This is a genomic window from Mesorhizobium sp. M0500 (assembly GCF_040321165.1).
Classification (GTDB): Bacteria; Pseudomonadota; Alphaproteobacteria; order Rhizobiales; family Rhizobiaceae; genus Mesorhizobium.
The window spans coordinates 1-57,671 of record NZ_JAMYRB010000005.1; the positions used below are offsets into that span (position 1 = coordinate 1).

The 57,671-nt window shown below is 63.3% G+C and carries 49 protein-coding genes and 1 pseudogene; 27 read left to right on the forward strand and 23 right to left on the reverse strand.

Translation table 11 applies throughout. From position 1 onward, the window contains the following. Positions 1-178 precede the first annotated feature (178 nt). Both NKI70_RS11490 and NKI70_RS11495 read left to right on the forward strand, forming a co-directional pair. Complete coding sequence (locus tag NKI70_RS11490) at positions 179-1,453, forward strand: amidohydrolase family protein (RefSeq protein ID WP_352469954.1); 1,275 nt, start codon at positions 179-181, stop codon at positions 1,451-1,453. Positions 1,454-1,672: 219 nt separating this feature from the next. Then, a complete protein-coding gene (locus NKI70_RS11495; RefSeq protein WP_023676358.1) occupies positions 1,673-2,593 on the forward strand; it encodes a DMT family transporter in 921 nt (306 codons plus the stop codon). Here the strand turns inward: NKI70_RS11495 and NKI70_RS11500 are convergent. Next, positions 2,590-3,492, reverse strand: coding sequence for a phosphotransferase (locus NKI70_RS11500; protein ID WP_352697091.1), 903 nt, complete (start codon positions 3,490-3,492; stop codon positions 2,590-2,592). The genes NKI70_RS11495 and NKI70_RS11500 overlap by 4 nt on opposite strands. A gap of 103 nt (positions 3,493-3,595) precedes the next feature. Between NKI70_RS11500 and NKI70_RS11505 the strand changes: the two genes are divergently transcribed. After that, positions 3,596-4,228: a class I SAM-dependent DNA methyltransferase gene (locus tag NKI70_RS11505; RefSeq protein ID WP_352697093.1), complete on the forward strand. Its 633-nt coding sequence runs from the start codon at positions 3,596-3,598 to the stop codon at positions 4,226-4,228. 18 nt (positions 4,229-4,246) lie between these two features. Here the strand turns inward: NKI70_RS11505 and NKI70_RS11510 are convergent, their stop codons facing one another. After that, a complete protein-coding gene (locus NKI70_RS11510; RefSeq protein ID WP_352623198.1) occupies positions 4,247-6,700 on the reverse strand; it encodes a GcvT family protein in 2,454 nt (817 codons plus the stop codon). Beyond that, positions 6,697-7,581, reverse strand: a complete 885-nt coding sequence (locus tag NKI70_RS11515) for a phosphotransferase family protein (RefSeq protein ID WP_023676353.1) — start codon at positions 7,579-7,581, stop codon at positions 6,697-6,699. Before NKI70_RS11515 ends, NKI70_RS11510 begins: the two co-directional genes overlap by 4 nt. A gap of 435 nt (positions 7,582-8,016) precedes the next feature. Between NKI70_RS11515 and NKI70_RS11520 the strand changes: the two genes are divergently transcribed. The 7 genes from NKI70_RS11520 to NKI70_RS11550 all read left to right on the forward strand — a co-directional run bounded on the left by NKI70_RS11520 (position 8,017) and on the right by NKI70_RS11550 (position 15,664). Next, positions 8,017-8,793 (forward strand): DeoR/GlpR family DNA-binding transcription regulator, encoded by a 777-nt coding sequence (locus tag NKI70_RS11520; RefSeq protein WP_352724608.1) that lies wholly within the window; start codon positions 8,017-8,019, stop codon positions 8,791-8,793. Between the two features lie 78 nt (positions 8,794-8,871). Continuing rightward, complete coding sequence (locus NKI70_RS11525; RefSeq protein ID WP_023676350.1) at positions 8,872-9,798, forward strand: LysR family transcriptional regulator; 927 nt, start codon at positions 8,872-8,874, stop codon at positions 9,796-9,798. A gap of 304 nt (positions 9,799-10,102) precedes the next feature. Further along, the gene (locus tag NKI70_RS11530; RefSeq protein WP_023676348.1) at positions 10,103-11,257 is read left to right on the forward strand and encodes an ABC transporter substrate-binding protein; all 1,155 of its coding nucleotides are present in this window, start codon (positions 10,103-10,105) and stop codon (positions 11,255-11,257) included. 188 nt (positions 11,258-11,445) lie between these two features. Then, a complete protein-coding gene (locus tag NKI70_RS11535) occupies positions 11,446-12,441 on the forward strand; it encodes an ABC transporter ATP-binding protein (protein ID WP_352568330.1) in 996 nt (331 codons plus the stop codon). Positions 12,442-12,455: 14 nt separating this feature from the next. Next, positions 12,456-13,406 (forward strand): ABC transporter permease, encoded by a 951-nt coding sequence (locus tag NKI70_RS11540; RefSeq protein ID WP_023676346.1) that lies wholly within the window; start codon positions 12,456-12,458, stop codon positions 13,404-13,406. After that, on the forward strand, positions 13,396-14,211 hold the full coding sequence (locus tag NKI70_RS11545) for an ABC transporter permease (protein WP_023676345.1): 816 nt from the start codon (positions 13,396-13,398) through the stop codon (positions 14,209-14,211). Before NKI70_RS11540 ends, NKI70_RS11545 begins: the two co-directional genes overlap by 11 nt. A gap of 25 nt (positions 14,212-14,236) precedes the next feature. Continuing rightward, on the forward strand, positions 14,237-15,664 hold the full coding sequence (locus tag NKI70_RS11550) for a gamma-aminobutyraldehyde dehydrogenase (protein ID WP_352568331.1): 1,428 nt from the start codon (positions 14,237-14,239) through the stop codon (positions 15,662-15,664). Between the two features lie 17 nt (positions 15,665-15,681). Here the strand turns inward: NKI70_RS11550 and nhaA are convergent, their stop codons facing one another. The 5 genes from nhaA to NKI70_RS11575 all read right to left on the reverse strand — a co-directional run bounded on the left by nhaA (position 15,682) and on the right by NKI70_RS11575 (position 22,593). Further along, the gene (gene nhaA, locus NKI70_RS11555) at positions 15,682-16,875 is read right to left on the reverse strand and encodes a Na+/H+ antiporter NhaA (protein WP_352568332.1); all 1,194 of its coding nucleotides are present in this window, start codon (positions 16,873-16,875) and stop codon (positions 15,682-15,684) included. A 91-nt stretch (positions 16,876-16,966) separates the two neighbouring features. Further along, positions 16,967-17,530, reverse strand: coding sequence for an ActR/PrrA/RegA family redox response regulator transcription factor (locus NKI70_RS11560; protein ID WP_023676342.1), 564 nt, complete (start codon positions 17,528-17,530; stop codon positions 16,967-16,969). A 63-nt stretch (positions 17,531-17,593) separates the two neighbouring features. After that, positions 17,594-18,919 (reverse strand): ActS/PrrB/RegB family redox-sensitive histidine kinase, encoded by a 1,326-nt coding sequence (locus NKI70_RS11565; RefSeq protein ID WP_352448476.1) that lies wholly within the window; start codon positions 18,917-18,919, stop codon positions 17,594-17,596. Positions 18,920-19,008: 89 nt separating this feature from the next. Then, on the reverse strand, positions 19,009-21,627 hold the full coding sequence (gene hrpB / locus NKI70_RS11570; RefSeq protein WP_352697097.1) for an ATP-dependent helicase HrpB: 2,619 nt from the start codon (positions 21,625-21,627) through the stop codon (positions 19,009-19,011). 75 nt (positions 21,628-21,702) lie between these two features. Continuing rightward, on the reverse strand, positions 21,703-22,593 hold the full coding sequence (locus NKI70_RS11575) for a DMT family transporter (RefSeq protein WP_352681360.1): 891 nt from the start codon (positions 22,591-22,593) through the stop codon (positions 21,703-21,705). A gap of 27 nt (positions 22,594-22,620) precedes the next feature. Here NKI70_RS11575 and NKI70_RS11580 point away from each other — a divergent pair, with 27 nt between their 5' ends. The 14 genes from NKI70_RS11580 (at position 22,621) to dhaK (ending at position 35,312) form a co-directional block, all read left to right on the forward strand. After that, positions 22,621-23,310, forward strand: coding sequence for a PIG-L deacetylase family protein (locus tag NKI70_RS11580; protein WP_352697099.1), 690 nt, complete (start codon positions 22,621-22,623; stop codon positions 23,308-23,310). 212 nt (positions 23,311-23,522) lie between these two features. Beyond that, positions 23,523-24,854 carry an ABC transporter substrate-binding protein gene (locus tag NKI70_RS11585; RefSeq protein WP_352724610.1) on the forward strand — a complete coding sequence of 444 codons (1,332 nt, stop codon included), beginning with the start codon at positions 23,523-23,525 and terminating at the stop codon, positions 24,852-24,854. Positions 24,855-24,966: 112 nt separating this feature from the next. Beyond that, positions 24,967-25,914 carry a carbohydrate ABC transporter permease gene (locus NKI70_RS11590; RefSeq protein WP_352697423.1) on the forward strand — a complete coding sequence of 316 codons (948 nt, stop codon included), beginning with the start codon at positions 24,967-24,969 and terminating at the stop codon, positions 25,912-25,914. Beyond that, positions 25,911-26,861, forward strand: a complete 951-nt coding sequence (locus NKI70_RS11595; protein WP_352522595.1) for a carbohydrate ABC transporter permease — start codon at positions 25,911-25,913, stop codon at positions 26,859-26,861. Before NKI70_RS11590 ends, NKI70_RS11595 begins: the two co-directional genes overlap by 4 nt. Next, a complete protein-coding gene (locus NKI70_RS11600) occupies positions 26,858-27,058 on the forward strand; it encodes a hypothetical protein (RefSeq protein WP_352697102.1) in 201 nt (66 codons plus the stop codon). The genes NKI70_RS11595 and NKI70_RS11600 overlap by 4 nt, the downstream gene beginning before the upstream one ends. Positions 27,059-27,061: 3 nt before the next feature. Further along, on the forward strand, positions 27,062-28,174 hold the full coding sequence (locus tag NKI70_RS11605; protein ID WP_352724611.1) for an ABC transporter ATP-binding protein: 1,113 nt from the start codon (positions 27,062-27,064) through the stop codon (positions 28,172-28,174). Beyond that, positions 28,167-29,180, forward strand: a complete 1,014-nt coding sequence (locus tag NKI70_RS11610) for an ABC transporter ATP-binding protein (RefSeq protein WP_352697105.1) — start codon at positions 28,167-28,169, stop codon at positions 29,178-29,180. The genes NKI70_RS11605 and NKI70_RS11610 overlap by 8 nt, the downstream gene beginning before the upstream one ends. A gap of 66 nt (positions 29,181-29,246) precedes the next feature. Then, positions 29,247-30,890: a dihydroxyacetone kinase subunit DhaK gene (locus NKI70_RS11615; RefSeq protein ID WP_352724612.1), complete on the forward strand. Its 1,644-nt coding sequence runs from the start codon at positions 29,247-29,249 to the stop codon at positions 30,888-30,890. A gap of 80 nt (positions 30,891-30,970) precedes the next feature. Further along, positions 30,971-31,573 (forward strand): dihydroxyacetone kinase subunit DhaL, encoded by a 603-nt coding sequence (gene dhaL, locus NKI70_RS11620; protein WP_352634990.1) that lies wholly within the window; start codon positions 30,971-30,973, stop codon positions 31,571-31,573. Beyond that, on the forward strand, positions 31,570-31,959 hold the full coding sequence (gene dhaM / locus NKI70_RS11625; protein WP_352522589.1) for a dihydroxyacetone kinase phosphoryl donor subunit DhaM: 390 nt from the start codon (positions 31,570-31,572) through the stop codon (positions 31,957-31,959). Before dhaL ends, dhaM begins: the two co-directional genes overlap by 4 nt. A gap of 21 nt (positions 31,960-31,980) precedes the next feature. Further along, the gene (locus tag NKI70_RS11630; RefSeq protein ID WP_352522588.1) at positions 31,981-32,283 is read left to right on the forward strand and encodes an HPr family phosphocarrier protein; all 303 of its coding nucleotides are present in this window, start codon (positions 31,981-31,983) and stop codon (positions 32,281-32,283) included. Next, complete coding sequence (ptsP, locus tag NKI70_RS11635; protein WP_352522587.1) at positions 32,267-33,868, forward strand: phosphoenolpyruvate--protein phosphotransferase; 1,602 nt, start codon at positions 32,267-32,269, stop codon at positions 33,866-33,868. Before NKI70_RS11630 ends, ptsP begins: the two co-directional genes overlap by 17 nt. An 8-nt stretch (positions 33,869-33,876) precedes the next feature. Then, on the forward strand, positions 33,877-34,299 hold the full coding sequence (locus NKI70_RS11640; protein ID WP_352724613.1) for a hypothetical protein: 423 nt from the start codon (positions 33,877-33,879) through the stop codon (positions 34,297-34,299). A 26-nt stretch (positions 34,300-34,325) separates the two neighbouring features. Next, a complete protein-coding gene (gene dhaK, locus NKI70_RS11645; RefSeq protein ID WP_352724615.1) occupies positions 34,326-35,312 on the forward strand; it encodes a dihydroxyacetone kinase subunit DhaK in 987 nt (328 codons plus the stop codon). 284 nt (positions 35,313-35,596) lie between these two features. On the opposite strand, the gene NKI70_RS11650 is transcribed toward dhaK, so the two are convergent. Continuing rightward, positions 35,597-36,388: a DUF2259 domain-containing protein gene (locus NKI70_RS11650; protein ID WP_352697109.1), complete on the reverse strand. Its 792-nt coding sequence runs from the start codon at positions 36,386-36,388 to the stop codon at positions 35,597-35,599. A 170-nt stretch (positions 36,389-36,558) separates the two neighbouring features. On the opposite strand from NKI70_RS11650, the gene NKI70_RS11655 reads away from it, so the two are divergent. Together NKI70_RS11655 and NKI70_RS11660 are read left to right on the forward strand one after the other, a co-directional pair. Continuing rightward, positions 36,559-38,466, forward strand: coding sequence for a propionyl-CoA synthetase (locus NKI70_RS11655; RefSeq protein ID WP_352724617.1), 1,908 nt, complete (start codon positions 36,559-36,561; stop codon positions 38,464-38,466). Positions 38,467-38,659: 193 nt separating this feature from the next. Further along, complete coding sequence (locus tag NKI70_RS11660; protein WP_352697111.1) at positions 38,660-39,361, forward strand: metallophosphoesterase family protein; 702 nt, start codon at positions 38,660-38,662, stop codon at positions 39,359-39,361. A gap of 15 nt (positions 39,362-39,376) precedes the next feature. Here the strand turns inward: NKI70_RS11660 and NKI70_RS11665 are convergent, their stop codons facing one another. The 6 genes from NKI70_RS11665 to NKI70_RS11690 all read right to left on the reverse strand — a co-directional run bounded on the left by NKI70_RS11665 (position 39,377) and on the right by NKI70_RS11690 (position 46,985). Then, positions 39,377-41,797 (reverse strand): polysaccharide biosynthesis tyrosine autokinase, encoded by a 2,421-nt coding sequence (locus NKI70_RS11665; RefSeq protein ID WP_352697113.1) that lies wholly within the window; start codon positions 41,795-41,797, stop codon positions 39,377-39,379. A 149-nt stretch (positions 41,798-41,946) separates the two neighbouring features. After that, the gene (gene galU / locus NKI70_RS11670) at positions 41,947-42,843 is read right to left on the reverse strand and encodes a UTP--glucose-1-phosphate uridylyltransferase GalU (RefSeq protein ID WP_352568344.1); all 897 of its coding nucleotides are present in this window, start codon (positions 42,841-42,843) and stop codon (positions 41,947-41,949) included. A 75-nt stretch (positions 42,844-42,918) separates the two neighbouring features. Beyond that, positions 42,919-43,869: a glycosyltransferase family 2 protein gene (locus NKI70_RS11675; protein WP_352681431.1), complete on the reverse strand. Its 951-nt coding sequence runs from the start codon at positions 43,867-43,869 to the stop codon at positions 42,919-42,921. Continuing rightward, entirely contained in the window at positions 43,859-44,809 is a 951-nt protein-coding gene (locus NKI70_RS11680) for a glycosyltransferase family 2 protein (RefSeq protein WP_352577813.1), read from the reverse strand. The genes NKI70_RS11675 and NKI70_RS11680 overlap by 11 nt, the downstream gene beginning before the upstream one ends. Next, positions 44,809-45,801 (reverse strand): glycosyltransferase family 2 protein, encoded by a 993-nt coding sequence (locus tag NKI70_RS11685; protein ID WP_023676317.1) that lies wholly within the window; start codon positions 45,799-45,801, stop codon positions 44,809-44,811. Before NKI70_RS11685 ends, NKI70_RS11680 begins: the two co-directional genes overlap by 1 nt. A gap of 11 nt (positions 45,802-45,812) precedes the next feature. Continuing rightward, the gene (locus NKI70_RS11690; RefSeq protein WP_352645380.1) at positions 45,813-46,985 is read right to left on the reverse strand and encodes a glycosyltransferase family protein; all 1,173 of its coding nucleotides are present in this window, start codon (positions 46,983-46,985) and stop codon (positions 45,813-45,815) included. A gap of 301 nt (positions 46,986-47,286) precedes the next feature. Here NKI70_RS11690 and NKI70_RS11695 point away from each other — a divergent pair. Further along, positions 47,287-48,339 (forward strand): annotated as a pseudogene (locus NKI70_RS11695) (polysaccharide pyruvyl transferase family protein); the annotation flags it as partial. A gap of 222 nt (positions 48,340-48,561) precedes the next feature. Here the strand turns inward: NKI70_RS11695 and NKI70_RS11700 are convergent. From NKI70_RS11700 to NKI70_RS11735, 8 genes are all read right to left on the reverse strand, one after another. Further along, entirely contained in the window at positions 48,562-50,025 is a 1,464-nt protein-coding gene (locus tag NKI70_RS11700; protein ID WP_352697114.1) for a lipopolysaccharide biosynthesis protein, read from the reverse strand. Continuing rightward, positions 50,022-51,308 carry a glycosyltransferase gene (locus NKI70_RS11705; RefSeq protein WP_352634978.1) on the reverse strand — a complete coding sequence of 429 codons (1,287 nt, stop codon included), beginning with the start codon at positions 51,306-51,308 and terminating at the stop codon, positions 50,022-50,024. The genes NKI70_RS11700 and NKI70_RS11705 overlap by 4 nt, the downstream gene beginning before the upstream one ends. A 70-nt stretch (positions 51,309-51,378) precedes the next feature. Further along, entirely contained in the window at positions 51,379-52,458 is a 1,080-nt protein-coding gene (locus NKI70_RS11710; RefSeq protein ID WP_352697115.1) for a glycosyltransferase, read from the reverse strand. Between the two features lie 31 nt (positions 52,459-52,489). Further along, the gene (locus NKI70_RS11715; protein ID WP_023676312.1) at positions 52,490-53,821 is read right to left on the reverse strand and encodes a UDP-glucose dehydrogenase family protein; all 1,332 of its coding nucleotides are present in this window, start codon (positions 53,819-53,821) and stop codon (positions 52,490-52,492) included. Between the two features lie 85 nt (positions 53,822-53,906). Next, the gene (gene exoK / locus NKI70_RS11720) at positions 53,907-54,773 is read right to left on the reverse strand and encodes an endo-1,3-1,4-beta-glycanase ExoK (RefSeq protein ID WP_502897739.1); all 867 of its coding nucleotides are present in this window, start codon (positions 54,771-54,773) and stop codon (positions 53,907-53,909) included. A gap of 132 nt (positions 54,774-54,905) precedes the next feature. Next, positions 54,906-55,307: a hypothetical protein gene (locus tag NKI70_RS11725; protein WP_023676310.1), complete on the reverse strand. Its 402-nt coding sequence runs from the start codon at positions 55,305-55,307 to the stop codon at positions 54,906-54,908. A gap of 270 nt (positions 55,308-55,577) precedes the next feature. Next, positions 55,578-56,600, reverse strand: a complete 1,023-nt coding sequence (locus NKI70_RS11730) for a glycosyltransferase family 2 protein (RefSeq protein WP_023676309.1) — start codon at positions 56,598-56,600, stop codon at positions 55,578-55,580. Positions 56,601-57,055: 455 nt separating this feature from the next. Beyond that, on the reverse strand, positions 57,056-57,376 hold the full coding sequence (locus NKI70_RS11735; RefSeq protein WP_352454700.1) for an exopolysaccharide production repressor protein: 321 nt from the start codon (positions 57,374-57,376) through the stop codon (positions 57,056-57,058). Between the last annotated feature and the right edge of the window lie 295 nt (positions 57,377-57,671).

Genomic DNA, 57,671 nt, shown 5'->3' on the forward strand with positions numbered 1-57,671 from the left:
TCGACCTCAATGTCCTGGCGCGATAGCATGCAAAACTGTTCGCGATGTCCTCGCACATCTGTTCGCGATGTCCCCAGTCCAAACAAAGGGGAGAAGGGAAGGGCCGCGCCTGAAGGTTCCGCCTTGCGGCAGCACGCTGCATGGAAAGAAACGGCTTTTTTGAACGAGGTGGCGCTAGATGGATTTTGACCTTGTGGTGCGCGGCGGGACGCTGCCCGACGGCAGGATCGCGGATATCGGCATCGTCGGCGAAACGATCGCAGCGATAGAGCCCGAGCTGAACGTCAGCGCCGGCACGGCGATCGATGCCCATGGCAATCTGGTCTCGCCGCCCTTCGTCGATCCGCATTTCCATATGGACGCCACGCTTTCGCTCGGCATTCCGCGCATCAATGTCTCGGGCACGCTGCTCGAAGGCATCTCGCTTTGGGGCGAGTTGAAGCCGCTTCTGACCCACGAAGCGGTGCGCGACCGTGCGCTCGCCTATTGCGACTGGGCGGTGTCGATGGGCCTGCTCGCCATCCGCACCCATGTCGATGTTTGCGACGACCGCCTGCTGGCGGTCGAGGCGCTGCTCGACGTGAAGAAGACGGTTGGCCCCTATATCGACCTGCAGCTGGTCGCCTTCCCGCAAGACGGGTTTTACCGCTCGCCGACGGCGCGCGACAACACCATCCGGGCGCTCGACATAGGCGTCGATGTCGTCGGCGGCATTCCGCATTTCGAGCGCACAATGGCCGACGGCACGCGCTCCGTCACCGAGCTCTGCGAAATCGCGGCGAAGCGCGGCCTGATGGTCGACTTGCATTGCGACGAGACCGACGATCCGCTGTCGCGCCACATCGAGCAGCTTGCCTATGAGACGCAGCGGCTCGGGTTGCAGGGCAGAGTGGCCGGCTCGCACCTGACATCGATGCATTCGATGGATAATTACTACGTTTCGAAGCTATTGCCGCTGATTGCCGAGGCCGGCGTTTCGGCGATCCCCAATCCGCTGATCAACATCATGCTGCAGGGCCGCCACGACACCTTTCCCAAGCGCCGCGGACTGACGCGGGTCAAGGAGATGCTGGCGCAAGGCATCCGCGTCGGCTGGGGCCAGGATTGCGTGCTCGACCCCTGGTATTCGCTGGGCACCGCAGACATGCTCGACGTCGCCTTCATGGGCCTGCATGTCGCGCAGATGTCGAGCCCGGCCGAGATGGCGCGCTGCTTCGACATGGTCACCAACGTCAATGCCGCCATCATGGGCCTCGACCACCTTGGCCTGGCGGTCGGCAAGCGCGCCAGCCTGGTCGTTCTCGATGCCGGCAACCCAGTCGAGGCGCTGCGCCTGCGCCCAGAGCGTCTCTGCGTCATCGCCAGGGGCAAGGTGGTGGCCGAGCGCAGCCGGCAGGACACGCGGCTTTCGATCGCCGGAAGGCCGGGCACGGTGAACCGGCGCCACGCTTAAAGCGCGTCGCGTTTGAACGGACCCACGCGACGCGCTTTAAGGTCTTGTTTTTAAGCGTGTCGTTATCGCAAAACCGCTGCACACTTTTGCGCGACATGCATTAGTCCAGCCGATTTCCGGCGCTGGTCTTACCGAATTCTCGATTTTCGCCTCGTCATGGCCGCAGCTTGCGACTACGACGCGGGTCACCGTACCCCACGGCGAGGAACCGGTAACGGAATGGCGCGGCCCGCAGCCCAGTACTCAACGATCATGAACGTGCTGCTGGCCGGCATCCTGCTGATGCTCGCCGGCGACTTCCTGTTTGCGCTGAACGACGCGATGGGCAAGTGGCTGGTCGCCAGTTTTTCCGTCGGCCAGGTCGTGCTGATCCGCTCGATCGGCGCGTTTTTCATACTCGGGCCGATGATTGCACATCAGGGTGCGGCCAAGCTGTTTCGCATGGAGCGGCCGGAGCTGCAGCTGCTGCGCGTGGTGATGACGACGCTCGACACGGCGCTGTTCTACGCGGCGGTCGTCTATCTGCCGCTCGCCGATGTGATGAGTTTTTACATGGCCGGGCCGATCTATGTCGCGGCGCTGTCGCACTTCCTGCTCGGCGAAAGGGTCGGCTGGCGCCGCTGGGCGGCTATCCTGGTCGGTTTCTGCGGCGTGCTGATCATGCTGAAGCCGTCGTCGGCCGCGTTCTCGCTGTCGTCGATGTTCGCGCTCGCCGGCAGCATTTCATTTGCCTTCGCCATCATCCTCAATCGGCGGCTGCGCGGCACCAGCGACACCTCGCTGGTTACCTGGCAAACCATCGGCACGCTGCTGGTCGGCGCTGCGTTGACCATAGGCAGTTGGAAGACGCCGTCATCGCTCGATTTCGGCGCCATGCTGCTTCTCGGCGTCGTCTCCTGCGGCGCGCACCTGATGATCACCCGGGCGTTGAAGCTTGCCCCTGCCTCGACCTTGGCGCCGCTGCATTACAGCCTGCTGTTGTGGGCAGTGGTCTTCGGCCTGGCCTTCTTCGGCGATGTGCCTGGGCCGCGCATCCTGGTCGGCTCGGCCATCGTCGTGCTGGCCGGCCTGTTCATCTTCCACCGCCAGAAGGTGGTCGACACCGTGCCGCCGGAAAACGTGCCGAAGGGTGTGAATTAACCCCGGCGCACCGCTGCGAGATGCCGCGAAAATTCCGGCATCTCCATCAGTGCCTTGCAGCGCGCAAACCGGCCGTCGGCATAGGCGCGAAAGTCGTCGGCCGGATTTTTGTTGGCAAGCTGGATCAGTCCCCACAGCGTCCACAGCAGGTCGCACATCGCCTTGTAGATGACGACGCGGGCGCGCTCCGCCGGTCTCGGCTCGCCGCCGAAATAGGCCAGCGTCATCTCCTCGTCCTGCGCGGCGTCGAATTGCCCTTCGACGCTGAGGTCGCCGAGATCCCAGAGCGGATCGTTCATGCCGGAATATTCCCAGTCGACGATCCACATCCTGTCGCCCGTATCGAGAAAGTTTTCGCAGAGCGGGTCGCAGTGGCAGGCGACGATCGGCAGAGGTTGAGCCGCAAGTGCTGAGCGCACTGCCTCCGCCTCGCGGACCACATCGTGGTAGCCGGCAGGCAGGGCGACGTCCTTGGTTGACAGCACTTTCAGATAATCGTCGATCATCGCAAACAGCTCGAAGCGGAAGGGGAACACCGCGCCGGATGTGTGCAGTTTGCGAAAGGCCTTGCCGGCGCGTGCCGGGCTGCCCGGCCGAGTCTTGAACTTTTCCGGTGACATCGTCTCGGCACCGGCAACGAAGCGGGTCACCAACACGCCGGTCTCGGCATCGACATGCAGCACTTCGGGACTGACGCCGGCCTTCGCCGCTTCCCGCGCCGCCACTGCCTCGTTGGCGCGGTTGATGTATTCCTCGGTGCCCTTGCCGGGGATACGCAGGCAGAAATCCTTACCCCTAAAGACGAGGTTGGTGAGACCGCCGAGCCGTTCCAGAGGGCCGTCATAGCCGGCCAGCATCGGAATGGCCGCAAGTGCGGCGCGCGCCCGGTCGTCCGCCATGGATTTCGCTCCTTTCCCCGTGTTATTGGGACGACGACGGTTCCACAGTTTTCGCCGTTTGGCTATGATCGCGTTGCGGATCGATACCAGGCGACGGAAAGCGATGACGGACAGCAATCAGCAGAGCGCACTCGCCGCAGCCTATGCGGCGAAGCGGCCGGAAGACGTCGCGGCGCTCTACGACAGTTGGGCAGGCACCTATGACGCCGACATGTCGGCGGCTGGCTATCGCCATCCCACCATCTGCCTTGCCTTACTGGCCCGCCATCTGGCGCGCGGCGCCGCTCCTCTGCTCGATGCCGGCGCCGGCACCGGGCTCATCGGCGAATGGCTTGCCATTACCGGTTATCCGCAGGTCGAGGCGCTCGACATCTCGGAAGGCATGCTGGCGCAAGCCGCGCGCAAGGGCGTCTATTCAGCGCTGCACTGCCTGGCGCTTGGCGGACCGCTGCCCTTCGTGGACGACGCCTATGCCGGGATCATCTCAGCCGGCGTCTTCACGTCCGGCCATGTCGGGGCCGAGGGTCTGGACGAGCTGATCCGCATCTGCCGGCCGGGCGGGGTGATCGTGCTGACAGTGAAGAACACGCTGTGGGATGCCGGGTTTGCCGCGCGGATCGCCGAGCTCGAGGCGCAAGCCACCGTCACGCGCGCCGAAGAGACGCTGCCCTATGTTTCGATGCCAGGCGAGGCCGATACCGTGCCGAGCCGGGGGCTGGTGCTCATCGTGAACTGAGGCTGAAACCGGAAGGCTCTACGCCTTCACCTTTGCTCCTGCCGGATCGTAAAGCGGCTCGAGGTGTATCTTAGCCGGCGTCCGTTCCATTGCCACCACCAGCTCGTAGTTGCCGGAAGTGAGGAAATCATCGTTGACGCCATCGGCATTGCGCACATAGCCGTAGCCGATGTTCTTGCCGATGGTGTAGCCATAGCCGCCGCTGGTGAGATAACCGACCGCCTCGCCGTTGCGCAGGATGGTCTCGCGCCCGAGCAGGACGATGTCCGGATCGTCGACCGTGAAGCCGGCAAAACGTTTCCTGGGCGGCGAACCGTCGACCTTCTCCAAGGCCCGCCGGCCGAGGAAATCGGTGTTTTTTCTGAGCTTCACCGCCCAGCCGAGGCCGGCCTCCTGCGGCGTGTCGTTGGGCGTGATGTCGGAGCCCCAGGCGCGGTAGCCTTTTTCCAGCCGCAGTGATTCCAGCGCCCGGTAGCCGACCGGGCGGATGTCGTAGGTCTCGCCCGCCGCCATCAGCGCATCGAAAACCTCGCCCGTCGCCGCGATCGGCGCATGCAATTCCCAGCCGAGCTCACCGACATAGGTGACGCGCAGTGCCCGCACGATGTGGCCGGCAATGGCGATCTCGCGAACATGGCCGAACGGGAAAGCTGTATTCGACACATCCGCGTCGGTCACATCGGACAGCACGTCGCGGGCGCGCGGCCCCATCAGCGACAGCGTGCCAAAATCCTCCGTGACGTCGGTCAGCGTCACGTCGAACTCCCTGCCGATATGATCGGCAATCCAGGAGAAATCATGCGTGCGGAACCCGGTGCCGGTGACGATGTAGAATTTCTCCTCACCGAGCCGCGCCACGGTCAAATCGGCCGCGATGCCGCCGCGCGTGTTGAGGAGCTGCGTGTAGGTCAGCCGGCCGACCGGTTTGGCGACGTCATTGGCGCAGATCCAGTCCAGCGCCTTCAGCGCGTCGGCTCCGGTCATTTCGTATTTGGCGAAAGACGACTGGTCGAAAATACCGATCTTTTCGCGCACGTGGCGGTGCTCGTCGCCAACCGCCGGGAACCAGTTCTGCCGGCCCATCGAATAGACGTCCTTCGGCTCGATGCCTTCCGGCGCGAACCAGTTCGGCCGCTCCCAGCCAAGTTTCGAGCCGAACACGGCGCGATGTTTTTGCAGCCGCTCGTACAAAGGCGAGACGATGCGCGGCCGGCCGCTGACATATTCCTCATGCGGGAAGCCGATCGTGTAGTGCTTGCCATAGGCTTCCAGCGTGCGGTCGCGGACCCATTGCCGGTCGCGGTGGAGATCGGAGAAGCGGCGGATGTCGACCACCCACAGATCGAGCGGCGCCTCGCCGTCGACGACCCATTGCGCCAGCACCCAGCCGGCGCCGCCGCCGGACGCGATGCCGAAGGCATTGAAGCCGGCGCCGACGAACATATTGGCGCATTCCGGCGCCACACCGAGGATGAAATTGCCATCCGGCGTAAAGCTCTCCGGCCCGTTGATCATCTGCTTGACGCCGGCATTGGCGAGCGCCGGGACACGCTCGATCGCCTGGCTCATATGCTGCTCGAAATGACCGTAATCATCGTCGAACAGCCGAAACTCCCAATCGTCCGGCACATCGCCGCCCGGCAGACCGGTCGTCCACGCCTGCGGGTTCGGCTCGTAGCCGCCCATCACCAACCCGCCGACCTCCTCCTTGAAATAGGTGCGGCGATCGGGGTCGCGAATTGTCGGCGCGTCGGTCGCCAAGCCGACGATCCTCTCGGTGATGATGTACTGGTGCTTCACCGGCTGCAGCGGCACGTTTATGCCGGCGAGCGCACCCACCTGCCGCGCCCATTGCCCGGCGCAGTTCACCACCTTGTCGCAGGCGATATCGCCCCTGTTCGTCCTAACCTTGACGATCCGGCCGTTGGTCATTTCAAAGCCGGTGACCCGCACCTCCTCGAACAATTTTGCGCCATGCATGCGCGCACCCTTGGCCAGCGACTGGGTGATGTCGGAAGGGCTTGCCTGACCGTCGGTCGGCAGCCAGGACGCGCCGACGAGGTCGCCGGCTTCCAGCAGCGGCCACATTTCCTTGACCTCGGCCGGCGACAGCAGATGCATGTCCATGCCGAAGCTCTTAGCCGTCGTTGCCAGCCGCTTATACTCGGTCCAGCGGTCGGCATTGGTGGCGAGGCGCAGGCAGCCAGTCATCTTCCAGCCGGTGGCGAGGCCGGTTTCGGCTTCCAGCCCCTTGTAGAGATCGACCGAATATTTGAGCACGCGCGTGATCGACGCCGACGAGCGTAGCTGGCCGACCAGCCCGGCAGCATGCCAGGTCGAACCCGAGGTCAGTTTGCCCTGTTCGAGCAGCACGATTTCGGCCTTGTGGTCGCGCGCCAGATGATAGGCCGTCGAACAGCCGATGATGCCACCGCCGATGACGACGATCCCGGCCTGGGCGGGCAAGGTCATGTCCGCGTCCCGTATTTTGTCCTGTAGTTTTCCAGGGCGGCTTCGAGCCGCGCCAGGTTTTCGTCGGCGTAGGCGGCGTAGTCGACACCGGGCGCGTCGAGGTAAAGCTCGGAAACCATGCCCCACATCGCCTCACGCAGCAGCGACGCGCATTGCATGGCGGCGTGCGAGCGCCGTATCGCCGGGTCCGGCTCCTTCATGAAATAGGCGGTGAGGAAGGCGAAGGACTCCTCGTCGCTCATGCCTGCATTCGACGCCGCGCCGGCAAGGTCGAACATCGCGGTGTTGAAGCCTGCATATTCGAAATCGATGAGCCACAGCCTGTGACCGTCGTCGATTATGTTAGCCGGCAAGAGGTCATTATGGCCGAAGACGATCGGCAGCAGCTTTTGCGCGCGCTCGAGCTCGTCCGCCAGCGTCAGCAGGCGCGGCAGTTCGCCCAGCTTGCGGCTGCGGCCTTCCTCCAGCGTGCGCGCATAGTCGCGAATGACATGGAATACCCAGAACATGAAGCCGGCGCCGGAGACATGACCGGGCATCTCCCGGTGGAAACCGCGCAGCAACGCGGCAACGCGGCCGAGATCGGCGCGCACGTCCTGCGCGACATAGGCCTTGGCGCCGAGATACTCCGTCACCATGACGCCGGGTCCAGTGTAGTGGACGGCCGGAGCGAAGCCTGCCGCGTGCGCTGCCCGCGCCGTCATCATCTCGCGCTCGCGAAAGACATGGTGGAACGGATAGTCCTGGCCGAGCCGCACGACGTGCCGCCCGGCCGCGTCCTTGACCAGATAATTGGCATTGCTCAGCCCGCCCGGCAGCGGCGCGATGTCGATGCTGCCCGTCCAGCAAGGCAGCGCACGGATGCGGTCTTCGACAGTCACGATCTCGTCCAACATTGGGTCAATCTTCCACGCATGTCACGGCTGGCCAGCGATGACAATCGGACGGAGGAATGGAGGCAACGCGAAGATCTCGTCGGTGCAGATCTCGGGATCGGTATCCCGCACCGCACCGACGAGCCCCTTTGTGCCGGGTTCTTCGACGCCGGCATCCGCCCCCGCGGATCCTGAATTTCGGTACCCTTGCACCCGACGATCTCCCGGGCGTTCGGGCAAGCGATTTTTCGTGCGGCTCAGCCGTCGTCCTCCGTTCCGAGCCTGTCACAGCGATAATGTCGCGCCACGCTGGAGGCGTTGTCAACGCGAAATTGTGGTATTTTCTGGTTTTTTGCCCGAATTTTGCTAAATTCCTTGGAGTTAGTGGCATTTATGCCGTAGAAGCGGTCAGCGGTGCAACAATCCGACCGGATGGAACCGATGGTCCACTCGAAGCGGCATGGCGAAATCCTGCGCCTCCTCAGGGAGGAAGGCACCGTGACCATTGCGAGCCTGGCCGACCGGCTGGGCGTCTCGCTGGAGACAGTACGCCGCGACGTCAAGCCACTGACCAGCGACGGTTCCATCCTCAAGATGCACGGCGCCGTCGGCCTGCCGTCGATTGCCGGCGAAGCGCCGTTCGAGCGGCGCATGCGCGAGAACGCCGATGCCAAGCGGGCAATAGCGCGCATGGTCGCCGCCACCATCCGCGACGGCGAATCGATCATGCTCGACACCGGCACCACCACGTCTTTCCTGGCCCGGGAACTGCTCGGCCACCGGCGGCTGACGGTCGTCACCAACTCCTCCGACATCGCCCGCACATTGGCCACCGTCAACGGCAATAAGGTCTACATGGCCGGCGGCGAGCTGCGCAGCGATTCCGGTGCTGCCTTTGGCGTCTCTGCCATCGAATTCGTCAGCCGCTTTTCCGTCAGCCATGCAGTGATATCGACCGGTGCGGTCGATACCGTCACCGGCGTCATGGACTATGATCTGGAAGAGGCCGAATTCGCCCGCATGGTGCTGTCGCGCGGCCAGCGTTCGCTTGTCGTCACCGACCATAGCAAATTCGGCCGCCAGGGCCTTGTTCAGGTCTGCGGCTTCGGCGGCTTTTCCGAACTCGCGACCGACCGTCCGCCGCCGCACGACATCGCCGCCGCCCTTGCCCAGGCCGGCGCACGGCTCAGCATTGCCGATGGCGGAAGCGAGGGCTGAGCTCTATCGTGAGCTCTATCGGGAGATCTGCGCCAGCACCCACTTCCCAGCGCCGCCTCTGCCGTGTTTAGTCCGGCCATGGCTTTCACCATCCGCCAATTGCAGTTCTTCATCGCCGTCGCCGAGCAGGGCACAGTGTCGGGCGCCGCCCAGAACCTGTCGATCTCGCAATCCTCGGTCACCGAGGCGATCAAGGAGCTGGAGCACGATCTCGGCGTCGAGCTGTTCGAGCGCCACCCGCGCGGCTTGAACATCACCCACAAAGGCCACCAGTTCCTGCGCCATGCGAGAAAGATCCTGGCCGACGTTTCCGATGCGCGCCGCGCCTTCTTCGGCGAACAGGCCGCGGCAAGCGGGCGGCTGCAACTTGGCGTCACCTCGCTGGTCGCCGGCTATGTGCTTTCCGATCTTCTTGCCCGCTACCGCCGCGCCTATCCGGGTGTCGAGGTCTCGGCGATCGAGGACAATGGCGACTATCTCGAGCACCTGTTAATTGGCGGCAAGCTCGACATTGCCGTCATGGTCACCTCGAACCTGCGCGACCGCACGGCACTGCAGTCCGAAATCCTCGAAGTCTCGGCCTACCGGCTATGGCTGCCGCTCGGCCATCCCTTGGCCGGTGCCGACATCATCGGCATCGGCGACATCGCCTCGGAACCGCTGATCATGCTGACCGTCGACGAGATCGAGGAGAATACCGGAAAGCTGCTGACGGCAATCGGCGCCAAGCCGCATGTCGCCTTCCGCACCCGCTCGGTCGAAGCGGTGCGCAGCCTCGTCGCTACCGGCGCCGGCGTGGCGCTGCTGCCCGACCTCGTCTACCGGCCATGGTCGCTGGAAGGCGACCGCATCGAATCTCGCGATATTTCGGGGTCGTTACCAGTCGTCCAGGTCGGCATGGTCTGGCGGCGCGGCTCCGGCCTGCCGCAGGCGGCTCGTGACTTCATCGGACTTGCCCAGTCGCAGCGCATGGTGCGCCAACGGCCTGAGAAGATCGGCCGCTGATATATCGGAAAAACCGATATCGGCTTTCTGATAAATGAATTTGCGAAACCGGAAATTTCGCAGCACTTTTCGGTCAGGGAACAAAGCTGCCGTTAGAGCGACGTGCGTCCAATTGGACGCACATAGTACGCTCTAAGACTTTTAGTTTTCGCATCGGACTTTCCGAAAATCGATTCCGATTTTCGGGCCGATGCGAGGAGCACGGCCCTTCAGAGCCGCGCATCCAACGTTTTGGAACGGGCGCATGATCTTCTTCCGAAACCCGAAACCGGTTTCGAGGTCATGCAAAAATGGGAGATCGACGATGAATTCATTGCTGAAATCATGCACTGCCTTGACGGTCGCGCTGAGCTTCTCCGGCCAGGCCATCGCCCAGGTCAAGGAGCTCGGCAAAGGCGAAGGCGAGGTCACTATCGTCGCCTGGCCGGGCTATATCGAGCGCGGCGAAACCGACAAGGGCTATGATTGGGTCACGTCCTTCGAGAAGGAAACCGGCTGCAAGGTCAACGTCAAGACCGCCAACACCTCCGACGAGATGGTCTCGCTGATGAACGAGGGCGGTTTCGACCTGGTCACCGCCTCGGGCGATGCCTCGCTGCGTCTGGTCGCCGGCAAGCGCGTCCAGCCGATCAACACCGACCTCATCCCGAGCTGGAAGACGGTCGACGACCGGCTGAAGGATGCGCCCTGGTTCACCGTCGGCGGAGTCCATTACGGCGTCCCCTATCAGTGGGGGCCGAACGTGCTGATGTACAACACCGAAGTGTTCAAGGAGGCGCCGAAGAGCTGGAACGTGGTCTTCGAGGAATTGAAGCTTCCCGACGGCAAGTCGAACAAGGGCCGCGTCCAGGCCTATGACGGGCCGATCCACATCGCCGACGCCGCCAATTACCTGATGGCTCACAAGCCGGAGCTCGGCATCAAGGATCCGTACGAACTGACCGAGGATCAGTACAAGGCGGCGCTCGACCTGTTGCGGGTCCAGCGTACGCTGGTCGGACGCTATTGGCACGACGCCGCCATCCAGGTCGACGATTTCCAGAACGAAGGCGTCGTCGCCTCCGGTTCTTGGCCCTACCAGGTCAACACGCTGATCGCGGCCAAGAAGCCGGTCGCCTCGACTATCCCCGAGGAGGGCGTCACCGGCTGGGCCGATACCACGATGATGGAGGCCGATGCTGCCCACCCGAACTGCGCCTACATGTGGATGGAGCATTCGCTGTCGCCAAAAGTGCAGGGCGACGTCTCCGCCTGGTTCGGCTCGCTGCCGGTGGTGCCCGCCGCCTGCAAGGGCAACGAACTGCTCGGCGAAGAAGGCTGCAAGACCAACGGGTACGACAATTTCGACAAGATCAAGTTCTGGAAGACGCCGGTCTCGAAATGCGCCACCCAGAACGACCAGTGCGTGCCCTATTACCGCTGGGTGTCGGACTATATCGGCGTCATCGGCGGGCGGTGAGTTCGCCTCACCTACGAAGCTCGGCGCTGCCCCTCACCCTTACCCTCTCCCCGTGAAGAACGGGGGTCGCCAGCGTTGGAGCGCCTCCCTTCTCCCCGTCCACTATACGAGGAGAAGGTGCCGGCAGGCGGATGAGAGGCAGCGCTACCGCCTGAAATTTGATGAGCCTGACAGATCAGGACAGCCCCATGACCTCCGCCGTTTCCTTCCAAAACGTCTCTCGCCATTTCGGCAGCGTGCGTGCCGTCGACGCGGTCGATCTCGACATCGTGCCGGGCGAGTTCTTCGCTATGCTCGGGCCTTCCGGCTCGGGCAAGACGACGTGCCTGCGCCTCATCGCCGGTTTCGAGCAGCCGACGGCGGGCTCGATCGCGATCTTCGGCGAACGCGCCGAGGGCGTGCCGCCCTATCGCCGCAACGTCAACACCGTGTTCCAGGATTATGCGCTGTTCCCGCATCTCAACGTGCTCGACAACGTCGCCTATGGGCTGATGGTCAAGGGCGTCGGCAGACCGGAGCGGCAAAAGGCGGCGGAAGAAGCGCTGGCGCTGGTGCGGCTTCCCGGCTACGGCGCCCGTCGCCCTGGCCAGCTTTCCGGCGGCCAGCGCCAGCGCGTCGCGCTCGCCCGTGCGCTGGTCAACCAGCCCAAGGTGCTGTTGCTCGACGAGCCGCTCGGCGCCCTCGACCTCAAGCTTCGCGAAAACATGCAGGAGGAGTTGAAATCGCTGCAGAAGGCGCTCGGCATCACCTTCGTGTTCGTCACCCACGACCAGGGCGAAGCGCTGTCGATGGCCGACCGCGTCGCCGTCTTCAATGACGGCAAGATTATGCAGATCGGCACGCCGGAAGACATCTACCAGCGTCCCAAGACCCGCTTCGTCGCCGATTTCGTCGGCTCGTCCAACGTGCTGCCGCCGGATTTCGTCCAGCGCTATGCCGGCCAGCATCGCTGGGGCAGCCTGCGGCCCGAATCCATCCGTATTGGCCGGGCCAACGGCGAAGGGGTTGCCGCCCGCCTGGTCTCGACCAACTATCTCGGCGCCACGACAAGACTGGCGCTCGATGCAGAGGGCTTGCGGCTGCATGCCATCGTGCCGGCGGGTGCTGCCTTGCCCCGGGAAGGCGAGGCGGTGGTGCTCACCTTCAACCGCGAGCATTTGCATCTGATGGACGAGCTAGGATGAGCCTGGACGCTGCCATGCCGCGGGCCACGGCCCCCGCCATCCTGCCGGGTAGTGGCGGCGTACGCGGCGGGCTCTCCGATCTCTTCTGGCGCCGGCCGCAATTCTTGCTGCTCCTGATGCTGCTACCCCCGGTTCTTTGGCTCGGCATCGTCTATATCGGCTCGCTGTTTGCGCTGCTTTTGCAGAGCTTCTTTTCGATCGATGAGTTCTCCGGCCTCATTAACCGCGAGTTCACGCTGAAGACTTATGGCGACCTGCTGCAGGCCGCCAATCTCGACATCATCCTGCGCACGGTGACGATGGCGGCGCTGGTGACGCTGGCTGCGGCGATCATCGCCTTTCCCATCGCCTATTACGCGGCGCGCTATGCGCGCGGCCGTTGGAAGGCGCTGTTTTATCTCGGCGTCATGCTGCCGCTGTGGTCGAGCTACCTGGTCAAGATCTATGCCTGGAAGCTGATCCTGGCCAAGGAAGGCATCCTGACATGGCTGCTGGCCAAATTGCATCTTCTCTGGCTGCTTGATGCCTGGCTATCGCTGCCGATCGTCGGCGGCAACTCATTGTCGGTCTCCTCAACCGGCACCTTCATCGTCTTCGTCTATGTCTGGCTGCCATTCATGATCCTGCCGGTGCAGGCCGCACTCGAGCGCGTGCCGGGCAATTTGGTCGAGGCTTCGTCCGATCTCGGCGCCTCGCCCGGCCAGACCTTCGGCAACGTGCTGTTCCCACTGGCGCTGCCCGGCATCGTTGCCGGCTCGATCTTCACCTTCTCGCTGACGCTCGGCGACTACATCATTCCTCAGATCATCGGCACCTCGCGGCTGTTCATCGGCCAGGCCGTCTATTCGCAGCAAGGCACCGCCGGCAACATCCCGCTCGCCGCCGCCTTTACCGTGGTGCCCATCGTTATCATGGGCTTCTATCTCTGGGGCGCCAAGCGCATGGGGGCTTTCGATGCGCTCTGACCGTGGCCCATCCGCGCCGATCGGCCTGAAGCTCGCTGCCACCGGCGGCCTGCTCTTTCTGCACCTGCCGATCCTGCTGATCTTCGTCTATGCCTTCACCACCGAGGAGAAGAGCTTCGTCTGGCCGCCGCCGGGCTTGACCACGCAATGGTTCGCCGTCACCTGGAACCGCCCCGACGTCTGGCAGGCGCTGTCATTGTCTGTGCGGGTCGCGGCGATCTCGACTGCCATCGCTCTGATCCTCGGCACGCTATGCGCAGCCGCCGTGTCCCGCACAAAATTCTTCGGCCGCGAAACCATCTCGCTGCTGGTCATCCTGCCGATCGCGCTGCCCGGCATCATCACCGGCATCGCGCTGCGCTCGGCCTTCGCGCTGGCCGAAATCCCGTTCTCGTTCTGGACGATCGTGCTCGGCCACGCCACTTTCTGCGTGGTCGTCGTCTACAACAATGCGGTCGCCCGTTTCCGCCGCACGTCCGGCTCGATGATCGAGGCGTCGATGGATCTCGGCGCCGATGGTTTCCAGACCTTTCGGCATGTCGTGCTGCCCAACATCGCAACCGCGCTGCTGGCCGGCGGCATGCTTGCCTTTGCGCTGTCATTCGACGAGGTCATCGTCACCACCTTCACCGCCGGCCAGCAGCAGACGGTGCCGATCTGGATGCTCGAAGAATTGATCCGTCCGCGCCAGCGTCCGGTCACCAATGTCGTGGCGATGGTGGTAGTGCTGGTGACGCTGCTCCCCATCCTCGCTGCCTATTACCTGACCCGCGACGGCGACCAGATCGCCGGTTCGGGCAAATGATCTCGTTCATAAGGGAGAGACTTCCATGGACACGCAGATGCTGATCGGCTCGAAATTCGAAAAAGGCACCGAGACCGAGGAGCCGATCCTCAACCCGAAGACCGGGGCGACCATCCTCAATCTGCCTGAGGCCAGCCCAGCGCAGATCGAGGCGGCCGTGCTTGCTGCCGAAAAAGCCTTCGTCACCTGGTCCCGCACAACACCGGCGCAGCGCGCCGGCTATCTCCTGAAGATCGCCGATCGCATCGAGGCTGCTGCACAGGATTTCGCGGCGCTCGAGGCGCTGAACTGTGGCAAGCCGATCAATGCCGTGCTCAATGACGAGATCCCGGCGATCGTCGACTGCTACCGCTTCTTTGCCGGCGCGGTCCGCTCGATGCCCGGCCAGGTCGCAGGCGAATACATTCCCGGCCACACCTCGATGGTCCGCCGCGACGCCATCGGCGTTGTCGCGTCGATCGCGCCGTGGAACTATCCGCTGATGATGATGGCCTGGAAGCTGGCGCCGGCGATTGCCGGCGGCAACACCGTCGTCTTCAAGCCGTCGGAACAGACGCCGCTGACCGCGCTGAAGCTGGCGAAAATCCTTGCCGAGATCCTGCCGGAAGGCGTCGTCAACGTCGTGCTCGGTCGCGGCGACAGCGTCGGCAACACGCTGATCAACCACCCGAAGGTCAACATGATCTCGATCACCGGCGACGTCGCCACCGGCAAGAAGGTGCTGCAGGCTGCCGCCAAATCGGTCAAGCGCACGCATCTCGAGCTCGGCGGCAAGGCGCCGGTCATCGTCTTCGACGACGCCGATCTCGGCGCGGTGGTCAACGGCCTGCGCGCCTTCGGCTATTACAATGCCGGCCAGGACTGCACCGCCGCCTGCCGCATCTACGCTGGCAAGAAGATCTACGACAAGCTCGTCGCCGACCTCTCCGCTGCCGTCTCGACCATCAAGTATGATCGTCCTGACGATACCGAAAACGAGATCGGCCCGCTGATCTCGCGTCGCCAGCGCGACCGCGTCTCGAGCTTCGTCGAGCGCGCCTCTGAGCTCAAGCACATCGAGATCACCACGGGCGGCAAGCCGGGCGAGGGCTCCGGCTTCTTCTACCAGCCGACCGTCGTCGCCGGCGCGCTGCAGGAGGACGAGATCGTGCGCCGCGAAGTGTTCGGTCCGGTGGTCTCGGTCACCCGCTTTTCCGAAGTCGACGAAGCGGTGGACTGGGCCAATGACTCTGACTATGGCCTGGCGTCGTCGGTGTGGACCAAGGATGTTTCGCGCGCCATGGCGACGGCGGCCCGGCTGCAATATGGCTGCACCTGGATCAATACCCATTTCATGCTGACCAACGAGATGCCGCATGGCGGGTTGAAACAATCCGGCTACGGCAAGGACATGTCGCTCTACGCGCTGGAGGACTATACGGCCGTCCGCCACGTCATGGTCGCTCACGGGTAGCGCCCGCGAGGAGACGCCTATTCTTCCGCCTCCTCCGCCTCGCCTCCGGCCGGCGCCACCAGCAGCACAGCGGCGCCTAGGAGCGCGGCGATAAAGGAGCCAGCGAGGATGCCGACCTTGACCGCGTCCTGCAGGGCGGCGTCGCTGGCGAAGGCGAGCAGGCCGATGAACAGGCTCATGGTAAAACCGATGCCACAGAGCAGCGAAATGCCGACCATGTGCAGCCAGCCGGCATTGGCCGGCAGATCGGCGAAGCCAAGCCGGATGGCAAGCGCGGAAGACCCGAACACGCCGACCAGCTTGCCCAAGACGAGGCCGGCGGCGACGCCGAGCGTCAGCGGCTCGGCCAGGGCGGCAGCGCTGAGACCGGCGAGCGAGACGCCGGCGTTGGCAAAGCCGAAAATCGGGATGACGAAAAAGGCGACGACTTTGTGCAGGCCGTGTTCGAGCCGGTGCAGCGGCGAATGGTCGAGATCATGGCCGCTGCCCGGCGATATCTTCAGCGGTATGGTGAGGGCCAGCGCGACGCCGGCGAGCGTCGCATGGACGCCCGATTTGAGCACCAAAACCCACAGAACGATGCCGAGCAAGATGTACGGCAGCAGCGTCAGCACCCGCATGCGGTTGAGCACCACCAGCAGCGCGATCACGGCGAAGGCGGCGCCGAGATAGGCGAGCGAGAGGCCGCTGGTATAGAACACCGCGATGATGAGCACCGCGCCGAGATCGTCGATGATGGCGAGCGCGGTGAGGAATATCTTCAGCGAGCCCGGGACGCGCCTGCCGAGCAGCGACAGCACGCCGAGCGCAAAGGCGATATCGGTGGCGGTTGGGATCGCCCAGCCAGACAGAGCGGCTGGATTGTTGTGGTTGATGGCGACGTAGACCAGTGCCGGCGCTGCCATGCCGCCGGCGGCGGCGATGCCGGGCAGCACGCGGCGCGGCCAGGTCGACAGCTGGCCGTCAAGCATTTCGCGCTTGATCTCGAGGCCGACCAGCAGGAAGAACACCGCCATCAGGCCGTCATTGATCCAGTGCGAGACGCTGAGCGGTCCGAGATAGGCATGGAGGGCGGAGAAATAAGCCTCGCCCAGCGGCGAATTGGCGACGATCAGGGCCAAGGCCGCCGCAGCCATCAGGACGAGGCCGCCGGCCGCCTCGCTGTCGAGGAATTCGCGCAGCATGGAGACCAGCCGCTTTTCGTCCTGCATGTCGCCTCCGTCGTATCAGTAGCAAGGTCCGACACCGCCAAGCGATGATGCGCAAACAGCGCTGGCCGGGCAAGCCTGTAATGAGAGCCCTTTAGCGCGGCGCGCGCTTGGCGAGGATGCGTTGCAGCGTGCGGCGATGCATGTTCAGGCGGCGTGCGGTTTCCGAGACGTTGCGGTCGCACATTTCGTAGACGCGCTGGATGTGTTCCCAGCGCACGCGATCGGCCGACATCGGATTTTCTGGCGGCGCTGCGCGTTCGCCCGCGGTGCGGGTCAGGGCGGCAAAAATATCGTCGGCATCGGCCGGCTTCGACAGATAGTCGATGGCGCCGAGCTTTACCGCCGTCACCGCAGTGGCGATGTTGCCGTAGCCGGTGAGGATGATGGCGCGGGCATCGTCGCGCTTCTCGCGAATCGCGGCGACGACGTCGAGGCCGTTGCCGTCGGCCAGCCGCATGTCGACCACCGCATAGGCCGGCGGATTGGCGCGCGCTTTGGCAACCGCCTCCTCGACGCTCTCCGCCGTCTCGACCACGAAACCCCTGGTTTCCATGGCGCGGGCAAGCCGCGTCAGGAACGGCTTGTCGTCGTCTACGATCAGCAGCGAGGTATCCTCGCCTTCGACCATTGCGCCAATCGTTTCGTCAGTACTCATCGTGCTGAAAATCCTGCTGCCTGATTTTTACGCAAATATAGTTTCGCAACGCTATTGTCCAATTTAGGCCGTGTCGAACATGGTGGCCGAAGCCTGCTCGGGATTGAGGAAGACGCTGCGCGGCCACGATATCTGCACGATAGCGCCCTCGCCGGGCTCGCTTGAATTGCGGAAATCGAGCGTCGCGCCGGAGCGTTCGAGCAAGGTCTTGGCGATGAATAGGCCGAGGCCGAGGCCGCCGCCGGCTTCGGTGCCTTGTCGTGTCGACATATAGGGTTCGCCGATACGGTCGATGATCTCCGGTGGAAAGCCCGGCCCGTCGTCGATGATCGAGAAGCTGACGGCGGCTTCATTCCAGTTCCAGCGCACTGTCACGCTGTTGCGGGCGAAGTCGACCGCGTTCTCGACCAGATTGCCGAGGCCGTAAATGACGCCGGGATTGCGCCGGCCCACCGGTTCCGGGCCGATGCGCTCGCCCGGCCGAAGCTTGATCGAAATGCCGAAATCGCGGTGCGGCGCCGTCACCTCCTCGACCAGCGAGGTCAGCGGCAGGCGCGAGAGGTGCACCTCGCTCTCGGAGGACAGGCTGGTCAGGCGCTTCAGGATTTCGCGGCAGCGCTCGCTCTGCGAACGCAGCAGCTTCACGTCCTCGCCGTATTTCGGATCTTCGCCAAGCGCCTTCTCCATTTCCTTGGCGACCAGTGTGATGGTGGCGAGCGGTGTGCCGAGCTCGTGCGCGGCGGCCGCGGCGAGGCCGTCGAGGGCAGAGAGATGCTGCTCTCGCTGCAACACCAATTCCGTGGCGGCAAGCGCGTTGGCAAGCAGCCGCGCCTCCTCGGCCACCCGGAAGGCATAGATCGCGGTAAAGGCGATGGAGCAGAACACCGCCATCCACATGCCTGCGACATAGATGAACGGCATCGCCAATGGCGCGCCCTCATGCCATGGCAGCGGCAGGTGGTAAAAGACCAGCAGCGTCGCCGCCACGATCACCAGCGCGCCGAGCATGGCGGTCAGCCGCAGCGGCAGCGACGTCGCCGAGACGACGACGGGCACGGTCATCAGCAGCGAAAACGGATTGGTGAGTCCGCCGGTCATGTAGAGCAGGCCGGCAAGCTGCAGGCTGTCGAAGGTCAGGATGGCGAAGGCCGAGAACGGGGTAAGCCGATGCGCCGCCGGATAGCGGAAGGTCAGCAAAAGGTTCATCCAGGCCGAACAGGCGATCAGCGCAAAACACATGCTGACCGGCAGCGGAAATTTCAGCCCGTAAGCGACGACAAGCACGGTCAGGCTCTGGCCGACGATGGCAAGCCAGCGCAACCTGATCAGCGTGTTGAGGCGCAGCCGCTGGCTTTGCTGGAAGTCGGGTGCGTGCAGGATGTTTATCATGGCCAGTGATTATAGAGGGGAAACAGCCGGAGGTCTTTTCCGAAAACCGCCGAAGCCGGCCCTCGGTTCGGGATGACAGTCTGGAAGCATCAGGTACCGCGCGGCTTGGCGCGGCTGGTGGCGGCGGCGAGAAGCGGGTTCTCCGGCCAGACATGCCTGGGATAGCGGCCGCGCATCTCTGCCCGCACATCGGCCCAGGAGCCGCGCCAGAAGCCGGGCAGGTCGCGCGTCGTCTGGATCGGCCGGTGAGCCGGCGACAGCAATTCGAGCGTCAGCGGCACAGTGCCGTTGGCGATCGCCGGATGCCGGTCGAAGCCGAACAGTTCCTGCACGCGGATCGCCAGCACCGGCCATTCGCCGTCATAGCGGATCGGCAGCCGGCTGCCCGACGGCGCGTCGAAATGGGTCGGCGCCAATGTGTCGATCTTGCGCTGCAATTCGTGCGGCACCAGCGTCATCAGGCCTTGCGAGAGCACGCTGGGATGGATTGCCGCAAAGGATGCCGCGCCGGAAAGGAATGGCAGCAGCCAGTCGTCGAGGCGCTCGACGAGCGCGGCATCGGAGACATCGGGCCATGGCGCGCCGAGGCCGCGATGCAGCCAGCCGAGCCGCTGCCGCAACGTCTCCGCCTCCCTGTTCCACGGCAACAGGGACAGGCCGTGTTCGCGCAAGGCGTCGAGGATGGCGCGATCCGCGTCGGCACCGGTCGGCGCCGGCAGCATGCGTTCGGACAGCGTGATGGCGCCGAGGCGAACCGTTTCGCGCACCCGCACCGCGCGCCTGTCGCGGTCGAAGCTCACCTCGCGGCGGGTCTCGATCTTTTCCGCCAGGGCAGTGCGGATGTCGGCCTCATCGATGGCTGCCGCTGTGGTGATGCGGGCGTTCTGCGCCTTGCCCTGCAGATCGGCGACGACGAGCCAGGTCTCGCCGGCCAGCGGATCGGAGGGGTCGAGCATGGCGCCCGAGCCGTTGGCAAGCACGAAGCGGCCACGCTCGCCGCGCGCTTTGGCGACCCGATCCGGCCAGGCATGGATGAGGAGAGCGCCGGCTGTGCTGCCCTCCCCCTTGAGGGGGTCGGAAGGACGGGCGAGACCCGTGGCTCGCTCCGGCGCGTCGATCCGCGTGGCGGATCGGGGTGGGGTCGGTTCGGGCACGCCATCGACGACCCCGCCCCGTCTCCCTCGTCTCGCTGCGCTCGGCTCGCTCGCCGACCCTCCCCTCAAGGGGGAGGGTGAAGCCTGCTTTGCCAGCCTCTCAGCCAGCTGCCGGGCGGCGGTGGCGCGCGGCGATCTTTCGGCGCGAAAGCGCAGCAGCCGCCGTTCGAGATCGGCACCATCGCCGCCAAGGCCACGCTCGGTCAATAATACGGCGAGCATCGCCGCCTCGAGCGCCTCTCCGGTCCTTGCCGCCTCGGCGACCATGTGGGCGAGCCGCACCGGTAGCGCCAGCCTGCGCATCGCGGCACCGGCATCCGTCAGGCGTCCTGCCGCATCGACAGCATCGAGCGCACGTAGCAGTACCCTCGCCTCGGTGAGCGCCGAAGCCGGCGGGGGGTCGAGGAAGGACAGGCTGGTCGGATCGGCGACGCCGAACGCCGCGCTATCGAGCAACAGGCCGGAAAGATCGGCCTCGAGGATTTCCGGCGGCGTGAAGGCCGGCAGGGCCGCCGTCTGCTCGGCCCGCCACAACCGGATGGCGACGCCCGGCTGCGTGCGCCCGGCACGGCCGGCGCGCTGGTCGGCGGAAGCGCGGGAAGCACGTACCGTCTCCAGCCGCGTCAGGCCGCTCGCTGGCTCATAGCGCGGCAGCCGCGACAGGCCGGAATCGATGACGACGCGCACGCCGTCGATGGTGATGGAGGTTTCGGCGATCGACGTCGCCAGCACGACCTTGCGGCGGCCGAACGGCGCCGGCTTGATCGCCGCGTCCTGCGCCTTGTTGTCGAGCATACCATAGAGCGGCACGATGTCGGTATCGGCGCCGACCTTGCCCGCCAGCCGCTCGGCGGTGCGCTCGATCTCGCGCTGGCCGGGCAGGAAAGCGAGCACGCTGCCCTCCTCCCCGGCAAGCGCCGAGCGGATCGCCTTGGCCATGGCGTCCTCGATGGTGACGCCGGCCGGCCGCTCGTCATAGCGGATGTCGACCGGGAAGGCGCGGCCTGCGCTCTCGATCACCGGCGCGCCGGACAGCAATTTTGCGACACGCGCGCCGTCGAGCGTTGCCGACATCACCAGCAATCTGAGTTCGGGCCTCAGCGCACCCTGCACGTCGAGCGCCAGCGCCAACCCGAAATCGCCGTCGAGCGAGCGTTCGTGGAACTCGTCGAATAGCACCGCCGCGACACCAGGCAGTTCCGGGTCGTCGAGGATCATGCGGGACAGCACGCCTTCGGTGACGACGAGAATCCTGGTCTTTGCGGAACTGCGGTTTTCCATGCGCATGGCATAGCCGACGGTTTCGCCGGGCTCTTGGCCGAGCAATTCGGCCATGCGGCGGGCGGCAGCGCGGGCGGCGAGGCGGCGCGGCTCGAGCAGGATGATCTTTCCGGCGCCGAGCCATTCAGCGTCGAGCAGCGCCAGTGGAACCAGCGTCGTCTTGCCGGCACCGGGCGGCGCCACCAGCACGGCGCTGTTACCATGGCTCAGCGTTTCATTGAGCGCCGGCAAGACAACGGAGACCGGCAGGTCCGGCAAGGGTTTTGTCGTCATTGTGCTATGCTGTGCAGCCAGTTGGCAACGACCGCATATCAGCGGTGGCGGTCGCGGCGCAACCTCGGCGCCGACTCAAAGCCTGGTCCGCGAAAACGGGTTCCAGCGCACCGTGCCGAGCCGCACCTCCTCGCGCACCATCGTCAGCAGGCCGGAACCGCCGACCACGGCCAAGCCGACCAGCGACAGAAAATCCGGATATTCCCTGAAGAACAGCGCACCTAGAACCACCGCCCAGACGATCTGCGAGTAATGCGTCGGCGCGATGCGGTTGGCCGGCGCGTATTTGACCGCCAGCAGATGCAGCAGCTGGCCGCCGGCGGTAAAGGCGCCGGCCAGCACCAGCCAGGCCCATTGCCTGCCATCCGGCAGCGAGAACGAGGTAGCCGCCGCACCGACGCCGTTGAAGAGCAGGCCGTAGCCGATCAGCACGCCGAGCATCGTTGTGCGCTTTTCCTGCGCGGCGAGCGAACGCATCAGGATGACATTGGTGGCGGCCAGGAAGGCGATGATGAACGCCGCCAGATGGCCAAGCTGCAACTCGCGAAAACCAGGCCTGACGACCAGCATGACCCCGGCAAAGCCGGCGACGACCGCCAGCCATCGCCATGGGCCGACCTTTTCCTTGAGGACCAGCGTGGCCAGGATAGTGACGAACAGCGGCGCCAGAAAGATGAGCGCATAGACTTCCGCCAGCGGGATGGTGGTGAAGGCATAGACGCTCAGCACGCCCGAGGCGATGCCGGCCCAGGCCCGGGCCTGTACCGCCCAGGGCCGGTTGGTGCGCCAGAAATCGAGCCAGCGCTCGCCTGCCGGCCTGGCAAAGAGCAGAAAGCAGCCGGCAAACAATGTCGAGAAGAAGCCGATCTCGAAGACGTTGAACTGCCCGCCCAGGCTTTTGACAACCGCGTCGCTGCACGAATAGCTTGCATAGGCGATGAGCGCGAGCAGAATTCCGTTGGGCACGTTTTTCCATTTCCGGGAGAGATGAGAGTGAAGATATTGGCGCTTGGCGCGCATTCGGACGACATCGAGATCTTCATGTTCGGTACGATGGCGGCCTATGCCGCGCAAGGCGCAGAACTCTTTTTTGCCATAGCCACGGATGGCACCAGGGGCGGCTACGGCGATCCGTCAGCGCTGGCCCGCACGCGCCGCAAGGAGGCGACGGCGGCGGCCGGCCTGCTTGGCGTGACGCCGCGCTTCCTCGACTTTCCCGATGGCGGGCTGGTCGCGGATGCCGCGCTGATCGGGGCGCTCAAAGCACTGATCGGCGAGATAGGGCCGGATCTGGTGATAACGCATGCGCCGAACGACTATCATGGCGACCACCGCGCGCTGTCGGATGGCGTGCGCATCGCAGCGTCATTCTCGGTGCCGGTGCTACATGCCGACACGTTCGGCGGCACCGGGTTTTCGCCAACGCACTACGTCGATACCTCCAGGCATTTCGATCTCAAGGCGGAGGCGATCCGGGCGCACCAGTCGCAGGATCCCGAGCGTTTCGTCGACGCGGCGCGCACGCAGAACGCCTTTCGCGCCGGCCAGTGCAACGGCCCAGCCGGATCGTTCGCCGAGGCCTTCCGCTTCGAGCCGGTCTTCCCCTTCGCCGATATCCGCGCGCTGCTGCCGCCGGCCCCAGTGATCCGTCCGGTGGCCATCAGCAACAAGACGGTGACCTAGCCAGGACGCCGCAACTTCTCACGTTGCTTTCCTATCCAGCATGCTGCGATGCAGCAACGAATTCGCTTGCCTTGTTTAGTAAAAATTGCATCACTAAACAAATTACTAAACATCCGGTGCGCCGCCGCGTCGTTGTGTTTGGGCCCCAGAGGAGGGGTTTAGCGGGCTCTTGAAACCGTCATCCGGACGCGTTTCGCAAATGGGAGGAAGGCATGAAATCGACCTTGAAATTGGCGTTGGGACTGGCATCGACACTCTTTGCGTCGACAGCCGTTTCGAATGTCGCGCAGGCAGAAGATCTGACGCTTTGCTGGGCAGCCTGGGACCCGGCCAACGCGCTTGTGGAATTGTCCAAGGACTTCACCAAGGAAACCGGCATCGGCATGAAATTCGAATTTGTGCCGTGGACCAACTATGCCGATCGCTTTCTCAACGAGCTGAATTCGCACGGCAAGCTGTGCGACCTCATCATCGGCGACAGCCAGTGGATCGGCGGTGCCGCCGAGAACGGCCATTACGTCAAGCTGAACGACTTCTTCGACAAGGAGAAGATCAGCATGGACGATTTCGTGCCGGCGACCGTCGTCGGCTATTCGGAATGGCCGAAGAACTCGCCGAATTACTGGGCGCTGCCGGCCATGGGCGACGTCGTCGGCTGGACCTATCGCAAGGACTGGTTCTCCAAGCCTGAGCTACAGAAGGAATTCAAAGAGAAATACGGTTGGGATCTCGGCCCGCCGACGACCTTCGACCAGCTGAAGCAGATTGCCGAATTCTTCCAGAAGCGCGAGATCGACGGCAAGACCGTCTATGGCGCCTCGATCTATACCGAGCGGGGCTCCGAAGGCATCACCATGGGCGCCATGGACGTGCTCTACAGCTTCGGCTTCCAGTACGAGAACCCGAAAAAGCCCTACGAGATGGAAGGCTTCGTCAACTCCGAGAAATCGGTGAAGGGGCTGGAGTTCTACAAGGCGCTCTATGATTGCTGCACCCCTCCGGGCGCTTCGAACAGCTACATGGGTGAAGGCGTCGATGCCTTCAAATCCGGCCAGGTGGCGATGCATATGAACTTCGCCTTCACCTGGCCAGGCTTGCAGAAGGACGAGAATGTCGGCGGCGAGAAGATCGGCTACTTCGTCAATCCCAAGGGTCCGGACGGCGACCAGTTCGCCCAGCTCGGCGGCCAAGGCATCTCGGTGGTCTCCTATTCCGACAAGCAGGAAGCCGCGCTCAAATACATCAAATGGTTCGCCAACAAGGACGTGCAGTCCAAATGGTGGTCGCTCGGCGGCTATTCCTGCCTGAATGCAGTCGTCAAGGACCCGGGCTTCCCGGCCAGCCAGCCCTACGCGCAGACCTTCCTCGACTCTATGGCCATCGTGAAGGACTTCTGGGCCGAGCCAAGCTATGCCCCGCTGTTGCAGGCATCGCAGAAGCGCTTCCACGACTATGTCGTTGCCGGCCAGGGCTCGGCCAAGAACGCGCTCGACGGCCTGGTCAAGGACTGGACCGAGGTGTTCCAGGACGACGGCAAAATGTAACCGGCTCCTCCCGAGCCCATGACCGAACCGTCCCGTGCCGCCCTTGGCACGGGACACAGTTCAGATAAATTCCATTGTCGAGACGATCGAAGTGACCGAAGCAGGACTGACCATGCTCAATCGGACTGCGGACAGCGTTGCCCGGGCTACGCCCGAGCCGTTGGCCCGCAAGGTCCGGGGCATCAGCGACAAGGGCCTCGCCTGGCTGTTCATCTCGCCGACGATCCTGTTGCTTTTAGCCATCAACATCTTCCCGCTGTTCTGGGCAATCTATCTGTCCTTCACCAATTTTCGCGCCAATCGTCCCAATGAGGTGGTGAAGAACCTCGGGCTGGCCAACTACAAGCGCATCCTCGCCGACCAGGATATCTGGATCGCCATGCAGACGACGGCGCATTTCGTGTTCTGGACCATCCTGCTGCAGACGCTGATCGGCTTTACGCTGGCCTGGCTGATCGACCGCAAGTTCCGCGGCCACGCGTTCTGGACGACCCTCATCCTGGTGCCGATGATGCTATCGCCGGCGGTGGTCGGCAATTTCTGGCGCTTTCTCTACGAGCCGCAGATCGGGCTGTTCGCCTATGCCGTCTCGTTCGTCACCGGCATTCCGGCAACCGAGATCAGCATGCTCTCCAACGTGTCGCTCGCGCCATGGTCGATCATCATCGTCGATACCTGGATGTGGACGCCTTACGTGATGCTGATCTGCCTCGCCGGCCTGCGCTCGATCCCCGAATACATCTATGAGGCGGCCGAGGTCGACCGCGCCTCCAATTGGCGGCAGTTCTGGTCGATCACGCTGCCGATGGCGCTGCCCTTCATCATGCTGGCGGTGCTGTTTCGCGGCATCGAGAACTTCAAGATGTTTGACATGGTCAATCTGCTCACCGGCGGCGGGCCGGGATCGACCACCGAAGTGGCCTCGATCACGCTGAAGCGGCAGGCCTTCGAAAGCTGGCGGACGGGCTATTCCTCGGCCTTCGCTATCATCCTGTTCGTCGCGGTGTTCGGCCTTGCCAACATCTACGTCAAAGCGCTCAACAAGGTGAAGCAGAGATGAGCCTGACGTCAGCCCATTCTGTCGTAGCACCCTCGGCCACGTCGAAGCGCGTCGCCGGCACGATCATCGTGCTTTATGCGCTGATCTCGATCGTGCCCCTGCTGTGGATCTTCGCCACCAGCTTCAAGACGCCACCGGATTCGATCGCCTATCCACCAAAGATCCTGTTCCAGCCTAGCCTCGAAGGCTACTGCAACCTGTTCACGACGCGGACCAGGCAAACGCCGGAATACATCAACTCGCTGGGGCCGGCGACGGGCCTGTGCGACGAGACGGTGCGCAAGCGCAACATGGTGATCGCCGGCCCGTCGAACTTCATGCCGCGCTTCCTCAATTCGCTGATCATCGCCTTCGGCTCAACCTTCTGCGCGGTGTTCCTCGGCACGCTGTCGGCCTATGGTTTTTCGCGCTTCAAGGTGCCGCTTGCCGACGATCTTTTGTTCTTCATCCTGTCGACGCGCATGATGCCGCCGATCGCGGTCGCCATTCCGATCTACCTGATGTACCGAGAGCTTGGCCTGTCGGACACGGCGCTCGGCATGATCCTGCTCTATACGGCGGTCAACGTGTCGCTGGCAGTCTGGCTGCTGAAAGGCTTTATCGACGAGATCCCGCGCGAATATGAAGAGGCGGCGATGATCGACGGCTACACCAGGCTGCAGGCGTTCTGGCGCACCGTGCTGCCGCAGGCGACCACCGGCATTGCCGCGACCGCCATCTTCTGCCTGATCTTTGCCTGGAACGAATATGCCTTCGCCGCGCTGCTGACCTCGGGTACGGCGCAGACTGCGCCACCCTTCATCCCGACCATCATCGGCGAAGGCGGCCAGGACTGGCCGGCGGTCGCGGCCGGCACGACGATCTTCCTGGTGCCGATCCTGGTCTTCACCATCCTGCTTCGCAAGCAATTGCTGCGCGGCATCACCTTCGGCGCGGTGCGCAAATGAGCCGGACCGCAAAACGCAAATCGCGCTGGCCTGTCTGGGCGAGGCGCGGGCTGATGGAAAACGTCGCCACGGCGATCATCGCCATCGGCTTCCTGATGCTGTTCCAACCCTTCGCGCTGGCGCTTTACACCTATTCCTTCATCACCATGCTGGCCGGCACGGCGATGTTCATCATCGTCTCGAAATTTCCGGAGTAGACGATGGCCGAGATCAGGGTTGAACATCTGAGGAAGGCATTCGGCGATTTCGTCGCCGTGCAGGATTCCAACTTCGTCGTCGAGGACGGCGAGTTCTTCGTAATGCTGGGCCCATCGGGCTGCGGCAAGACGACGACGTTGCGCATGATCGCCGGGCTCGAACTGCCGACCGGCGGCAAGATCCTGCTTGGCGGCGAAGACGTCACTATGCGGCGCGCCCGCGAGCGCGACATCGCCTTCGTGTTCCAGCTGTTTGCGCTCTATCCGCACATGAATGTGAGGAAGAACATCGGTTTTCCGCTGCTGGCGCAACGCATGCCGCGCGCCGAAATCCGGACCCGGGTGGGAGAGACGGCGAAGCTTTTGCGGATTGACCATCTGCTCAACAAATCCGTCTCCGGCCTTGCCGGCGGCGATCGCCAGCGCGTGGCACTCGGCCGCGCCATCGTGCGGCGGCCAAAATGCTTCCTGATGGACGAGCCGCTCGGCACGCTCGACACAGAATTCCGCGACCTGATGGTCCATGAGCTGCGCGAGCTGCATAACCGCATCCACGCGACCACCGTCTATGTCACGCATGACCAGATGGAAGCGATGTCGATGGCCGACAAGATCGCGGTGATGAACCATGGCGTCATCGAGCAGTTCGGCACGCCGCGTGAGATCTACGACCGGCCGGCAACGATGTTCGTCGCCGACTTCATCGGCTCGCCGCCGATGAATTTCCTCGGCTTCGGCGGCGGGCTTTCAAAGGGCGCCAAGGAGATCGTGGTGCAGGGCGCCAAGGTGGCTGTGCCGGAGGTCCGCGAGGATATCGCTCCGGCCGAGATGGCGCTTGGCATCCGGCCGGAGCACATCCGCTTCGATGATACTTCGAAGCTGCGTGGCGCCATTTATGGCACGGAATATCTCGGCACCACGCAGATCGTGGCGGTGGAGACGGCGGACGGCATCATCAAGGCCAGGGTGCCAGCCGAAATCCGGCTCAATCCGGGCGATCATGTCGGCTTGGCGCTGAGCAGCGCGCGGCTGTCGCTGTTCGAACAAGGATCCGGCCGTGCGGTGCGCACCGAAATCCATGACGCGGCCTCTCAGGGAAGAGCGCATCATGGCTGACGTTCACATCAAAGGCGTGACCAAGGCTTTTGGCGAGCATATCGCCGTCGACAATCTCGACCTGCATATTGCCGACGGGGAATTCGTCGTGCTGCTCGGGCCGACCGGCGCCGGCAAGACGACAACGCTCAGGCTGATCGCCGGGCTGGAGCGGCCGGAGGCGGGCTCGATCCATATTGCCGGGCACGACACGACGACGCTGTCGCCGGCCGAGCGCGACACCGCTTTCGTCTTCCAGCAATATTCGCTCTATCCGCATCTGTCGGTCTACGACAATCTCGCCTTTCCGCTGCGCTCGCCGGCGCGGAAAATGCCGGAGGACCAGATCCGCCGCCACGTCGAGGACGTGGCCAAGATGGTGCGTATCCACCACAAGCTCTCCAATCGCTCGACCAAACTCTCCGGCGGCGAGATGCAGCGCGTCGCCATCGGCCGCGCGCTGGTGCGCAAACCTTCGATCTACCTAATGGACGAGCCGCTGTCGTCGCTCGACGCCAAGCTGCGTGCCGATCTCAGGCTCGAGCTGAAGCGCATCCAGGCCGAGCTCGGCGCCACAATGCTTTACGTCACGCACGACCAGATCGAAGCGATGACCATGGCCGACCGCATCGGCATCCTCGCCGACGGCGTGCTGGTGCAGATCGGTTCGCCGCGCATGATCTATTCTGAGCCGGCAAACCTTCACGTCGCGGCAAGGCTCGGGCAACCGGCAATCAACTTGTTACCGGTAGGGCTGCTGCCGGATGGCGGCGCGCCGGCGGGAACGAAGACCATCGGAGCGCGCACCGAACACCTCTCGATCGCGAAGGCCGCGAACGGCCAAGCCGACGGTGTCGTCGACTGGGTCGAGCATCTCGGCGACCAGAACCATCTGCACGTGACGGTGGGGACCAGGAAGCTGGTGACGCTGACCGACCCCGACACCGATCTGGCGCGGGGCGACAAGATCATGATCCGCTATCGCTCGCCGCTGTATTTCGGCGCCGACGGGCGAAGGCTGACGTGAGCGGTTTTTTCCTAGCATGCTTGCAATTCCGACTGACGATTTCGGGCACAGAACTGGACGAATTCGATGAAGCATTTTTTCAATCGCAGGGACACGATCGTCACCGAAGCCCTGGACGGCTTTCTCGGCACGACCGGCGTCGGCGATCTCGATCGCCTCGATAGCTATCCCGATATCAAAGTCGTCCTCCGTGCGGACTGGGACAAGAGCAGAGTGAGCATCGTCTCAGGCGGCGGGGCCGGGCACGAACCCGCCCATGCAGGCTTTGTCGGCATGGGCATGCTGACGGCGGCGGTTTCGGGCGAGATCTTTGCTTCGCCGAGCGTGGAAGCGGTGTTGGCGGCGATCCGCGCCGTGACCGGTCCCGCCGGGTGCCTGCTGATCGTCAAGAACTACACGGGCGATCGCCTCAACTTCGGGCTGGCCGCCGAGAAGGCGCGCGCCGAAGGCTTTCGCGTCGAGATGGTGATTGTCGCCGACGACATCGCCCTCCCGGATATTGCCCAGCCGCGCGGCGTTGCCGGCACCTTGTTCGTGCACAAGATCGCCGGCCATCTCTCGGAAGCAGGCAACGATCTGGCGGCGGTCGCAGCGGCGGCGCGGGCCGCGGCGGCGGATATCGTTTCCCTCGGCATATCGCTGTCATCCTGCTCGATCCCCGGTCAGAGCCATGAAGAAAGATTTGGCGCTGACGACGCCGAACTCGGCCTCGGCATTCATGGCGAACCGGGCGTTGAGCGGATTGCGGTGCAAAGTGCCGAAAGACTGGTTGCGATCATGTCGGAGCGCCTTGCCGCGCGGCTCGATCCCGCCAGCGACTACGCCTTGCTGATCAACAATCTCGGTTCGGTGCCGCCGCTGGAAATGTTGCTTGTCGCCAATGCGGTGTTGGCTTCACCGCTGGCACGAAAGGTGACGCTGACGATCGGGCCCGGGCAGCTTATGACGGCGCTCAACATGAACGGTTTTTCCCTGTCGCTGATCCGGCTCGATGCGCCGCGCGAAGCGGCGTTGCGAGCGCCGGTCGGGCCTCACGCCTGGATGCCGGCAAGAGCCGTTCGCCCAGTGAGCATCGTCCCGGTGGCCAAAGCCGCCGGCCCGGGCAACGCGTCGAAAGCCAGCCAGGATGCGCGCAGCGAGCGGCTGATCATCGCGATCTGCGAACGGCTGATCTCGCTTGAAGGCACGTTGAACGGACTGGACGCCAAGGCGGGAGACGGCGACACTGGATCGACGGTGGCGGCCGGTGCGCGCAGCGTGCTTGGCCGCCTTGAGACACTGCCGCTCGCCGACCCTGCCGCAACGCTCGCCACCGTGGGCGACATCCTGAGCGCCAGCATGGGCGGCTCCAGCGGCGTGCTGCTGTCGATCTTCTTCACCGCCGCCGCGCAGGCGTTGGCGTCTGGCGCGACTCTTACCAAGGCGTTGCTCGCCGGCCTCGATCGGATGTCCTTCTATGGCGGAGCGAGGGTCGGCGATCGCACGATGATCGATGCCCTGGAACCCGCTTTGAAGGCGCTGGATAGCGGCAGTCTGGAGGACGCGGCGGTCGCGGCGCAACGCGGCGCCGAGGCCACCGCTGCCATGCGCAAGGCCAAGGCTGGGCGGTCCGTCTATATCGGCAGTCATCTCGACGGCGTGGTCGACCCCGGCGCCTTTGCCGTCGCCGAGGTCTTCACTGCCCTCGCCGCGTTGCTAGAAACCGTCTGACGGAGCGGAGGATGCTTCAATTGCCGGATACGCAATTTTCTCGTACTGCCGTCAGCGCAGGGGCCAGGAGCATGGGTGACATGGCGGCAGCGGATCTTTCCAGGCTGATCAAGGCGGCGGCAAACACGATCGCCGCCCATGCCGAAGAGCTGACCAGGCTCGACCAGGCGATCGGCGACGGCGACCATGGGCTCAACATGAAACGCGGCTTCGAGGCAGTGCGGGCCGAGGCTGAGGCGTTCGCGGCAAAGCCGTTGCCCGAGGCGCTGAAGGCGATCGGCACCAAACTGGTGATGACGGTCGGCGGAGCTTCCGGGCCCTTGTTCGGCACGCTGTTCATGGCGCTCGGCAAGGAGATTTCCGCCGTGCCGGATCGCGCCAATCTGGCCGCGGCCTTCGGCAAGGCAATCGAAGCGGTGGCCGCCAGAGGCAAGTCGCAGGCCGGGCAAAAGACCATGCTCGACGTGCTGCAGCCGGTGCATGAAGCCCTGCTGCGGGGAAAGACAGCAGGGGAAATCGTCGATATTGCTGACAATGCAGCCGACGCGACCGTGCCGATGAAGGCCTTGCGCGGACGCGCCTCCTTCCTTGGCGACCGTTCGATCGGCCATATGGATGCCGGAGCACGCTCGACTGCGCTTCTGGTGCGGGCCGTCGCCGAAGCAATCGAGGGGCGCGCATGAGCAATGTCGGCATCGTCATCGTATCGCATTCGCCGCTGGTCGCCGAAGGCACCGCAGACATGGTGCGGCAGATGGTCGGCGACGAAGTGCCGCTTGCATGGTGCGGCGGAAACGGCCATGGCGGGCTGGGAACCAACGTCGAGGCGATCATAGGCGCCATCGACAAGGCCTGGTCGGAGGCGGGTGTCGCAATCCTCGTCGACCTCGGCGGCGCCGAGACCAATAGCGAGATGGCGGTCGAAATGATCGGCGAACCACGCGCCCAGAAGATCATCGTCTGCAATGCGCCGATCGTCGAAGGCGCGGTGATGGCGGCGACCGAGGCTTCCGGCGGCGCCTCGCTCAGGGAAGTGGTGGCGACGGCGCACGAATTGTCGCCGTCGTGAACGAACGGGAATTTTGACAGCATGTCCGCAGCAGCCGAAGCCAGCGTCCTGATCACCCATGAGGTTGGACTGCATGCGCGCCCCTCGGTGAAATTCACCAAGCTTGCCAAGACGTTTTCGGCCGAGGTCGAAGTGGCGGTCGCCGCCAACGGGCCGTGGTTCGACGCCAAGAGCATCGTCAAGGTGATGGCAGCGAAGGCGCCGAAAGGTACTGTCCTGCATATCAGGGCCAAGGGCGACGGCGCCGGCGAGGCGGTCGGCGCGCTGGTCGAGCTGGTGCGGCGCGATTTCGACGAAGGCAAGGACCATGCCCGAACCGCTTAGGCTGCAGGGCATTTCGGCATCGGCCGGCTATGCCGAGGGGCCGCTGTTCGACCTGGATCAGGCTGCTGTGCGTTATGTCCGCAAGGCGAGTGCCGCGGACGAGAAGGCGGCGCTTGAGACCGCCATCGGCATTGCCGCAGGCCGGCTCGCCGCATTGATCGAAACCAGTGACGGCGAGGCGTCCGAGATCCTCGAATTCCAGCTCGCCATGCTGGAGGACGACGCGCTGACCGGTCCGGCCTTTTCGCACATTGCCGAGAGCACAGCCGCTGATAGGGCCTGGCGGCAAGCACTCGACGCCGAGATAGCCGGCTACGAAACATCCGATGAGGACTATTTCCGGGCTCGCGCCGCCGACATGCGCGATATACGCGACCAGGTGCTGCGCGCGCTGACCGGGGGCGGCGACATTGCCGCCCCGGCGGGTGCGATCTTCTACGGCGAGGATATCGCACCGACGCGCTTCCTCGAAACCGACTGGAGTGCCGGCGGCGGCATAGCGCTTAAAGCCGGAAGTGTCGCAAGCCATGTCGCCATGCTGGCGCGATCGCGCGGCGTACCCATGGTAGTGGGTCTTGGGCCGGCCGGGTTCGGTGCTTCGCCGGCTCACCTTGCCGAAATCGCGCTGCTCGACGCTGAGCATGGCGGCATTGTGTTGGCGCCGTCGAAAGCGGAGATCGATGCATTCCGGCGATCATCGTCGTCGTTCGCGGCGCATCGCGACAAAGCGGCAGCCTATCTGACGCGGCCGGCAGCAACGAAGACCGGCGTAGCGGTCCGGGTGCAGGTCAACATCGCCGATCCATCCGATGTCGACAGCATTGATGTCGCGACTTGCGACGGTGTCGGGCTGATGCGGACCGAATTCCTGTTCGGCAAGACGCTGCCGGACGAGGAGACGCAATATCGCGCCTACCGCAAGGTGCTGGAATGGGCAGGCGACAGACCCGTGACCATCCGCACAGTCGATGCGGGCGGCGACAAGCCTGTGCCGGGCCTCACCGTCGAGGAAACCAATCCCTTCCTCGGCCTGCGAGGGATCAGGCTGTCGCTGGCGCGTCCGGAGGTCTTTCGCGTGCAGATCCGCGCCTTGCTACGCGCCGCCGTGCACGGCAATCTGAAGGTGATGTTCCCGATGATCGCCGTCCCGGAAGAGTATGAGCGCGCCGCGACGCTGTTCGCGGAAGAGCAGGCCGGCCTTTCCGCACGCGGTATCGAGCAAAGGATGCCGCCGCTTGGTATCATGGTCGAGGTGCCTTCGGTGGCGATTGCGCCGGAGGCATTCGCCAGGGCCGCTTTCTTCTCGATCGGATCGAACGATTTGACCCAATATGTGATGGCCGCCGCTCGTGACAATGCGTCGGTCGCGCATCTGAATTCCGTCAGGCACCGGGCCGTTCTCCGGCTGATCGCCTCGGTTGCCGGCTTCGGCCGCGAGCATAAGATCCCGGTCAGCCTGTGTGGCGATGCCGGCGGCGACCCAGCCTCGATCCCGGCGCTGCTCGAAGCCGGCCTGCGTGATCTCTCCGTCGCTCCCGCCCAACTCGCCATGGCCAAGGCGGCCATCGCGGACATGTCGATCTAGGCGCCGGCATGGCAGACAAGGCGTCTCAATCCGGCCCCGAAGAGGCGATCCGCGCCTACAAGACGATCCTGTCGCAGGTGATCGATCAGCGCCCGTCCGGCATGCGCCAGCGCCTCGCCGATGCGCTGGGCAAGCATCGCAGTTTCGTCACGCAGATTTCCAGCCCGGCCTATTCGACGCCGATCCCGTCGAAGCATTTGCCGGCTATCTTCTCCGTCTGCCATTTCAGCTCGGCCGAACGCGATCATTTTCTTGCCGCCTACCATCAGGCGCATCCGGGACGGATGTCGGTGGCATCAGGCATGCGCAAGACACGGCATGTCTCGCTGATCGTTCCCGATTTCGGCGACGACAAGCAGAACGCGGCGCTCGATCGGGCGGTCAATGATTTCATCCAGAAGATCACCAGCATTGCTGGCAGGGGCAGCTGACGCTGGGCTATTTCGGGAGGACAGCCATGAAGAAATTTCTGAATTCGGTCGATACGGTGTTGACCGAGAGCCTCGACGGCTTCGTTGCCGCGCATGCCGATATCCTGGCGCTTGGCGACGAACACAAATTCGTCCGCCGCAAGCTGCTCAAGTCGGGCAAGGTGGCGCTGATCTCCGGCGGCGGCTCGGGTCACGAGCCGCTGCATGGCGGGTTCGTCGGGCATGGCATGCTGGATGCCGCCTGCCCCGGCCAGGTGTTCACCTCGCCGACGCCGGACCAGATGATGGCGGCGGCTGAAGTCGTCAACACGGGCGCCGGCTGCCTGTTCATCGTCAAGAACTACGAGGGCGACGTGATGAATTTCGACATGGCCGCTGAAATGTCGGAGGGCGTCATGCAAATCGTGACCAATGACGATGTCGCGGTCGAAAACTCGTCCTACACCACCGGCCGGCGCGGCGTCGCCGGCACGCTGGTGGTGGAAAAGATTGTCGGCGCCGCGGCCGAGCAAGGCATGGCACTGGAGCCGTTGAAGGCGCTCGGCGAGCGCGTCAACGGCGCGACGCGCTCGATGGGCGTGGCGCTGACCAGTTGCACCGTGCCGGCGGCGGGCAAGCCGACCTTCGATATCGGCGACGGCGAGATGGAGTTCGGGGTCGGCATCCACGGCGAGCCTGGGAGGCGGCGCGACACATTGAAAAGCGCCGATGCTATCGCCGAGGAGATCTGTACCGCAATCCTGGGTGACCTGGGCGACGGTGCCAGAGGCCAGGCGCTACTCTTCGTCAACGGCTTTGGCGGCACACCGTTGATGGAGCTTTATCTGATGTACAACAGCGCCCGCAAAATCTTCGAGAAGCACGGCGTGACGGTGATCCGGTCGCTGGTCGGGTCCTACGTGACCTCGCTCGACATGGCCGGCTGTTCGATCACGCTGAGCATGCTCGACGACGAGGCGGCTGTTTGGTGGGATGCACCGGTACATACGGCCGCGCTGCGCTGGGGCATGTAGCAGCGGAGAATGCCCCAGAAATAGTCGGTGACAAGACCGGTATCGGCAACGCCGCGCATCGCCAGACAGTTGCCCTCCTCACCCGGCGTAAGATAAAGAATCTGCGGGTTTGGGGAGTTCGAGCATGCGTTACAATTGGGATCGGGCGCCGACGGGTTTCGAGCGCCATGGAAAGGTGCTGACAGCCGCCTTGCTGATCGTCGGCGGGGTCGGACTTATGCTCGCTGCCCTCCCGCTTTAGGGACAACAAACTCGGGTAGCGGACTACGTCTCAGCGCGTGGCCTCAGTGCGCCTGGCCAGTCACGGCGATGAAACGGCGGTCGCGCCCTTCAAATCCCTGGCTGAAGCGCTGCACGAGCACCGCAAGCACGCCCGGTTTTCCATCCGGGGTGAATGCGTAAGATTCCGACAGGCTGTAGGAAGTCGGGCAATTCCTCGAACCGGGCACCGCCTTGTCCTCATGCAGCAGCTTGATCGGCTTGCCGTCCTGACCCTGCAGCGTCAGGCGAAAGCCGAGCGCCTTGCCGGTCGTTTCGCCTTGCTGCGTCGCGTCGAAACTCGCTGAACAATCCGCCGTGCTGTCGGCACGGATCTGCTCGAGCTGGATGGTGCCAAGCTCGTCATAGGCCGGCGAAAGCCATTTTTGCGAAACCTGCTCGAGGCGCGCAATGTCGTTGTAGGCGACCATGTCGTTGGGAAAGGTGAACCTGTCCAAGGCAGTCCGCTCGCCGCGCGGCGCGATGGCATATTTGGCCAGCAAGGGCGCCGCCAGTTCGGCGGCCTGTGCCCTCGCCTGCGCAAGCGTCAATGTCGAATCCTCCGTCTCGTCGGCGATGACGATCGGCTTGCCGCCGACGAACTCATCGGTCCGCGTGTCGATGATGTCGATCTCCGACCAGCCCGAATCCGAAGCACCGGCATCGAGCGTGCCGTACTGTTCGAAGGCGAAGTAGTTGCCGTCTGGCGAAAAGCCGATGACGCGCCGGGCCGCCGCGTCGCCTGCCTGAGCAGCTGAAGCGAGCACCACCGCCAGCGTCGCAACCGCGGCAAACCCAAGTTCATATCGCAATTTCATCGCGCCCTGCCCCTAATGCCGAAAATTCGAACGATACCGGCCCCCGGACCACCATGACCCGCACTTGCGGCCAAGTTGGAACGACAGCAAACGAAACGCACAAATACATGGTTACACAAACCAGCATACGCTATTTCAAGGACAGCAAACATTCCTGGGGAGGAAGCTGGATGGCGTCACGCTACCATGAGGTCTATGACGGCTGGAAACGCGACCCGGAAAAATTCTGGGCTGATGCTGCCGGCGCAATCGACTGGTTCTCGCCCTTCGAGACGGTGTTCGACGCCAATGCCGGCGTCTATGGCAGGTGGTTCATTGGCGCCTCATGCAACACCTGCTTCAATGCCGTCGATCGTCATGTGGCGGGCGGCCGTGCCGACCAGATCGCGTTGATCCATGACAGCGCGATTTCGGGCACAATCAGGAAATTCACGTATGCCGAGTTGAAGCGCGAGGTGGTCGCGCTGACCTCGGTGCTCAAGAATCGTGGCATCCAAAAAGGCGATCGCGTCATCATCTACATGCCGATGGTACCGGAAGCAGCCTTCGCCATGCTTGCCTGTGCGCGGATCGGCGCCGTGCATTCGGTGGTCTTCGGCGGCTTTGCCTCGCATGAGCTCGCCACCCGCATCGACGACGCCAAGCCGAAGCTGATCATCTCCGCTTCCTGCGGCCTGGAGCCAGGGCGCGTCGTTGCCTATAAGCCGCTGCTCGACAAGGCGATCGAGATGTCGCGGCACAAGCCGGAAAGCTGCCTTATCCTGCAGCGCGACCAACTGCGCTGCGAACTCAGGGAAAACCACGATGTCGACTATGCCGACGCCGTGGCGCGGGAGCGGGCCGCGGGTGCCAATGTCGACTGTGTTCCGGTGCTTGCCACCGATCCGCTCTACATCATCTACACGTCGGGCACGACCGGCCAGCCGAAGGGAATCGTGCGTGACAATGGCGGCCATATGGTCGCGCTGAAATGGTCGATGGAAAACGAGTTCGGCGTCAAACCGGGCGAAGTGTTCTGGGCGGCTTCCGATGTCGGCTGGGTGGTCGGCCATTCCTATATCGTCTACGGCCCGCTGCTGCATGGCTGCACAACGATCCTGTTCGAGGGCAAGCCGGTCGGCACGCCCGATGCCGGCACCTATTGGCGTGTGATCGCCGAGCATGGCGTCGTCGCGCTGTTCACCGCGCCAACCGCCTTTCGCGCCATCAAAGGACAGGACCCGAAGGGCGAATTCGTCCCGAAATACGACCTGTCAAAATTCCGGACGCTGTTCCTCGCCGGCGAGCGCGCCGATCCGGAAACCATCAAATGGGCGGAGCAGAAATTGACCATGCCGGTGATCGACCATTGGTGGCAGACCGAGACCGGCTCGCCGATGACCATCAACCCCGCCGGACTGGGCCTGCTGCCGGTCAAATACGGCTCGCCCGGCGTGCCGATGCCCGGTTATGACATCCGCGTGCTCGACGATGCCGGGCATGAGGTCAAGCGTGGTACACTTGGCAATGTCGTGGTGAGATTGCCGTTGCCCCCCGGCTGCCTGCCGACGCTGTGGAATGCCGACGAGCGGTTTCGCCAAGCCTATCTCGACGAGTTCCCCGGCTTCTACAAAACCGCGGATGCCGGTATGATGGACGAGGACGGCTATCTCTATGTCATGGCTCGAACCGACGACATCATCAATGTCGCCGGCCACCGGCTATCGACCGGCGCCATGGAGGAGGTTCTGGCCGCGCATCCCGACGTCGCCGAATGCGCCGTCGTCGGTATTGCCGATGCTATGAAAGGCCAGGTTCCACTCGGCTTCGTCGTGCTGAATGCCGGCGTCGTCCGCGACGCCGGCATCATCGAAAATGAGGTTGTCACCCTGGTGCGCGAACGGATCGGCCCGGTCGCTGCCTTCAAGACTGTGGTGACGATCAAGCGCCTGCCGAAGACGCGCTCCGGCAAGATCCTGCGCGGCACCATGCAGAAGATCGCCGACAAGGAGGAATGGGCCATGCCGGCAACGATCGACGACCCGGCCATCCTCGACGAGATCACCGCCGCGCTGAACCGGCGCGGCATCGGCCTGTAAGGGGCGCCGAAGCCGAGTTGCGTCCGAAGCTCCGGTATGGAACGACCGGCGCCGGACGTGGTATCCACGCGCGGTGTCGTCATGTTGTTTCGGAATCGAGACGCACCCACAGCCATGCGAGACGCCATACGTGACCCTGTTCCAGCGATCGAGAAAGCCCCAGGCCGCGGCACGCCAGCGGCTGGAGATCGATATGCGGGGCGCAGTCGTCTATGCGATCGGCGACGTGCATGGCTGCTACAAGGAACTCCGCGCCCTGGAGCAGAAGATCCTGCTCGATTCGGCGCCCTTCGAAGGGCGCAAGCTCATAATCATGCTTGGCGACTACGTCGATCGTGGCCCCCAGTCGGCGCGCGTGCTCGATCATCTGCTGGCGCCGCCACTCCAAGGCTTCCAGCGCATCTGCCTTGCCGGTAACCACGAAGTCGTGATGCTGAACTATCTCGACGGGATCATTTCGAGAGAGTCGTGGCTGGCAATAGGCGGCCTGCAAACGCTGTTTTCCTACGGCGTCGACCCGGAGCGCATGGCCGATCTCTACGGTTCAAACGAGGAGGTCGACAGGCGCATTCGGGAGATCATCCCCGCCGACCACGTCAGTTTCATGCGTGCGCTGCCGGTCATGGTCTGTTCGGCGAAATTCGTATTCGTTCATGCCGGCATCAGGCCGGGCATCGACCTAGCCGCACAAGACGAGGACGACCTGCTCAACATCCGCTCGGAGTTCTTCGAAGCAGCGCATCTTCTCGACCGCTATGTCGTGCACGGACATACGCCGGTCGACACTCCGAAGCTCGAGGGACGCCGGCTTGGCATAGACACCGGCGCCTTCCAAACCGGCCAGCTGACCGCCCTCAGGATCGTCGACAACCGCGCCAGGTTGATATTTTCCTGAGCGCGATGTCGTCGCTCAGGCGGCTGCCTTGGTGCGCGCTTCCGATTTTTCCAGATAGTAGCTCGAATATTTGTCGAAGAATTTTTCCGAGCCGCCGATCGCGCCATATTTGGCCAGCTTCTTCAGTTCGACCTTGTTCAGCACCGCGCCAATGATCTTCTTGGCGATGTAGGGCTCCGAGCTGAGCATGGATTGCACCATCGCACGCGGCGTGCGTCCCCACTCGGTGACCAGCACGAAGCCGTCGACAAGCGGAGCGAAGGCCTTGGCGTCGACGACAGGCCCGAGCGGCGGCAGATCGACGATGATGTATTCGAAGGTTTCCTTGGCGTTATCGATGAAACGCCGCATGCCGGCTGAAGACAGAAGCTCGCTGGTATGCGAAAACTGGCCACGCAGGACGGCCGGGATGATAGCCAGCTTGGTCTGCCGGTCGATCTTGCCGACCGACTGCCATGTCTGCCCGCTCACCACAGCTTCCATCAGGCCCTGCTCGGCCTCCATACCGAGGCTGCGGCTGAGGCCGGGATTGCGCAGGTCGCCATCGATCAGCAGCGTTTTCGATCCGTTGACGGCAAGCAGCCCGGCAAGATTGGCCGCCACGGTCGACTTGCCCTCGCCGGGAAGCACCGAGACCACGCCGATGACCCGGCTGCCCTGGCCTTCCATCACGACGTCGAAGGCGATCTTGGCGTTGCGCAGCGTCTCGGAGAACATCGATGCCGGGGCATCGACGGTTACCCGCATCCGCGCACGTTTTTCGGCTGCCGACAATGTTCTGGAGGGCTGGGATTTGGAGGACTTGGCGGTCTTGGATTCAACGACTTTGACGTCAGGCTGACCGCCATTGCGCTGGTCATCCTTGCCAGCCTTGCCGATGACCGGCAGGTAGCCGAGGAATTTGAGGCCCACACGGTCGCGGACATCCTCGCCGGTCCTGAAGAAGCGTTCCCTGAATTCATTCAGGCCACCAACCCCTGCCCCCAGCATCATGCCAAGCGCCAGCGAAAGCCCCAGCACGATGGCTGTGCGCGGGGTTGCGGCCGACTGCGGCATCGTCGCGTCCGAGATGACCCGGATCTTGCCGACCGGGAAGGATTGCTGCTGGGCGGCCTCCTCATAGCGGTTCAGGAACGTCTGGTAGAGCGTCGACAGCGCCGTCGCCTTTTGGTCCAGCTCACGCAGCTTGACCTGCGACTGGTTGTCGATGGAGCTCTTGCCAGCCGCCAAGGCGACATTTGCGCGGAGCGCGGTTTCGCGCGCCAGAGCGACCTCGTATTCGTTGCGGTAGCTTTCGGTCAGTTGCTTCAGCTCGCCGAAAATCTGCGCCGATATGTCGGCCTTCTCCTTGGCGAGCGCGACGGCCTGCGGATGTTGCGGGCCGAAATTGGCTTCGACATCCTGCTGCCGCTTGGATACGGTGAGATAGCGGTTCTTCAGCGTCGTGATGACCGAGCTGCTCGGTTGGTCGTTCGATATCGCAGCGTCCTTGAACGCATTGTCCGAGCCGCTTTCGACGATCGACTTGTACTGCTGATAGCGGGCGCCGGCACGTGCGGTATCGGCCTGCGCGACGATCAGCTGGGTGTTGAGATCGGACAATTGCTTGTCGCTGATCAGCTGGCCGTCATTGACGGCCAATCCGTGTTCGGCCCTGAACTTTTCGACCGCCAGTGCAGCCGCCTGGGAGCTCTCACGAAGCTCGGTCAGCCGGCCTTGCAGCCAGACCGCCGCCCGCTCGGTCGCGTCGAAGCTGGCATCAAGTTGATCGGCTAGATAGGCATCGGCATAGGCCTTGGTGATGGCGGTCGCAAGCGCCGGATCGGTCGCCTGAAAGGAGATGCTGATGACAAAGCTCCGGCCGATCCGCTCGGCATCGAGTTGGGTCTGCAGTTTGAAGATTGCGTAGTCACGGGGCGATGAGGATGCGGTGATCGCGTCACGCGTCGCAGCATCAAGCTGAGTGACATCGGTTGTGCTAGCGGCGCGCTTGGGGCGGACAGACTGGACGATACCGCGCACAAAGCCAGCAACCTTCGACAGGGCCGATGTCGGAGGGTTCATGAAAGCGTCGTTCTGATCGAGCTTCAGCTTGTCGACGACCACCCCAGCCAGCCTGGCCGACTGTAGTATTTCGATCTGGCTCAGAACGGCGGAGTCGGTCTGCATGCTGACCGACGCCGCCGAAATGTCGTCGACGACCTTGTTCAATCCTTCGTCGATCAGCACGCTGCTCGTCGCCACATAGGTAGGAGGCGTCGTCTGCAAATAGAGCACGCCGAGAAAGAGACCGATGACGGCGCAGGCGGCAACCACTTTCGCCTGCCGCGCGGCCATGCCAAGCAGGCGCTCGATGTCGATGAAATCTTCGGCGTTTGCCGCATTAGAAGCCGGCAATGGCGTCCTCTTGTCGACAGGAAAATTGGCATAGTTCATCTTCGGTCCAATTCTAGTTTGCAGGCGCTACCGCCTCGAAGGTCGGGACATAGGGTGCAAACCTTGCGCCGGACAGTGCGCGTCGCGCGCGGCGCAACGGCCTGTCCTGCGTCATCAGCCGCACCCACAATGCCTCGAAAAAATGGACATTATGCGGCTTCTTCCCGACGCTGATGCGACCGGACGAATTCCTGCAGCATCTCGAAGATCGGGCCCTTCATGTCCTCCCGCGCCAGCGCGAAAGCGACATTGGCCTGAATGAAGCCCTCCTTCGAACCGCAGTCGAACATGCGGCCGTCGAAAGGCTGGGCGAAGAAGGCCTGGGTCTGTGCGAGACGCACCATTGCGTCGGTCAGTTGTATCTCGTTGCCGGCGCCGCGCTGCTGGCTGGCCAGCAACGAGAATATCTCGGGCTGCAGGATGTAGCGGCCGTTGATGTAGAAGTTCGATGGCGCGTTGGCAGGAGCCGGCTTTTCGACCATGGCCGTCACCTCGAAGCCCGTGCCGACATCAGCGCCGCGCCCGACAATGCCGTATTTGCTGGTCTCGGTCGGATCGCAACGCTCGACGGCGATAACGTTTGCGCCAGTCTGCGCATAAAGATCGGCGACCTCGGCGAGACACCCGCGCCCGCCGAAGGACACCATGTCCGGCAAAAGCAATGCGAAGGGCTCGTCACCGATGACTTCGCGCGCGCACCAGACGGCATGGCCGAGGCCTTGCGGCGACTGCTGGCGGATGAAGCTCGTCGCGCCGGCGACGGGAAGCAGGCTTTCAAGCGATTCGAGTTGCGCCTTCTTGCCGCTCTGCTCCAGGGTTCCGGTCAGTTCAGGATGTAGGTCGAAATAGTCCTCGATCACCGCCTTGTTGCGGCCGGTGACGAAGACGATGTGCTCGATGCCGGCCTCGAACGCCTCGTCAACCGCATATTGCACGACAGGCCTGTCGACCACCGGCAGCATTTCCTTCGGCATGGACTTGGTCGCCGGCAGGAACCGCGTTCCGAGCCCCGCCACCGGTATGACTGCCTTCCTGACTTTTTTCATTGCATGTTCCTTCTGAGGAGATCGATTTCAACCCTGTCGCAGGCGGCGAAACTGTCTTCATTCACCTGCAGCCCTTCACCTCCCCGCCACCACGGCAAACTGTGCCGCTACCCTTCGCAGCCGGACGGCGATCGGCATGCTCATATGCCGAACCGCCGCCGGATCGCTGAGCGCCGTCCATATCGCCTTGAGCGGGGATCGCGCCTTGATGTGCTGGACCAGCGACAGGAATGATGCCGCCCGGCGCAGGCTGCGAGCGCGCCTGGCGAACGCCGCCTCGGCCGCAGCATCCATGGAATGGGTCGCGGCGAAGGTGGCATCGGCCCTGCGCATCGCCTCGACGTGATGAAGTTCGAGCACCCGGGAGATGGAGCCGGTGCGAATGTGGTAGATATAGCCCGTCGTCGGCTCGACCACGCATTTGCCCCCCTTGGCCAGAGCACTGGCCAGGAGGATATAGTCTTCGCCAATGATCAGGCTTTCATCGTAACGCAGCCCGTTCTCGTTCAGGAACCGGCGCTGGAAGATCGGCTTGAGGTAGCCGAGATTGAACCTCGATTCGAAGAGGACATTGCCGCCGATGAAATCCGCCAGCGAGATTGAACCGAGCCCTTCCAGATAGTCGGCCGGGAACATCGTCTCTTCGGCAACGCCATCCTCGCGAACGACCTGCAGATTATCGACCGCGATCTCGGCGCCCGCTTTCTCCGCGCGTTCGATCATGGTGCAGATTCGCCCGGGATAGACCGCGTCGTCCGAATCTAGGACCGCGACCCACCTGCCGCGGGCAAGCTCAAGGCCGGCATTCCTGGCGCCGCCGGGGCCACGGTTTTGCTCGAGCGCGACAACGCGTACGATGTCTTCGGGGTAGGATCTCGCCAGGTCGAGCGTCCGGTCGCGCGACTTGTCGTCGACGACGATGACCTCGACGCTGATATTGCGCTGGGCGACGGCGCTGGCAATCGCCCGATCGATGGTCGCCTCGGCATTGTAGGCGGCAATCACGAAGCTCACGTCAGGCTGCACGCTTGCCCCCTTGCTGCGGCGAAGACAGGCCGTATTGGCGGATTTCACGAACCCCGACGAGGCCGCTGACGACGCCGACATGCATAATGCCGCGAAGCAGGCTGCGGTTCCGGCGTACGGGGTCGATGGCGACCGGAATTGCCGACAGGAAACTGTAGGCGGCCTTTGCCGCGGCAATGCCGACCTGCTTGAGCCGGGCAAGGCCGTGTGCGTTGCGCCCCAGAAGATGACCGTGCGTCTGCCCGACGCGGAACCGGCGGCGGCCGAGCCAGTCGAATGCCGCCCTGGCAGGTGGCACCGCTTCGTCGACCCAAGCCTCCGGCGAAAAGGCGATGCGGCCGCCGGCCTTGACCATCTGGTCGAAGAATTCCGTATCTTCGCCGCCGGTCTGGCCACGTGCCAGGCTGAAGCGCCGGCCGCGCAGGCTCTCAGCGCCAATCCTGAGCAGGACGTTGCAGGTGTAGCCGGTGCGGATTTCGCCGCTCACCCAGACCGGCAAGGTCGAGTGGAAATCGCCTTTGCGCATCCAGGCGGGCGCATCCGGCAGGTAACGGGCTTGCACCGGCCCAAGCACCGTCGCAGCACCTGTTGCTTCCGCCGTCGCCACCAGTTCGGCAAGCCAGCCAGCGGTGGCCGTCTCGTCGTCGTCGATAAAGGCGACGAAATCCGCCGCACTGGTATCGAGGCAAGCGTTGCGCGCGATCGAGATGTTGCGGGCCGGGGCGTGCCGGTAGGTCACCGGCAGCTTCAACTCCCCCGCCAGCTTGGCGACCAGCGTTTCGGCCGTCGGCGTATCGTCGTTGTCGGCGATGACGATACCGACGTCGAACCCCGCGGGCATGTCCATGGCCGCTATGGAGCGAAGCGTGTCGGCAAGCTCCGGCCGGCGGAATGTGCAGACGCAGATATCGATGCTTCGATTTTTCCTGACCGGGTCCATCACGCTACCCCGCGCTGCGGTCGCGGTGCGAGCAGTTGCAGCCAGAAACCGACCGACCAGCCGAAATGCATGATCATTGCCGAGACCCCGGCAAGCGCAATGTCGGCTTTGCGCTGGCTGACGGCGGTCCAAAAGCCGTAGCCGAGGCAGACCGACGCCCATAGCAAAAGCGGCACGGCCGCCAGCCAGTGGACGAAGGAAAAGGCGGCGAGAAGAACCACGGGGAACACCAGAAGCGGCACCATCTGCCGGATCTTCGGGATCATGCGGTGCTTGAGAACGTTCTTCGCCCGGCCACGGCCATAGCCGAGATATTGAAAATAGAGGCCCTTCAGCGAGGAGCGCGGGTAGTAGACCATTTGCGTCTTGCCGGTCATCCAGATACGGTAGCCGGCCTGGCGGAGCCGATAGTCGAGTTCGGCATCCTCATTGTGGCTGAAGGTTTCGTCATAGCCGCCGACCGCGGTGAAGGCCGATATCCGTATCAGTGCGTGGTGGCCATGATCGACCCATTCTCCCGCCGAAAGATGCCGGTGCTTGGAGCCGCCGGTGCCGAGCCTGGAGTTCTGCGCCGCTGCCGCTGCTTTCTGAACCATGCCGCTGCCACTGGTCAGCATCGAGACGACGACCGAATCCGCACCGGTGGCCTGCGCTTCTTCGACCAGCCGGTCGCAATAATCCGCAGGATAGCCGCCATGCGCGTCGATGCGAATGAGATAGTCGACGCCTTCCCCGAACCTGGCGACGGCGAGATTGATTGCCGCGCTCTGCAAGCGCTTTTCATTGTGCAGCAGGATCACCCGCTGATCTTTTGCGGCGATGTCCGCGACGATCGTCCTGGTGCCGTCCGTGCTGCCGCCATCGGCAACGATGATCACGGCGTCCAGCCTCTCGGCCGCAGGGCGGAGCTCTCGAAGCAACGCGCCGATATGGGCCGCTTCGTTCAGGCACGGAACCACGATCATGCAGGATGGAATTTCAGTTTGCGTCATCGGCAGTCCTTCTATGCCAATGCTTCGGCAGCATATGGACCGGGAGCCGCAGTCAGCCCGCGGAGCTTTTCGACGAGCGCCCGGCAATCGGCGCGGTCGTAGCTCCAGGTGCGCGGATTGCGGGCGAGAACACGCGCCCTCAATGTCTCGAACCGATGCTGCTCCATCGTGCCGACGGCGGCTTCGAGCGCCTCGGGCGTGGCTTCTGGCAAAAGAACCCCTATGCCTTGCCGGTCGAGGAACCGGCCGGTTTCGGTGGCTCCCATCGAAATCGGCACGGCTCCGAAGCGGCAGCCCTCATAGAGCCGGTTGGGCAGCAGCCATTCGGAGTTCAGGCCCTGCTCAAAAAAGTCGATGGCCCAGGAAAAGTGAACCTCGCGGTAGATCGCCGCCATGTCCTCGGGATTGCGGTAGGGCCCGCCAAACGAGAGCCAGGGTTCCGATTCGACAAAACCGTGGAAATCGGGAAATTCGGACAGCGCCGGGCGGCCCCTGAGGACGATTTCAAAGCGGCCGTCGAGGCGGCGCGAAAATTCGGCCAGAAGCTCCAGGGAACGGCGGCAGCGGAGCGCCCCGAACCAGCCGATCCGCCAAGGCGGCGCTACGGGGTTCTCCGGCGCCGCGCGGTCATCCAGCGAGGCCGCGGCTGGCTCGAAATACTTGTTTTCGAGCAGTTCGACCGGGGCGGCAATCTGTCCGAACGGCTTGAAATAGTTGGCGATGAAGGCCGGAGAGCTGGTCACCAGAAGCTTCACATCCCTGGCCAGGAAGCGTTCTGCGCCGCGCATCGCCCAGCCCAGCGGATCGTCGCGAAGCAGCAGGCGATGGATATCCAGGCACTCGTAGACGATCGGCACCGTTGCCTGGAAAGCCGACCTGGCGCGGCGGGCAAGCGCCAGCATTTCCAGATTGCGCGCGATAATGAGGTCGGGCCGTGGCATTGAGCCCAGCTTCGAGCCGGTCGAGACGACTGCCTTCATGATCGCGGCCAGACGTTGGGCGAATCGGCCATCACGAGTCGGGCCGAGATCGATCGGCTGCAAGCCCTCGACATCAGCAACTGCGCTTGCCGTACGACGAAAGCCCGCCAGCGTAACCTGGGCGCCGCCTGCCTTGAGCATTATGATCCGCCGGCGCACTGCCGGGTCGGAGACGTCGTGTACCAAGTACAAGACATGCAGCATGAAAACTCGACCGCTGTTGGCCCGCCCGCAACAATGCTAGTACAGCTCTTGCTGCATCGCAACATTTTTGGTTGCAGCGTAGCAAAGATCCCCGTTTTTTGTTGCACTGCAAAATCGATGGGTTAATCTCGCTCTGCTTGGGCCACATGGACCGCGCGTTGGCCTGCCATCGGGCTGCGCGCCAATAATCACGACGCGAGGACCATCCTTGGCGTGCAGCATTTTCGGCCAACCCGCCTGCAATCCGCCCTTCGCACCCGTCGATGGAAGCACGGGACTACTCACGAAATGAGGTCATTCCATGAAGATCGCGGTTGAAAACACCGTCTGCCTGAATACCGGGGATGCAGCGATTCTCCTGGCGATCCGCCATGTTTTCAAGACGATCGTGCAAGACGATATCCAGTTCTACGTCTTCGACAGCCAGCCGGAGGTGGCGGCGAGGCTCTACACGAAGAAAGAGTATCCTGATCTCGAATTCCACAAGCTGCTGTCGGAATCGCTGTTCCGCTACAAATACGGCAGCGGGCTGAAGAACCTGTTCAAGCCGATCTACAATCGGCTCGTCCTCAATGCCCTGCGGCGGTTCGGCATCCGCGGCGTTCTCGGGCGTTTGTTCAGCTCAAGCAATCGCCGTGGTCTCGAGATCTACAAAGACGCCGACCTCGTGGTCACGACAGGCGGAACCTATCTTGTCGAGACTTACAATCTGGAACGGCGACTCAATCAATTCCGGATCGACGCGATTTTGGGCAAGGACCCCGTCTTCTTCACGCAATCGCTCGGCCCGTTCAACAAAAGTTACAATCGCCAGGAGTTGAGCCCAATCTTCGATCGGAGCCCGCTCATCCTGCTGCGCGACGAACGTTCGCGAGGCCACATTGTGGACATGGTGAAAGACCCCGGCAAATGCCACGTCGTGGCCGACGCCGTCTTTGCCCTGGCCGACACCGACAGGATCGGAAAAATTCTGGCCTCCGGCCAGTCGGCGACCGTCACCGGCCGCGTCGCCATTTCCGTCCGTCACTGGAACTATGTCAGCGACGGCGAGGGCGGCATGCGCCGCTACATCGACTCGATCCGCGCGATCGCGACCATCCTGGTCAGGGACCACGCCAAGGAGGTCACCTTCGTCTCCACCTGCCAGGGCGTGCCGGAATACGCCCATGATGATTCCAAGACGGCGCGGGCTATCGTTGCCGAACTCGATTCGGAGATCGCCAAGCATGTCAGCGTGGACGCTTCGTTCCACACGCCGGAGCAACTGATGGCACTGGTGAAAGGCTTCGACTTCGTTGTCGCAACGCGCATGCACATGATGATCATGTCGCTCTGCGTCGGCACGCCGGTGCTGCCGATCGCCTATGAATTCAAGACCAAGGAACTTGCCAAGCGGATCGGCGTCGCCGACCTGCTGCTCGACATCGACACGGTGACGCCCGAGGAAGCGAGCGAGAAGCTCGGCAGACTTACCGCCAATCTCGACCTCTATCGCAGGACGAGCCTTCAGGCAGTGCTTGAGGAGCATGCGTCGGCGATGTCGGCAGGTGAGCTTTTGAGGCCGGTGATTGCCGGCCTAGCGGGCGTTGCGCATGGCGCTGGAAAGCGTGGTGAACAGGGCGCTGCGCGACTGGCGAAGGGCAAGCATGAGGACCAGGCCGATCGAATAATTGAGGGCAACCGCCAGGACCACCGCGAGCAGGTCTGACTGGCCGGTCAGCGATGCCGGCAACTCGCGGTACACGGACCAGGCAAGCAGCGATGACGCGATGAAAAGCCCCTGCATGACCAGGAAGTCGGCTGCGGTCACCGGGCCGACCCGGTGGACAAGAACGGCAAGCACCGGGACGCGCAGCACATAGCCGCTGATCGCGTAGGCCGCCGCGACACCGACGGCGCCCCAGTGCAGGCCGATGATGAAGGCGGCGACCGTCGTCAGCGACGAGTAGATGCCCCAGTGGAACATGGTCTTGGTCTTGCCCTGGCAGATGAAGATCCAGCCGGTGGTGCTCGAGACGGACTGGATCAGGCTGGCGATGCCCAGCCAGGCGAAGATCGGCGCCACCGCTGTCCAGCGCTCGCCGAAGAGAAGCCCGACGACCTGGTCCGACGTCAGCGTCAGCGCCGCGATGCCGGGCATAGTGATGGCCGCCAGCATCCAATTGGTTCGCACATAGATGTCGCGAAACCGCGCCTTGTCCTCATGGATGCGGCTCAGCAGCGGCACCATCACGCGTGTCAGCGGCTGGTTGATGTTCTGCAGCGGAAACAGCAGGAGCTTGTAGGCGCGGTCATAATAGCCGAGCTCGATCGCGCCCGAATATTTTCCGATCAGGATGTTGTCGAGATTGCGCGAGAAGAAGTTGGCCAGATTGAAGCCGGTCAGATTGGCGCCGAAGGACAATATGTCGGTATCGACCTTCAGGTCCGGCCGCGACGGCGTCCAGCGCGCCACCTGCCATGCCGCGGCCAGCGCGACAACAGCCGATACTGCAGGGCCAATGACCAGCGACCAGTAGCCCAGCCCCGCATAGGCGGCGATTGCGGTAGTCGCAAGTCCGGCAGCAGCGGTTATCACGTCGTTCAGCGCGAGCTGGCCAAAGCGCAAGTGACGGTTCATCAGCGCCAGCGGCACCGCCGCGAGGCTGCCAAGCAGCAGCGGCAAGGCAGAGCCGATGGTGATCCCCACCATGCGTTGATCGCCATAGAAAGCAGCGATGGCGGGCGCCAGGCATGCAACCACCACGGCACTGCCCATCCCCACCAGCGCACTGATCCAGAATACCTGGTTGAGCTGCTCGGTGCTGATATCCTTGCGCTGGACCACAGCCTGTTGCAGGCCAAGATTTTGAAGCAGCCCGACAAAGGCCACGATCGGCCCGACGGAAGCCACCAAGCCGAAATCCTCGGGCACGAGCAGACGGGCAAGCACGATGACCGAGAGAAACTGGATCGCCATCTTGAAGCCTTGCGCGCCGATCGTCACCATGCCGCCGCGCAGGGCGACGCGACCGAACTGGGGGGGCGGGTTGGCGTTCATGCCGGCTGCCTGGCTTCGGCCAGTTGAGCAACGATCTGCGCAAAACGTTCGTTGAGTACGTCCGCGTTGAAATCCTGCTCGATCTTGCGGCGCGCCGCACGTGCGATGCGCTCGCATTTGTCCGGGTTCTCGGCCACCCAGACAAGCTTGCGGGCCAACTCGGCAACGTCTCGCTCCGGTGCGAGGAAGCCTGTCTCCTGATCCTCGATCAGTTCGGGAATGCCCGAGTGATAGGTGCTGACGACGATCAGCCCGGCGGCCATAGCCTCCATCAGCGCCACCGGAATACCCTCGAGATCGCCGTCTCGCGCGGCAACGCTAGGCAGCAGGAATACGTGGGCATTGCGCAGGCGCTGCTTGACCTCGGCGTGCGGACGCGGCCCGAGGAAAGTCACCCGGTCGGCAACGCCGAGATTTGCGGCGAGCTTCTTCAACTCTTCCAGCAATTCGCCGCCGCCAATCACCGAATAGACCCAGTCGCGCCGCGGCAGGCTGGCGAGCGCCCGAAGGGCGAATTCGATGCCCTTCTTTTCGGTCAGCCGGCAGACCGAGATGAAGGACAGCGTGTCCCGGTCCCAGGAACGCCAATGGTAGCCGATCTCACCGGGCCGCACGCCCATATGGTGAACCATGACTTGCGCCGGGGGTGCGCCGACGCCGATCAGGGCGTCGCGGAAAAACGCGTTCACCGGGAGCTGGAGAACGCCCTTGTCGAAGACAACCTTGTAGCGCGTGAGCGTGTTGTCATGCAGCGGTTCGCCGACATCGCGGCCGTGGAATATGGTCACCAGCGGAGCGGAAATCCGCCCTCGTTTCATGGCGCGGGCGACGCGCATGCCGTTATTGCCGAAATGCGCGACGATCACATCGGCGTTCTGCAATTTGCGCGCAAAAGCGATGTCGACAGCGGTCGAGAGCTTATCCCAGAACCTGCCCGACCATCTCCTGAGCGTCGGGCGAAAGCGCCCCAGCCCGCCCCACCAGCAGACGACCTTGCCAGGGAGAGCCTGCCAGCGGCGATCGTCGATGTTGCTGTCCTTGCCGAAGGACGTCTCGTTGCAGACGACGCCGACTTGCATGCCGCGCTCGAGGCACCCTTCTATCTGGTCGAGGACGAAGGTCTCCGACAAAGAGGGGAACTTATCAACTACGAAGCAAATCTTCATCGGATGGACGATCTTTCGAGGCCGGTCGGCGATCTGCTCGCGCGGATGAGGGCTGACGCCCGTCGCCACCGTGCGAGGCGCCTCAAGCGTCTGGTGTTGTGCGTGTCTTTGTCCCAAGGCAGCTCCCACCCCGGTCAGGCGCGAGAGCCGGCTTTTGGGCAACGTGCATGGTTTTGGACGAAATGCATCAGGCGGCACGCTCCAGCGCGCCTTGCCTGGCGCGGTCGAGAACGCCGAGAAAAGTCGCGAACTGGCCGTCGGGGTTCATTTGCGGCCGCTCCGAAAACAGCTGCGCCGCCGCCGACAGCCGATCGTACTCGGCCTTGTCGCTCCATAGTCGCCTGACCGCGGCGACCCAGTCGTCGAGCGGTGCGTCATAGTCGAGCACCACGCCGCCGGCGCCAATCGCTTCCGGCAGGCCGCCGCGACGGGACCCGACGACTGGAATGCCGCTGCAATGGGCCTCGGATGCCACCCGCCCCCAAGCCTCTTCCCATTTGCTGGGCGCCACCAGAATCTTGGTGCGGCCATAGACGGTCTTCATGTCGCTGGTGCGGCTTTCCAGCCTGACGTTGCGCAGCGGGGCGATGATCTGTTCGATCTGCGCCCGATGGTCGTCGTCGAGCTTCCAGCTTTCGACGAACAGGAACGGAATTTCTGGGCATTGGCCGGCGATGCGCACGGCGAGTTCGAACCCTTTTTCATTGTAAGGATTGATCAGCGTGACGAACTCACCGGTGGTCGGCGTGCTGTAGAGCCCGGGATTGATGGTCGGCGGGATCACGGTCGAATCGATGCCGAACCTTTCCTTATAGGTGCGCGCAGTGAATTCGGAGTTGGCGATATAAAGCGCCGAATGCAATTCGCGCAGGTCGCCGGCCAGTTCGTGGAATTCGACGTTTCGCAGATAGACCACCAGCGGCACGCCGAGCGCCTGCAGCGCCTTTCCGATCGGCACCGATTTGTGGCACTGCACGACGGCGACATCGGGATCGAGCCGTTCGACCGCGAAGCGCGCCGCCTCCCAGGGAAACCATGCCCGCACGACCGGATAGCCGGGATAGCTGTCGATGACCGCTCGCTGACGAAGCAGCTTCATCTTGGCGCGCGCCTTGAAGCCGAACATGCCGTCACCGAACAGCGCCGCCAGAACCGAGGCGTCATGACCGTGCTCGCGCAGCTGCTCGACCAGATGATGCGTGCTCGACTGAACGCCACCGCTGAACTGCGGCGTGTAGCCGTTGCCGCCTGCAAACAGAACTTTCATGGACCTGGCTCCTTGCTGGACCGCCCTATCGTCACGCAGCCATTCTGCCGATGCTGTGGTATTCGATGCCGTGGCGGGCGATGACCTTGGGGTCGTAGAGATTGCGTCCGTCGAAGATGACGGGCGTGGTCAGCGCGTTCTTCAACGCATCGAAGGACGGCGCGCTGAAGCTCTTCCACTCGGTCACGATCAAGAGCGCGTCGGCGCCTCGCAGCGCGGCCTCCTTGGTGCCGCACAGTTGCAGGTCGTCGCGCAGCCCGTAGATTGCCTGGCATTCCTGCATCGCCTCGGGATCGTAGGCCTGGACATTGGCACCGGCGGCCCAGAGCGCTTCCATCAGCGTGCGGGCCGGGGCCTCGCGCATGTCGTCGGTATTGGGTTTGAAGGCCAAGCCCCACAGCGCAAATGTCTTGCCTTTGAGATTGCCCTTGAAATAGCGGTCCACCTTCTCGAACAGGACCGACTTCTGCTGGTTGTTGCGCTCCTCGACGGCACGCAGCAGCTTGGCGTCGAACTTGACGGCCTCGGCGGTCTTGATCAGGGCACGCACATCCTTCGGGAAGCACGAGCCGCCATAGCCGAGGCCCGGATAGATGAAGTGGTAGCCGATCCGCGGGTCGCTGCCGATGCCCTTGCGGACCTCCTCGATGTCGGCGCCCAGTTGCTCGGCCAGGTTGGCCATTTCATTCATGAAGCTGATTTTGGTCGCCAGCATGCAATTGGCCGCGTATTTGGTGAATTCGGCACTGCGCACATCCATCACGATCATCTTCTCGTGGTTGCGGTTGAACGGCGCGTAGAGCTCGCGCATCACCGCCTCGGTGTCCTCGTTGCTGGTGCCGACGATGATCCGGTCGGGCTTCATGCAGTCGCTCACAGCGGACCCTTCCTTGAGGAATTCCGGATTGGAGGCGACGTCGAAAGCCAGATCCTCGCGCCCGCGCGCCTTCAGCGTTGCGGCGATCCTGGCCTTTATCCTTTCGCAGGTGCCGACGGGCACGGTCGACTTGCCGACGACGATCTTGGGCTCGTCCATCTCACGACCGATGGCCTCGGCGACGGCCAGCACATATTTGAGGTCGGCCGAACCATCCTCGCCCGGCGGCGTGCCGACGGCGATCATCTGGATCTGGCCATGCTTGATCGCCGCGGCGGCGTCGGTGGTGAACTTGATGCGGCCGGCGGCATGGTTCTCCTTGACCATGCTTTCGAGCCCAGGCTCGAAGATCGGGACATGACCCTGGTTGAGCCGCTCGACCTTTTTTGCATCGATGTCGACGCAGACCACCTGATGGCCGACTTCGGCAAGCACCGCCGCCTGTACAAGACCGACATAGCCGATTCCAAAGACAGTCAAATTCATTCGGTTTCATTCCTGTTCAAGGTTTCGGGCCTGTTCAAGCTTCGGTTTTCCGACCACCTTCGGCCCGGCCGGTTCAGATGCGCTTCTAGTTTGTCTTGCATGCCAGCGATTCGGGGAATTGGCAGGGCTGGCCAAGTGCGGTGAATGCAACGCGATCCACCTGCATGGTGAGCTTGCGGCCGGGATCGGAGAACGGCCCCATCCAGCCCTTCATTGTATCGCTGCCCCACAGGCTGAAATAGATCCTTTGCGAATGGGTGGGCAGCTTCGCCGGATCGGTGATCTCGTGGACAAGCTTGCCGTTGACATACCAGCGCAGCCGGTCCTTTTCCCAGACGAAGGCGTAGTCGTTGAAGGCCTTGTCGGTGCCGCCAGCGACGTCGACCAGTTTCTCGTTCTTGCCTTTGCCGGCTATGTAGGCGTTGACCTGAACCTTGGACGTGTCCTTGGTCAGCACCTCGAAGTCGATTTCATCATGCGGCTGCTTGTCGGCATCGCCGACGAAGCTGAAGAATGCCGCGTTGACGCCGGAGCCCGTGTCGGTCTTCATCCGCGCCTCGTAAGTGCCGTAGCCGAAGCGCTGCTTGGTCTGGATCTCGGCGCAGGCGAATTCGCGATCCTTCAGCTTGCGCTTCTCGAAACCGAGCGTCAGCATGCCGTCGGAAAGCCCGATCAGGCTTTTGGACCAGGTGCAGTTCTGATGCTTGCCGTTCGTCCAGCCGTCGGAAATGTACCAGCGCGCGCGACTGAGGCTGGTGAAATCATCGACAAAGGACGGCGCGGTTGGGAGATCCTGGGCGCGCACGGGGACCAGGCCCGCAACCATGCTGCCGAGAACGACCAGCAGAAACGCGCCGTCTGAACGGAGCCGCCGCAGCTTGCCTGGGATCGGGCGCGTGAACGGGGTGCCTCGGGTTGCCGGGGCGGGCGTGCTTTTAGGATCTGCGTTCATATCAAACTCACCTTGTGCTGTGCGCCCCCAAAGCGATCGTTCGAACCGTGACGAAACAACCTGATCTTGACCTCTGTCGCTCCCAAGCTCCGTGTTGTGCCTAAAACCATTGCGCCGACTCGGGGTGTTCGCTCAGCCTGTGCCGGAATCGGCGGGCTTCACAAAATCGGTCCTTATGTCGGGGCCGTTCTGCCGATTCTCATCGAAGATTTCATCCAGCGAATGACGGAGATCCTTCATCATCTGCTTCTGGCGCGAGAGCGCCGCGATGCGTCGCTCGCAATTCAGGATCGACCTGGTCAGTTCGCCGACTTCGGAGGACTTGCGGGAGGAGACCGCTCCGTTCTCCATGGCCTCGACCAGGAAGGCGGCATTGGTAGCCGTTGTCCTGTAGCGGTTCTCAAGCCCGTTCTTCTCTGCCTCGACCTCGGCCGAGATCTGGTCCAGCAGCTTTGCCAAGCGATCGAGGCGCGAGGTGTCGGTCTGCGTGTCGCGCGCCGGATCTCTCGATCGGAAGCGAAAGATCGAGGCCATGCAGTCAGCGCCCCATCATCGTCGAGCTGGTGACCGGCCTTGGCGCCCGTCCGCGTTCAAAAGACATTTCTTGCATCGTCCAGCTCCTCTGACAGGGGGATATCTTGGGCCAGTTCGGTTGGCCGTCCAAAATTGCTGCACCGCAACATAGATTGCCATTCCCTGCGCGGATAGGCAACCACCTAGATCGTAAACTCATGAATCTCGTTGAAACCGTCCGAGCCGACCGAAGGGTAAGGGAGTAGCTACCGCCGTCGCACGTTGACGGGCCTAGCTTTCGCTGGCCGTGCTGGTTCCGGCCATGAGGAAGCGCAGCGGCGGCACATGCTGACGCTTCGCGGCGAGGCCGGCGCGGCGAAACAGCGCATCCAGCTTATCGGAGGCGACGCCGCGGACGACGGCTGTGAGGTTGGACGAGCCGGCCAAGGCGTAGGCCGCGGCCGGCGCCAGCCCGCGCTCAGCCTTCACGTCTAAAAACTTCCGCAACCGGTATTTGTCGCGGATGTGCCGCTCGTGCCTTCTCAGCGCAGCCTTCGATGCCTCCGGCAAACTGTCGATCGCAAGCAGTGCCAGGTCGGCATCGGCCAGATGCTTCAGGTCCTGGGTCTTGTGCCGTCCGCTCAGCGAATCGGCGCGCACGATCGCGCCGTAGCCACAGGATTTGATGACCTTGAAGCGCGCGCCATGGGCAACCGCGCGCGCATAGAGTTCATAGTCTTCACCCAGGCGCAGCTTCTCGTCGTAGCGCAGCCCATGCCGATCGAGAAAGGCGCGGCTGATCACTGGCTTGAGGAAGCCCAGTTCCCCGCGTTGCACACGGCGCCTGGAGATGTTGGCGTCGATGAAACCCTCGAAATCGAGGAATTCCGGCTCGGGCGAGAACGGTGGAGCAACGATTTTCGAAACGTCGGTTGCCGCGTCATCCCTGACAAGCATGATATTGTCTGCGGCGAAATCCCAATCGGTGCTGGCGAACAGTCTGTGAAACCTGCCTTCGAAAAAGAAATCATCAGCGTCCAGAATGCTGATGAACGGCGACCTGGAACCGGCTATCGCGGCGTTGCGTGCAAAGGATGGGCCGCGATTGACGTCGAAGCGGATGACGGAAAGGCGGCCCGTGCCGTCGCCGGCCGCGTGGGCGACTTTCGCGGTATCGTCGGTGGACGCGTCGTCGACGACGACAACTTCCGCAACCTCAGGCTCGCGTAATGCCGATGCAATGGCAGCCGGGATTGTCCGCGCCGCATTGCGGGCGGCGATGATCACGCAGACCTGGAATGATGTCATGGACATGCCTCTCGATTGCAGAAGTCGTTGCGGATTTCCTCGCCCCGTCCGCTCAATGCCCCACCGCCCATTCTGAAATGCATCGGCCCAAACGCCTATGCTGCAAGTGCGAAGCAAGCATCGCCAAAATCATCGGCGCCGTCCAGTTTTTCATTTTGCTGGGTGTCATGGCCCGGTTGGGCAGGCGGCGAGCCTCAATCGGGATGGCTCCAGAAATGCGCCGCTTTGGCAGAGCCGTTCCTACACGCTCTATAGAGCGCTCGACTGGCAGAAACCAGTTGCTGATCCTCGCCGACCGGACGGCGGCGGGGCGGAGCGAGCGCGTCGAGGCCCGCAGTGTCAAGGAATTGAAAGAACAGGAATGCCGACTGCCGGTGTTGTTGAGGCGAGCAATTCGTCAGAGGACCGGCGAGCTTAACCACAGGTCATATGGACATCGCAGACCGCGGCCAGGCCCGAAATCAGTGAAGGCCTCTCCTGGCGCTGAGTTTCTCGCCTTCGGCCGCTTCGTTCGAACTCAGCTTTCGTTCAGCGTCGCGAATTTTGTCGGCCGGGGTCGGGGCATTTCTGGCGACCATGGCAAAGACCAGCAGAAAATAACCCAGTTGGATGACTATGGCACAGCCGATGACGCGAAACAGCGTCGTACCGAGCGAGGCGCCGCCCAAATAGGACCAGACGATCACGATCGCCAGCGCAAAACACATTCCGATAATGAACTTTGGCAGTGACATACCCGATAGCCCATCAACCGGCTCGGGAAAAAATGTCGACAAGCCCACCCCGAGCACCTCCCTTAAACTCTGCGAGCTTATTTAGGTTGCCCGCGTCTGGCCGGTTGCTTCCGGCCTAGCCCAATCTGTCCATAGTCCGACAGAAACAATTTACAACTCTATTGAGCCGCGCAATAGGCGGCAAGGGCAGCTGCGGAATAAATTTTAAACGAATCCTCGGGATCGACTCTGCCATGGTGCAACGCACACGTCGGCATCACCACTGATTGCCGGATATCGACTCGCTCCAGTATGATTCATAATATTGAATAGTATTTTATCATAACATCAGTCATTATCTTGA

Bases quoted from the DNA above. Each gene is read 5' to 3' on its own strand.
- NKI70_RS11490 (WP_352469954.1), top strand. From the start codon at position 179: ATGGATTTTGACCTTGTGGTGCGCGGCGGGACGCTGCCCGACGGCAGG.
- NKI70_RS11495 (WP_023676358.1), top strand. From the start codon at position 1,673: ATGGCGCGGCCCGCAGCCCAGTACTCAACGATCATGAACGTGCTGCTG.
- NKI70_RS11500 (WP_352697091.1), bottom strand. From the start codon at position 3,492: ATGGCGGACGACCGGGCGCGCGCCGCACTTGCGGCCATTCCGATGCTG.
- NKI70_RS11505 (WP_352697093.1), top strand. From the start codon at position 3,596: ATGACGGACAGCAATCAGCAGAGCGCACTCGCCGCAGCCTATGCGGCG.
- NKI70_RS11510 (WP_352623198.1), bottom strand. From the start codon at position 6,700: ATGACCTTGCCCGCCCAGGCCGGGATCGTCGTCATCGGCGGTGGCATC.
- NKI70_RS11520 (WP_352724608.1), top strand. From the start codon at position 8,017: ATGGTCCACTCGAAGCGGCATGGCGAAATCCTGCGCCTCCTCAGGGAG.
- NKI70_RS11525 (WP_023676350.1), top strand. From the start codon at position 8,872: ATGGCTTTCACCATCCGCCAATTGCAGTTCTTCATCGCCGTCGCCGAG.
- NKI70_RS11530 (WP_023676348.1), top strand. From the start codon at position 10,103: ATGAATTCATTGCTGAAATCATGCACTGCCTTGACGGTCGCGCTGAGC.
- NKI70_RS11535 (WP_352568330.1), top strand. From the start codon at position 11,446: ATGACCTCCGCCGTTTCCTTCCAAAACGTCTCTCGCCATTTCGGCAGC.
- NKI70_RS11540 (WP_023676346.1), top strand. From the start codon at position 12,456: ATGCCGCGGGCCACGGCCCCCGCCATCCTGCCGGGTAGTGGCGGCGTA.
- NKI70_RS11545 (WP_023676345.1), top strand. From the start codon at position 13,396: ATGCGCTCTGACCGTGGCCCATCCGCGCCGATCGGCCTGAAGCTCGCT.
- NKI70_RS11550 (WP_352568331.1), top strand. From the start codon at position 14,237: ATGGACACGCAGATGCTGATCGGCTCGAAATTCGAAAAAGGCACCGAG.
- nhaA (WP_352568332.1), bottom strand. From the start codon at position 16,875: ATGCAGGACGAAAAGCGGCTGGTCTCCATGCTGCGCGAATTCCTCGAC.
- NKI70_RS11560 (WP_023676342.1), bottom strand. From the start codon at position 17,530: ATGAGTACTGACGAAACGATTGGCGCAATGGTCGAAGGCGAGGATACC.
- NKI70_RS11565 (WP_352448476.1), bottom strand. From the start codon at position 18,919: ATGATAAACATCCTGCACGCACCCGACTTCCAGCAAAGCCAGCGGCTG.
- hrpB (WP_352697097.1), bottom strand. From the start codon at position 21,627: ATGACGACAAAACCCTTGCCGGACCTGCCGGTCTCCGTTGTCTTGCCG.
- NKI70_RS11585 (WP_352724610.1), top strand. From the start codon at position 23,523: ATGAAATCGACCTTGAAATTGGCGTTGGGACTGGCATCGACACTCTTT.
- NKI70_RS11590 (WP_352697423.1), top strand. From the start codon at position 24,967: ATGCTCAATCGGACTGCGGACAGCGTTGCCCGGGCTACGCCCGAGCCG.
- NKI70_RS11595 (WP_352522595.1), top strand. From the start codon at position 25,911: ATGAGCCTGACGTCAGCCCATTCTGTCGTAGCACCCTCGGCCACGTCG.
- NKI70_RS11600 (WP_352697102.1), top strand. From the start codon at position 26,858: ATGAGCCGGACCGCAAAACGCAAATCGCGCTGGCCTGTCTGGGCGAGG.
- NKI70_RS11605 (WP_352724611.1), top strand. From the start codon at position 27,062: ATGGCCGAGATCAGGGTTGAACATCTGAGGAAGGCATTCGGCGATTTC.
- NKI70_RS11610 (WP_352697105.1), top strand. From the start codon at position 28,167: ATGGCTGACGTTCACATCAAAGGCGTGACCAAGGCTTTTGGCGAGCAT.
- NKI70_RS11615 (WP_352724612.1), top strand. From the start codon at position 29,247: ATGAAGCATTTTTTCAATCGCAGGGACACGATCGTCACCGAAGCCCTG.
- dhaL (WP_352634990.1), top strand. From the start codon at position 30,971: ATGGCGGCAGCGGATCTTTCCAGGCTGATCAAGGCGGCGGCAAACACG.
- dhaM (WP_352522589.1), top strand. From the start codon at position 31,570: ATGAGCAATGTCGGCATCGTCATCGTATCGCATTCGCCGCTGGTCGCC.
- NKI70_RS11630 (WP_352522588.1), top strand. From the start codon at position 31,981: ATGTCCGCAGCAGCCGAAGCCAGCGTCCTGATCACCCATGAGGTTGGA.
- ptsP (WP_352522587.1), top strand. From the start codon at position 32,267: ATGCCCGAACCGCTTAGGCTGCAGGGCATTTCGGCATCGGCCGGCTAT.
- NKI70_RS11640 (WP_352724613.1), top strand. From the start codon at position 33,877: ATGGCAGACAAGGCGTCTCAATCCGGCCCCGAAGAGGCGATCCGCGCC.
- dhaK (WP_352724615.1), top strand. From the start codon at position 34,326: ATGAAGAAATTTCTGAATTCGGTCGATACGGTGTTGACCGAGAGCCTC.
- NKI70_RS11650 (WP_352697109.1), bottom strand. From the start codon at position 36,388: ATGAAATTGCGATATGAACTTGGGTTTGCCGCGGTTGCGACGCTGGCG.
- NKI70_RS11655 (WP_352724617.1), top strand. From the start codon at position 36,559: ATGGCGTCACGCTACCATGAGGTCTATGACGGCTGGAAACGCGACCCG.
- NKI70_RS11660 (WP_352697111.1), top strand. From the start codon at position 38,660: ATGCGGGGCGCAGTCGTCTATGCGATCGGCGACGTGCATGGCTGCTAC.
- NKI70_RS11665 (WP_352697113.1), bottom strand. From the start codon at position 41,797: ATGAACTATGCCAATTTTCCTGTCGACAAGAGGACGCCATTGCCGGCT.
- galU (WP_352568344.1), bottom strand. From the start codon at position 42,843: ATGAAAAAAGTCAGGAAGGCAGTCATACCGGTGGCGGGGCTCGGAACG.
- NKI70_RS11680 (WP_352577813.1), bottom strand. From the start codon at position 44,809: ATGGACCCGGTCAGGAAAAATCGAAGCATCGATATCTGCGTCTGCACA.
- NKI70_RS11685 (WP_023676317.1), bottom strand. From the start codon at position 45,801: ATGACGCAAACTGAAATTCCATCCTGCATGATCGTGGTTCCGTGCCTG.
- NKI70_RS11690 (WP_352645380.1), bottom strand. From the start codon at position 46,985: ATGCTGCATGTCTTGTACTTGGTACACGACGTCTCCGACCCGGCAGTG.
- NKI70_RS11700 (WP_352697114.1), bottom strand. From the start codon at position 50,025: ATGAACGCCAACCCGCCCCCCCAGTTCGGTCGCGTCGCCCTGCGCGGC.
- NKI70_RS11710 (WP_352697115.1), bottom strand. From the start codon at position 52,458: ATGAAAGTTCTGTTTGCAGGCGGCAACGGCTACACGCCGCAGTTCAGC.
- NKI70_RS11715 (WP_023676312.1), bottom strand. From the start codon at position 53,821: ATGAATTTGACTGTCTTTGGAATCGGCTATGTCGGTCTTGTACAGGCG.
- exoK (WP_502897739.1), bottom strand. From the start codon at position 54,773: ATGAACGCAGATCCTAAAAGCACGCCCGCCCCGGCAACCCGAGGCACC.
- NKI70_RS11725 (WP_023676310.1), bottom strand. From the start codon at position 55,307: ATGGCCTCGATCTTTCGCTTCCGATCGAGAGATCCGGCGCGCGACACG.
- NKI70_RS11730 (WP_023676309.1), bottom strand. From the start codon at position 56,600: ATGTCCATGACATCATTCCAGGTCTGCGTGATCATCGCCGCCCGCAAT.